The sequence below is a fragment of the Nonomuraea sp. KM88 genome (genome assembly GCF_052245635.1).
Lineage (GTDB): Bacteria > Actinomycetota > Actinomycetes > Streptosporangiales > Streptosporangiaceae > Nonomuraea.
Map to the genome: position 1 here is coordinate 1 of NZ_JBQQCC010000014.1, position 54,553 is coordinate 54,553.

The 54,553-nt window shown below is 72.8% G+C and carries 55 protein-coding genes and 1 pseudogene (1 of these 56 cut by a window edge); 21 read left to right on the top strand and 35 right to left on the bottom strand.

Annotated features, from left to right (window positions below; all coding sequences use genetic code 11):
- The 7 genes from ACTWPV_RS34000 to ACTWPV_RS34030 all read right to left on the bottom strand — a co-directional run.
- Positions 1-685, bottom strand: a 685-nt coding sequence (locus ACTWPV_RS34000; RefSeq protein ID WP_443154895.1) for an ABC transporter ATP-binding protein, incomplete at its 3' end; no start/stop codon positions are given.
- Between the two features lie 13 nt (positions 686-698).
- On the bottom strand, positions 699-2,393 hold the full coding sequence (locus tag ACTWPV_RS34005; protein WP_443154896.1) for an ABC transporter permease: 1,695 nt from the start codon (positions 2,391-2,393) through the stop codon (positions 699-701).
- Entirely contained in the window at positions 2,393-3,403 is a 1,011-nt protein-coding gene (locus tag ACTWPV_RS34010) for an extracellular solute-binding protein (protein WP_443154897.1), read from the bottom strand. Before ACTWPV_RS34010 ends, ACTWPV_RS34005 begins: the two co-directional genes overlap by 1 nt.
- 26 nt (positions 3,404-3,429) lie before the next feature.
- A complete protein-coding gene (locus ACTWPV_RS34015) occupies positions 3,430-5,022 on the bottom strand; it encodes a CehA/McbA family metallohydrolase (RefSeq protein WP_443154898.1) in 1,593 nt (530 codons plus the stop codon).
- Between the two features lie 98 nt (positions 5,023-5,120).
- Positions 5,121-6,083 (bottom strand): alpha/beta fold hydrolase, encoded by a 963-nt coding sequence (locus ACTWPV_RS34020; RefSeq protein ID WP_443154899.1) that lies wholly within the window; start codon positions 6,081-6,083, stop codon positions 5,121-5,123.
- 76 nt (positions 6,084-6,159) lie between these two features.
- The gene (locus tag ACTWPV_RS34025; RefSeq protein WP_443154900.1) at positions 6,160-7,062 is read right to left on the bottom strand and encodes an alpha/beta fold hydrolase; all 903 of its coding nucleotides are present in this window, start codon (positions 7,060-7,062) and stop codon (positions 6,160-6,162) included.
- A 223-nt stretch (positions 7,063-7,285) separates the two neighbouring features.
- Entirely contained in the window at positions 7,286-7,948 is a 663-nt protein-coding gene (locus ACTWPV_RS34030; protein WP_443154901.1) for a TetR/AcrR family transcriptional regulator, read from the bottom strand.
- 62 nt (positions 7,949-8,010) lie between these two features.
- Between ACTWPV_RS34030 and ACTWPV_RS34035 the strand changes: the two genes are divergently transcribed.
- Positions 8,011-8,877, top strand: coding sequence for an NAD(P)-dependent oxidoreductase (locus tag ACTWPV_RS34035; RefSeq protein ID WP_443154902.1), 867 nt, complete (start codon positions 8,011-8,013; stop codon positions 8,875-8,877).
- A 92-nt stretch (positions 8,878-8,969) separates the two neighbouring features.
- Complete coding sequence (locus ACTWPV_RS34040; protein WP_347644834.1) at positions 8,970-9,152, top strand: DUF1918 domain-containing protein; 183 nt, start codon at positions 8,970-8,972, stop codon at positions 9,150-9,152.
- On the opposite strand, the gene ACTWPV_RS34045 is transcribed toward ACTWPV_RS34040, so the two are convergent.
- Both ACTWPV_RS34045 and ACTWPV_RS34050 read right to left on the bottom strand, forming a co-directional pair.
- The gene (locus tag ACTWPV_RS34045) at positions 9,153-9,680 is read right to left on the bottom strand and encodes a type II toxin-antitoxin system prevent-host-death family antitoxin (protein WP_443154903.1); all 528 of its coding nucleotides are present in this window, start codon (positions 9,678-9,680) and stop codon (positions 9,153-9,155) included.
- Positions 9,681-9,792: 112 nt separating this feature from the next.
- Positions 9,793-10,641 carry an aldo/keto reductase gene (locus ACTWPV_RS34050; protein ID WP_443154904.1) on the bottom strand — a complete coding sequence of 283 codons (849 nt, stop codon included), beginning with the start codon at positions 10,639-10,641 and terminating at the stop codon, positions 9,793-9,795.
- Positions 10,642-10,857: 216 nt separating this feature from the next.
- Between ACTWPV_RS34050 and ACTWPV_RS34055 the strand changes: the two genes are divergently transcribed.
- Together ACTWPV_RS34055 and ACTWPV_RS34060 are read left to right on the top strand one after the other, a co-directional pair.
- Positions 10,858-11,391 carry a GNAT family N-acetyltransferase gene (locus ACTWPV_RS34055; RefSeq protein WP_443154905.1) on the top strand — a complete coding sequence of 178 codons (534 nt, stop codon included), beginning with the start codon at positions 10,858-10,860 and terminating at the stop codon, positions 11,389-11,391.
- A gap of 63 nt (positions 11,392-11,454) precedes the next feature.
- Positions 11,455-12,216 (top strand): SDR family NAD(P)-dependent oxidoreductase, encoded by a 762-nt coding sequence (locus tag ACTWPV_RS34060; RefSeq protein ID WP_443154906.1) that lies wholly within the window; start codon positions 11,455-11,457, stop codon positions 12,214-12,216.
- 96 nt (positions 12,217-12,312) lie between these two features.
- On the opposite strand, the gene ACTWPV_RS34065 is transcribed toward ACTWPV_RS34060, so the two are convergent.
- The 4 genes from ACTWPV_RS34065 to ACTWPV_RS34080 form a co-directional block, all read right to left on the bottom strand.
- A complete protein-coding gene (locus ACTWPV_RS34065) occupies positions 12,313-12,756 on the bottom strand; it encodes a zinc ribbon domain-containing protein (protein ID WP_443154907.1) in 444 nt (147 codons plus the stop codon).
- Positions 12,757-12,839: 83 nt separating this feature from the next.
- The gene (locus ACTWPV_RS34070; protein WP_443154908.1) at positions 12,840-12,962 is read right to left on the bottom strand and encodes a helix-turn-helix domain-containing protein; all 123 of its coding nucleotides are present in this window, start codon (positions 12,960-12,962) and stop codon (positions 12,840-12,842) included.
- Between the two features lie 149 nt (positions 12,963-13,111).
- Positions 13,112-13,735: a response regulator gene (locus ACTWPV_RS34075; RefSeq protein WP_443154909.1), complete on the bottom strand. Its 624-nt coding sequence runs from the start codon at positions 13,733-13,735 to the stop codon at positions 13,112-13,114.
- Positions 13,732-15,009, bottom strand: a complete 1,278-nt coding sequence (locus tag ACTWPV_RS34080) for a sensor histidine kinase (protein WP_443154910.1) — start codon at positions 15,007-15,009, stop codon at positions 13,732-13,734. The genes ACTWPV_RS34075 and ACTWPV_RS34080 overlap by 4 nt, the downstream gene beginning before the upstream one ends.
- A 137-nt stretch (positions 15,010-15,146) precedes the next feature.
- Here ACTWPV_RS34080 and ACTWPV_RS34085 point away from each other — a divergent pair, with 137 nt between their 5' ends.
- On the top strand, positions 15,147-16,103 hold the full coding sequence (locus ACTWPV_RS34085; protein ID WP_443154911.1) for a lysostaphin resistance A-like protein: 957 nt from the start codon (positions 15,147-15,149) through the stop codon (positions 16,101-16,103).
- On the opposite strand, the gene ACTWPV_RS34090 is transcribed toward ACTWPV_RS34085, so the two are convergent.
- From ACTWPV_RS34090 to ACTWPV_RS34125, 8 genes are read right to left on the bottom strand one after another with little or no spacing between them, the layout of a single operon-like run.
- Complete coding sequence (locus ACTWPV_RS34090) at positions 16,084-17,517, bottom strand: aldehyde dehydrogenase family protein (RefSeq protein WP_443154912.1); 1,434 nt, start codon at positions 17,515-17,517, stop codon at positions 16,084-16,086. The two genes, ACTWPV_RS34085 and ACTWPV_RS34090, sit on opposite strands and share 20 nt — an antisense overlap.
- Complete coding sequence (locus ACTWPV_RS34095; protein WP_443154913.1) at positions 17,514-18,644, bottom strand: P1 family peptidase; 1,131 nt, start codon at positions 18,642-18,644, stop codon at positions 17,514-17,516. Before ACTWPV_RS34095 ends, ACTWPV_RS34090 begins: the two co-directional genes overlap by 4 nt.
- Positions 18,644-19,825, bottom strand: a complete 1,182-nt coding sequence (locus ACTWPV_RS34100) for a M20 family metallopeptidase (RefSeq protein WP_443154914.1) — start codon at positions 19,823-19,825, stop codon at positions 18,644-18,646. Before ACTWPV_RS34100 ends, ACTWPV_RS34095 begins: the two co-directional genes overlap by 1 nt.
- Positions 19,819-20,619 (bottom strand): ATP-binding cassette domain-containing protein, encoded by an 801-nt coding sequence (locus tag ACTWPV_RS34105; RefSeq protein WP_347644822.1) that lies wholly within the window; start codon positions 20,617-20,619, stop codon positions 19,819-19,821. The genes ACTWPV_RS34100 and ACTWPV_RS34105 overlap by 7 nt, the downstream gene beginning before the upstream one ends.
- Positions 20,588-21,508 carry an ABC transporter ATP-binding protein gene (locus ACTWPV_RS34110; RefSeq protein ID WP_443154915.1) on the bottom strand — a complete coding sequence of 307 codons (921 nt, stop codon included), beginning with the start codon at positions 21,506-21,508 and terminating at the stop codon, positions 20,588-20,590. Before ACTWPV_RS34110 ends, ACTWPV_RS34105 begins: the two co-directional genes overlap by 32 nt.
- Positions 21,505-22,329, bottom strand: a complete 825-nt coding sequence (locus ACTWPV_RS34115) for an ABC transporter permease (protein ID WP_443154916.1) — start codon at positions 22,327-22,329, stop codon at positions 21,505-21,507. Before ACTWPV_RS34115 ends, ACTWPV_RS34110 begins: the two co-directional genes overlap by 4 nt.
- Positions 22,330-22,342: 13 nt before the next feature.
- Positions 22,343-23,281, bottom strand: coding sequence for an ABC transporter permease (locus ACTWPV_RS34120; RefSeq protein WP_443154917.1), 939 nt, complete (start codon positions 23,279-23,281; stop codon positions 22,343-22,345).
- Positions 23,278-24,768 (bottom strand): ABC transporter substrate-binding protein, encoded by a 1,491-nt coding sequence (locus ACTWPV_RS34125; RefSeq protein ID WP_443154918.1) that lies wholly within the window; start codon positions 24,766-24,768, stop codon positions 23,278-23,280. The genes ACTWPV_RS34120 and ACTWPV_RS34125 overlap by 4 nt, the downstream gene beginning before the upstream one ends.
- 85 nt (positions 24,769-24,853) lie before the next feature.
- On the opposite strand from ACTWPV_RS34125, the gene ACTWPV_RS34130 reads away from it, so the two are divergent.
- The 4 genes from ACTWPV_RS34130 to ACTWPV_RS34145 are packed head-to-tail and all read left to right on the top strand — an operon-like array spanning position 24,854 to position 28,212.
- Complete coding sequence (locus tag ACTWPV_RS34130) at positions 24,854-25,600, top strand: FadR/GntR family transcriptional regulator (protein ID WP_347644817.1); 747 nt, start codon at positions 24,854-24,856, stop codon at positions 25,598-25,600.
- Positions 25,601-25,657: 57 nt separating this feature from the next.
- The gene (locus tag ACTWPV_RS34135; protein ID WP_347644816.1) at positions 25,658-26,623 is read left to right on the top strand and encodes an adenylate/guanylate cyclase domain-containing protein; all 966 of its coding nucleotides are present in this window, start codon (positions 25,658-25,660) and stop codon (positions 26,621-26,623) included.
- 60 nt (positions 26,624-26,683) lie between these two features.
- Positions 26,684-27,208: a SigE family RNA polymerase sigma factor gene (locus tag ACTWPV_RS34140; RefSeq protein ID WP_347644815.1), complete on the top strand. Its 525-nt coding sequence runs from the start codon at positions 26,684-26,686 to the stop codon at positions 27,206-27,208.
- Complete coding sequence (locus ACTWPV_RS34145) at positions 27,205-28,212, top strand: hypothetical protein (RefSeq protein ID WP_443154919.1); 1,008 nt, start codon at positions 27,205-27,207, stop codon at positions 28,210-28,212. Before ACTWPV_RS34140 ends, ACTWPV_RS34145 begins: the two co-directional genes overlap by 4 nt.
- A 30-nt stretch (positions 28,213-28,242) precedes the next feature.
- On the opposite strand, the gene ACTWPV_RS34150 is transcribed toward ACTWPV_RS34145, so the two are convergent.
- On the bottom strand, positions 28,243-29,760 hold the full coding sequence (locus tag ACTWPV_RS34150; RefSeq protein WP_443154920.1) for an acyl-CoA synthetase: 1,518 nt from the start codon (positions 29,758-29,760) through the stop codon (positions 28,243-28,245).
- A gap of 197 nt (positions 29,761-29,957) precedes the next feature.
- On the opposite strand from ACTWPV_RS34150, the gene ACTWPV_RS34155 reads away from it, so the two are divergent.
- On the top strand, positions 29,958-30,614 hold the full coding sequence (locus ACTWPV_RS34155; protein ID WP_443154921.1) for a class I SAM-dependent methyltransferase: 657 nt from the start codon (positions 29,958-29,960) through the stop codon (positions 30,612-30,614).
- Positions 30,615-30,680: 66 nt separating this feature from the next.
- Here the strand turns inward: ACTWPV_RS34155 and ACTWPV_RS34160 are convergent, their stop codons facing one another.
- Both ACTWPV_RS34160 and ACTWPV_RS34165 read right to left on the bottom strand, forming a co-directional pair.
- Complete coding sequence (locus tag ACTWPV_RS34160; protein WP_443154922.1) at positions 30,681-31,073, bottom strand: hypothetical protein; 393 nt, start codon at positions 31,071-31,073, stop codon at positions 30,681-30,683.
- A gap of 39 nt (positions 31,074-31,112) precedes the next feature.
- A complete protein-coding gene (locus ACTWPV_RS34165; RefSeq protein ID WP_443155102.1) occupies positions 31,113-32,063 on the bottom strand; it encodes a LysR substrate-binding domain-containing protein in 951 nt (316 codons plus the stop codon).
- A gap of 66 nt (positions 32,064-32,129) precedes the next feature.
- Here ACTWPV_RS34165 and ACTWPV_RS34170 point away from each other — a divergent pair, with 66 nt between their 5' ends.
- Positions 32,130-33,383 (top strand): MFS transporter, encoded by a 1,254-nt coding sequence (locus ACTWPV_RS34170; protein ID WP_443154923.1) that lies wholly within the window; start codon positions 32,130-32,132, stop codon positions 33,381-33,383.
- 34 nt (positions 33,384-33,417) lie between these two features.
- Here the strand turns inward: ACTWPV_RS34170 and ACTWPV_RS34175 are convergent, their stop codons facing one another.
- Positions 33,418-34,332 carry a MerR family transcriptional regulator gene (locus ACTWPV_RS34175; protein WP_443154924.1) on the bottom strand — a complete coding sequence of 305 codons (915 nt, stop codon included), beginning with the start codon at positions 34,330-34,332 and terminating at the stop codon, positions 33,418-33,420.
- A 64-nt stretch (positions 34,333-34,396) separates the two neighbouring features.
- Here ACTWPV_RS34175 and ACTWPV_RS34180 point away from each other — a divergent pair, with 64 nt between their 5' ends.
- Positions 34,397-35,143 (top strand): maleylpyruvate isomerase family mycothiol-dependent enzyme, encoded by a 747-nt coding sequence (locus ACTWPV_RS34180; RefSeq protein WP_443154925.1) that lies wholly within the window; start codon positions 34,397-34,399, stop codon positions 35,141-35,143.
- Here ACTWPV_RS34180 and ACTWPV_RS34185 read toward each other — a convergent pair.
- From ACTWPV_RS34185 to ACTWPV_RS34210, 6 genes are all read right to left on the bottom strand, one after another.
- Positions 35,140-36,339 (bottom strand): RNA polymerase sigma factor, encoded by a 1,200-nt coding sequence (locus ACTWPV_RS34185; RefSeq protein WP_347644807.1) that lies wholly within the window; start codon positions 36,337-36,339, stop codon positions 35,140-35,142. The genes ACTWPV_RS34180 and ACTWPV_RS34185 overlap by 4 nt on opposite strands.
- Before the next feature lie 95 nt (positions 36,340-36,434).
- Entirely contained in the window at positions 36,435-37,256 is an 822-nt protein-coding gene (locus tag ACTWPV_RS34190; RefSeq protein WP_347644806.1) for an aldo/keto reductase, read from the bottom strand.
- A 74-nt stretch (positions 37,257-37,330) separates the two neighbouring features.
- Positions 37,331-37,975, bottom strand: a complete 645-nt coding sequence (locus ACTWPV_RS34195; protein WP_347644805.1) for a response regulator transcription factor — start codon at positions 37,973-37,975, stop codon at positions 37,331-37,333.
- The gene (locus ACTWPV_RS34200) at positions 37,966-39,114 is read right to left on the bottom strand and encodes a sensor histidine kinase (protein ID WP_443154926.1); all 1,149 of its coding nucleotides are present in this window, start codon (positions 39,112-39,114) and stop codon (positions 37,966-37,968) included. The genes ACTWPV_RS34195 and ACTWPV_RS34200 overlap by 10 nt, the downstream gene beginning before the upstream one ends.
- A 10-nt stretch (positions 39,115-39,124) precedes the next feature.
- Complete coding sequence (locus ACTWPV_RS34205) at positions 39,125-39,916, bottom strand: ABC transporter permease (RefSeq protein WP_443154927.1); 792 nt, start codon at positions 39,914-39,916, stop codon at positions 39,125-39,127.
- Positions 39,913-40,827: an ATP-binding cassette domain-containing protein gene (locus ACTWPV_RS34210; RefSeq protein WP_443154928.1), complete on the bottom strand. Its 915-nt coding sequence runs from the start codon at positions 40,825-40,827 to the stop codon at positions 39,913-39,915. Before ACTWPV_RS34210 ends, ACTWPV_RS34205 begins: the two co-directional genes overlap by 4 nt.
- 205 nt (positions 40,828-41,032) lie before the next feature.
- Between ACTWPV_RS34210 and ACTWPV_RS34215 the strand changes: the two genes are divergently transcribed.
- Complete coding sequence (locus tag ACTWPV_RS34215) at positions 41,033-42,100, top strand: DUF5685 family protein (protein WP_443154929.1); 1,068 nt, start codon at positions 41,033-41,035, stop codon at positions 42,098-42,100.
- A gap of 9 nt (positions 42,101-42,109) precedes the next feature.
- On the opposite strand, the gene ACTWPV_RS34220 is transcribed toward ACTWPV_RS34215, so the two are convergent.
- Positions 42,110-42,421 (bottom strand): YbaB/EbfC family nucleoid-associated protein, encoded by a 312-nt coding sequence (locus tag ACTWPV_RS34220; protein WP_347644800.1) that lies wholly within the window; start codon positions 42,419-42,421, stop codon positions 42,110-42,112.
- Between the two features lie 116 nt (positions 42,422-42,537).
- Here ACTWPV_RS34220 and ACTWPV_RS34225 point away from each other — a divergent pair.
- Positions 42,538-43,775: pseudogene (locus tag ACTWPV_RS34225) on the top strand (RNA-guided endonuclease InsQ/TnpB family protein).
- On the opposite strand, the gene ACTWPV_RS34230 reads toward ACTWPV_RS34225, so the two are convergent.
- The 3 genes from ACTWPV_RS34230 to ACTWPV_RS34240 all read right to left on the bottom strand — a co-directional run bounded on the left by ACTWPV_RS34230 (position 43,765) and on the right by ACTWPV_RS34240 (position 48,306).
- Positions 43,765-44,643: a WXG100-like domain-containing protein gene (locus ACTWPV_RS34230; protein WP_443154930.1), complete on the bottom strand. Its 879-nt coding sequence runs from the start codon at positions 44,641-44,643 to the stop codon at positions 43,765-43,767. The pseudogene ACTWPV_RS34225 and the gene ACTWPV_RS34230 overlap by 11 nt on opposite strands.
- Positions 44,643-45,380: a hypothetical protein gene (locus ACTWPV_RS34235; RefSeq protein ID WP_443154931.1), complete on the bottom strand. Its 738-nt coding sequence runs from the start codon at positions 45,378-45,380 to the stop codon at positions 44,643-44,645. The genes ACTWPV_RS34230 and ACTWPV_RS34235 overlap by 1 nt, the downstream gene beginning before the upstream one ends.
- 97 nt (positions 45,381-45,477) lie before the next feature.
- Complete coding sequence (locus ACTWPV_RS34240) at positions 45,478-48,306, bottom strand: response regulator (RefSeq protein WP_443154932.1); 2,829 nt, start codon at positions 48,304-48,306, stop codon at positions 45,478-45,480.
- Between the two features lie 158 nt (positions 48,307-48,464).
- Here ACTWPV_RS34240 and ACTWPV_RS34245 point away from each other — a divergent pair, with 158 nt between their 5' ends.
- The 7 genes from ACTWPV_RS34245 to ACTWPV_RS34275 form a co-directional block, all read left to right on the top strand.
- On the top strand, positions 48,465-49,151 hold the full coding sequence (locus ACTWPV_RS34245; protein WP_132606428.1) for a response regulator: 687 nt from the start codon (positions 48,465-48,467) through the stop codon (positions 49,149-49,151).
- Positions 49,148-49,975, top strand: coding sequence for a glutamate ABC transporter substrate-binding protein (locus ACTWPV_RS34250; protein ID WP_347647496.1), 828 nt, complete (start codon positions 49,148-49,150; stop codon positions 49,973-49,975). The genes ACTWPV_RS34245 and ACTWPV_RS34250 overlap by 4 nt, the downstream gene beginning before the upstream one ends.
- An 81-nt stretch (positions 49,976-50,056) precedes the next feature.
- Positions 50,057-50,800, top strand: coding sequence for an amino acid ABC transporter ATP-binding protein (locus ACTWPV_RS34255; RefSeq protein ID WP_443154933.1), 744 nt, complete (start codon positions 50,057-50,059; stop codon positions 50,798-50,800).
- An 8-nt stretch (positions 50,801-50,808) separates the two neighbouring features.
- Positions 50,809-51,636, top strand: a complete 828-nt coding sequence (locus ACTWPV_RS34260) for a glutamate ABC transporter substrate-binding protein (protein ID WP_347647494.1) — start codon at positions 50,809-50,811, stop codon at positions 51,634-51,636.
- Positions 51,637-51,640: 4 nt separating this feature from the next.
- On the top strand, positions 51,641-52,309 hold the full coding sequence (locus ACTWPV_RS34265) for an amino acid ABC transporter permease (RefSeq protein ID WP_347647493.1): 669 nt from the start codon (positions 51,641-51,643) through the stop codon (positions 52,307-52,309).
- Positions 52,306-53,109 (top strand): amino acid ABC transporter permease, encoded by an 804-nt coding sequence (locus tag ACTWPV_RS34270; RefSeq protein ID WP_443154934.1) that lies wholly within the window; start codon positions 52,306-52,308, stop codon positions 53,107-53,109. Before ACTWPV_RS34265 ends, ACTWPV_RS34270 begins: the two co-directional genes overlap by 4 nt.
- A gap of 56 nt (positions 53,110-53,165) precedes the next feature.
- Positions 53,166-54,553, top strand: partial view of an amidase gene (locus ACTWPV_RS34275; RefSeq protein ID WP_443154935.1) — the 5' portion only. The gene runs 31 nt beyond the window's last position; only the first 1,388 of its 1,419 coding nucleotides appear in the window; the start codon lies at positions 53,166-53,168; the stop codon falls past the right edge of the window.

Below are 54,553 nucleotides of genomic sequence, written 5' to 3' on the forward strand. Positions count from 1 at the left end.
CGAACGTGGTCTCCGGCCGTTCGTAGACGTCCTCGGGGGCGCCGATCTGCTCGACCCGGCCGCCGTTCATGACGGCGACCAGGTCGGAGATCTCCAGGGCCTCGTCCTGGTCGTGGGTGACGTAGACCGCGGTGATGCCGGTCTCCTGCTGGATGCGGCGGATCTCCCTGCGCATCTCGACGCGGAGCTTGGCGTCGAGGTTGGACAGGGGCTCGTCCATGAGCAGCACGTCCGGTTCGAGGGCGAGCGCCCTGGCCAGGGCCACGCGCTGCTGCTGGCCGCCGGAGAGCTGGCCGGGCCGGCGCTGCTCCCTGCCGGTGAGCCCGACCATGGCCAGGCCCGTGGCCACCTTGTCCGCGACGGCCTCCTTGGGCAGCTTGCGCAGGCGCAGCCCGTACGCGACGTTCTCGGCGACCGTCATGTGCGGCCAGAGCGCGTAGTTCTGGAAGACGAACCCGATGCGGCGCTTCCAGACGGGAACCTTGGCGATGTCGCGCTCGCCGAAGCGGATGGCGCCGGTGTCGGCGGTCTCGAACCCGGCGATGATCCGCAGCAGCGTGGTCTTGCCGCAGCCGGACGCGCCGAGCAGGGTGGCCAGCCGCCCCGACGGCACGGACAGGTCGACCGACTCGAGCGCGGTGGTCTCCCCGAACGTCTTGGAGATCCCTTCGATGCTGATGTCCATGGTGAGCTCCGGATCACAGGGAGACCGTCTTGTAGCGACGGCGCAGCAGGTAGAGCGGGACGTAGACCGAGACCAGCAGCACCGTGGTCATGGCCGAGGCGACGCCGAACGGGCTGCCCGGCTGCATCGCGTTGGTGAAGATGACCACGGTCATGGTCACCCAGGGCACCGCGTACAGCATGACGGTGGCCGACAGCTCGGTGATCATCTGCAGGAATCCGACGGTGCCGCCGGAGATGACGGCGGGCCTGATGATCGGCACGACGATGTCGCGGAAGCTGCGCCGCGGCGGCGCGCCCACGCTCATCGCGGCCTCCTCCAGCGACGGGTGCACCTGCCCGAGCGCGGTCTCGATCGACTTCATCACGTACGGCAGCCGCCGGATGAAGTACGCCACCACGATGATCAGCGCGGTGCCGGTGAGGATGACGGGCAGGTGGTTGAAGGCCAGGATGAACCCGATCGCGAAGACCGTGCCCGGCAGGATGTACGGCACCATGACGAGGTTGTTGAGCAGCGGCCCTGAGATCATGAACCGCTTGCGCGCCACGATGTAGGCCACCACGACGCCCAGCACGAGCGCGATCAGGCAGGCGATGCCGGCGAAGACGAAGCTCAGCACGATGGGCTGCAACGACTCCTCGAACAGCCGCCGGTAGTTCTCCAGCGTCGGCTCCCACTGCAGGATGCCCGACTGCCAGCGCAGGAAGCTGGTGAGCACCACCACCATGTGCGGCACGAACCCGAGCAGCAGCGCCGTCCAGATGCCGGTCAGCACCAGCGCCTTGGGGCCGCGGCGCAGCTCGCGCAGCGGCTGGTCCCTGCCTCCCGTCACGGCGAACGACCGCCTGGCCACGATCCTGCGCTGGGCCACCAGCGCCAGCCCGGAGACGAGCACCATCATGAGGCTGGCCGTGGCGGCCACGCCCGGGCTGGCGGCGACCTCGGACATGAAGTTCTGGTACACCACGACCGGCAACATCGAGTAGCCGCCGCCGATCAGCATGGGCGTGCCGAAGTCGGCGAAGATCCGCATCGCGGCCAGGTAGCAGCCGGTGGCGATGGCGGGCACGGCGAGGGGCAGCGTCACCTTCGCGTGGGTGCGCCACGGCGTCGACCCGACGGACGCCGCGGCCTCCTCCAGGGCCGGGTCCACCGCCCTGAACGCGTCGTACACCATGAGGAAGATCAGCGCGAAGGTGAACCACACGCCGACCCAGATGATGCCGCCGACGCCGAGAATCGACTCGAACGGCAGGGGCAGGCCGGCCTCCCTGGCGGCCTTGGTGATGATGCCGCCGCTGCCGAGCAGCAGCAGCCACGCGTACGCGCCGAGGAACGGCGGCGAGGTGGTGGCCATCGTGAGCATGGTGAGCACGCCCTGCCGGCCGGGGATGCGGTAACGCGCCACGACGAACGCGAGCGGCACCGCCACCAGCGCCGCGCCCGCGCCCACCGCCAGGCTGACGACGACGCTGTGCAGCAGCGGCTCGGTGAACCGCTCGTCGGTGACGAACGCGCCGAACCTGGCCAGCGTGAACGCGCCCGCGTCGTCGGTGAACGCCGCCCTGACGATCCACAACTGCGGGTAGACGATGAAGATCAGCAGGATGAGCAGCGCGATCAGTCCGGCGAGCCGCCACGGGTCGCGCCAGCTCGACCGGGACCGCCGGCCCGGCCGTCCCCGCGCGGTCGTGGAGGCCGCCATCAGCCCGCGCTCTTGACGGCGTCGTCGAACTTGGCGAGGATCTCGTCCTTCTTCTCCGCCGCCCACTTCTCGTCGACGTCGGCCCGCTTGAGCCCTTCGACCGCCGGCAGGCCCTTGGGCGCGGGCACGTCGCCCCGCGACGAGCGGCGCTGGACCTGGTCGACCATGATCTGCTGGGCCTCCTTCGACATGAGGAAGTCCACGAGGGTCTTGGCGGCCGCCTCGTGCTGGGCGCCCTTGATGATGCCGGCGGAGCCGATCTGGCCGGACACGCCGTCCTCGGGGTAGATCAGCTTGATCTTCACGCCGGCGTCGATCCACTTGGCGCCCAGGTCCTCGTTGATGAACGACGTGCCGACCTCGCCATCCTTGACCATGTTGAACATCGCGGTCGAGCCGTCGAGCATGCGGGCGTTCTTGACGAAGCGGTCGACGTAGTCCCAGTCGTGCAGGGTGACCATGGTGGTGAGCAGGCTGTAGGAGGTGCCCGACGACTTGGGCGTGGCGAAGGCCACCTTCCCACCCGCGTACCCCGGCTCCGCCAGGTCCTCGAACGTCTTCGGGTGCTTGGCCGCGTCGGGGAACTTGTCGGTGTTCACGGCGATCGCCTGGAAGAGCAGGTCGGTGGCGTGCCAGATGTGGGCGGGGTCCTTGGCCACGGTGGCGGCGTCGTTCGGCAGCTCGACGGGGGCGATGAGGTCGGCGTTGGCGGTGTAGAGCTCCGACGAGCCACCCCAGATCGCGTCGCCGAGCGGCCGGTCCTTCTCGGCCCGCACGCGGGCGAACGCCTCGCCGGTGCCGGGCAGGCCGATCTTGTTGACCTTGATGTCGGGGTGCTTGGCCTTGAACGCGGCGAGGATCGGGTCGGTCACCTCGGGACCGCTCACCGAGTAGAGCGTCACCGTCTTGTCATCGCTCTTGCCCGCGGTGGCGTTGTTGGTCAGCACGCCCGAGCAGCCCGTGAGGACCAGCGCGAGCACGCCGGCGCCCAGCGTGGTGGCATACCGCATGAACTCTCTCCTGACACGAGGGGGTTTCAACCGCCGGGGCGCACCCAGACGGGGTTGCCCGCGGCCCGCAGCGAGCTGTGGTCCCGCAGGGAGCTCGCCCAGAACTGGGGGTCGTTCCTGCCGGGGTCGGCGTGGACCTCCGCCCGGTAGTAGGCCCGATGATCGGCCCGGTGATCGGCCCGGTGATCGGCCCGGTGATCGGCCCGGTGATCGGCCCGGTGATGGTCGCCGGTTGCGGCGAGCCGGTCCTCGACGGTGATCCGCTGCCACTCCCCCGGCTTGTCCGCGGCGGGGACGACGTTGATCAGCAACCCGTCGCGCAGCACGAACACCACGACGGGCTCGTCCGCCCGCACGTCCACGTCGACCTGGACCCGCCCGCCGGGCGCGGCGGCGGTCGCGCCCATGGGGGCGCCGTTGACGTGCATGTCGACGTCCGCGCCCCGCCAGACGTGCACGCGCCCCCGCCGCAGGCCCTCGACGATGCCGCGCTCGCTGCCCTCGTCCGCGTGCACGACGGTGACCACCTGGCCGAGCGCCTGACCGGGGTCGGCCGGGTCGTGGCAGTCGCTGCCCGCCACGCCGATCACCCGGTGGCCCGAGGTGAGCAGGCGGTCCCACAGGCCGATCTGGGCGTCGTTGTTGGCGCCCTGCTGGAGGTGGGCGATCTCGATGAGGTCGACGGCGTCCCAGGGGGTGTCGAAGCGCCGCCAGGCCTGGTCGCCGCTGAAGGCGTGGTTGACGCAGACCAGGCCGCCCTGCTCGTGCACGTCGGCCGCGACGTCGACCATGGTGTGGTCCGGGCGGTCGACGTAGGTGTCCACCCAGCGGGTCAGGCCGTGCAGGTTGGCGTGGCCGCGGTGGCTGGTCAGCTCCATGGAGTGCAGCAGCACGATGCCGTCATGGGCGTCGAGATCGGGCCAGTGGGCGGCGGTGAAGTGGTCGGTGACGGCCAGGAAGCCGAGGCCCGCCTCCTTGGCGGCGCGCACCAGGTCGGCGACCGGCCGGCGGCCGTCGGAGTGCGTGGAGTGGCTGTGCAGCTCGCCGCGGTACCAGCCGGGGCCTCCGGCGGCCGTCCGCCGCCGCGCCTCGCGGTCTCCCGGCCCGGTCGCCACACCGCGCGCCCCTCCCGTCCTGGCGGCGCGCGCCGGTTCGGACGCCGCGCCGGCGGCGGGTCCGGTCGCCGTGTCGCGCGCCGGTTCGGGCGCCCCGCCGGCCAGAGGGCCGGCGGGAGGTCCGGCGGGGGTCTGTGCCGCGCGTACGGTCAGCGTGTACGGCGCCGCCGCCTTGTGGCGGTCGAGGTCGAGCCGCACCGTCCAGCGGCCGGCCGGGACGGGCCCCGCGACGCAGCCGGGACCGGCGCCGTCCGCGCCCACCCTGATCACCAGCCGGCGGGGGCCGGGACCTCCCGGGCACTGGACGTGGCCGCGAAAGGTGCCGTCGGGCTCCAGCAGAACGGCGTAGATCTGCACGACGTCGACGATCTTGTCGTACTCCAGCACCAGCTCCAGCTCGCTCACCCCGTCGGGGACGTCGAGCGGATAGTGCAGGTAGTGCAGGTCGAACGCCGGCTCCGGCAGGGTGGTCGCCACCGAGAGCAGCTCGGTCCCCCCGATCATGCGGTGCCCGCCTCCGTCCTGTCTGGATGGTTAATGCTTTCTATCCAGCAGATGAACGGCATGTCAACATTTGTTAAGACATAAGGGCAATCTGTTGTCTACCCGTGAGCCGGGCGTGCACCAGAAGGGCGCCGGCCGTTCAGGAGGTGGGTGCGGACGAGCTCGCCCACCGCGGCGGGCGCCTGGAGGTGCAGCAGGTGTCCGGCCCTGGCCACACGTTCCAGCCGAGGGCCCCGCAGGGCGGCGAGCTCGCGCCCGACTCCGGCGATGAGAGCCTCGCCCAACTCGCGGAACTCGGCCGGCAGCCCGGCGAGCGGGGGTGCCTGGCCGCCCTGGACGAGCAGCACCGGGCAGCGGGTCCGCCGGAGCACGTCGAAGACGCTCCAGCCGTCCAGCGGCGCCAGCAGCGCGGCCTGGGCGTCGGGCCCCGGCCTGCGCCGCCACGCCGACGGGCCGTCGGAGGCCAGGCAGCGGCGGGCGCCCGCCTCCTCCAGGTCCGCGTCGATGCCCATGGCCTGGGCGCGCAGCCGTACGTGCTCGATCATCGTCTCCACGTGGTCGTCGGTGAGCACGGCCGGCGCCGCGGCCAGCATGGCGGTCTGCGCGGCCCGGCGGCGGGCGACCTCTTCCGCGGGCAGCCCGGGGTAGAGCTCGGGCCGTCCGCCGCCGAACCCGTCGAGGTCCGCCACTCCGGGGCAGTCCGGCCGCCGCGCGCCATGGCAGACGGCGATCATGCCGCCCAGGGAGTGGCCGATGACGTACGGGTCGGTCAGCCGCAGGGCGTCGACGACCGCGTCGAGGTCGGCGAGGTGCGCGTCCCAGCCGTAACCGGCGCCGGCGGGAGTCTCGGCCGGGGCTTCTGAACGGCCGTGGCCCCGCAGGTCGTAGGCGACCAGCCGGGCTCCCGGCAGGTGGCGGCGCAGCGGCTCCCAGTCGAGCAAGGAGCGGTTGGCTCCGTGGATCAGCACCACGTCGGGGCCGTGCCCTCCGTGGTCGGCCACGGCGATGCGGCCGGACGGGCCGTCGATGACGGTCGTGGCCGGGTCGGGAAGATCTCTCACGGTGTGTGCCTCTCGGATCGGTGCGGGTGAGGTCGTCGGCCTTGCGGCGGGCCGCCGCCGGGGTTGCACGCGGTGTTCAGGCGCGCAGGGTCTTGAGAAGGAGCTCGCCGAACTCGGCGGGGTGCGTGGTCAGGCCGGTGTGCCCGCCGGGGAAGTGCACGAGCTCGATGCCGAGCCGCTCGGCCAGGAACGCGGCCGGGCGGTAGGGCAGTTCGCCGCGCGAGTCGTGGCCGCACGCGAGCACGAGCCGGTCCTGCAGCGCCGCCAGCCGGTCGACGTCCGGGGTGTAGGACATGAAGCCGGGCACGATGCGCCCGATGAAGTACGGCAGGCCGGCCATCGTCTGCTCGGCCCGGGCCGCCGCCTGCGGCGGGAGCTCGATCCCGCCCGGCGGTTCGACCGGCGGTTCGGCCGGTGGTTCGGCCGGTGGTTCGGCCGGTGCTTCGACTTCGGCCGGCGGCTCGGTGGCGGCGCCGCCCTTCTTCAGCCCTGCCGCGAACACGGCCAGGGCGGGCATGGGTCCCTCGTTTCCGAACGTCTCCCGTACGCGGGCGATCAGCGCTCGATGCTCGGCGGCGTCGGGCAGGACCTCCACCACCGGCGGCTCGTGCGCGACGACGCGCCCGACGCGTTCGGGATGGGTGGTGAGCAGGCGCAGGGAGACGATCGCGCCGGAGCTGGCGCCGAAGACGCGGGCGGGCTCGCCGGGCGACAGCAGGTCCAGCAGTCGCAGCGCGTCGTCGGCGTGCTCGGCCACCCGCTGTTCGGCCTCGGGATCGTCCAGCGCGCTGCGGGCCATGCCGCGCGGGTCGTAGGTGGCGACCGTGTGGTGGGCGGCCAGGTCGCCGGCGATGCCGTCGAAGGACGCCGCTCCACCCGTCCCTCCGGGGATGAGAAGCAGGAGCGGGCCCTCGCCGCGCACCTCGTAGTGCAGGCTCGCGCCGTCGACGCGCAGCCTGCCGGTCGTCGGGTCTGTCATGGCGAAACTCCTTCTCGGGGCACGAAAGCATCCTAGGCACCCTAGGCTAAAAGCTAGGACTCCTAGGTATACCGTGGGAGCCGTACGAAGGGGAACCGGATTTCCGCCGGGATCGCCTGATTCAGGTGGCGGCCCGAGCGCCGGTCGGGGAGCAGCACGGCGGAGCGGGCCCCGGATCACCGTCCGGGGCCCGCTCCGCGCGCTGAAGGCGGGAGCCGGCCGGCTACCCGTGACCGGCGTGGGTCCGCGGATCGCCCGCGACCTCGCGGCTGTGCGCGAGCAGGGCCGGGTAGTCGGTGGCGATCCCGCCCAGCACCGCCGCGACGGCGCTCTCCACCTGGTCCCCAGTGATCGGCGCGTGCCCGAACAGCGCTCGGTAGTGCACCAGCGAGCCCAGCATGTCCAGCACCAGCTCGCGGTCGAGGTCGGCCCGCAGGTCACCGCGCGCCACCGCACGCTCGATCATCTCGGCCACCGCCGCTCTCGGCGGGTCGAACAACGTCGCCATGAACGTCTCACGCGTCTCCGGCTCGGCCGCGCAGTCGGCGAACAGCGGCCCCAGCACGCCGGGCCTGATCCGCCGGAATGCCGCGACGAACACGTTGATCCCCTCGTTGAGGTCGCAGAGCGTGCAGCCGGTGTCGGGCGCGCGGGCGGTGCCGAGCCGCGTCGCCAGCGCGGCCAGGACGAGACGCCGCCGATCGGGCCAGCGGCGGTAGATCGCCGGCTTGGTCGCGCCGGCGCGACGGGCGACCTCCTCGATGGTGAGCCGGGTGTAGCCGGCCTCGTCGAGCACCGCCAGCGTCGCGTCCAGCACGGTCCGGCCGATCTGCGGGTCGCGCGGGCGGCCCGCGCGCGCCGCCCGCCCCTCCTGACGTGGTTGCACGAGCCCGAGTCTAACCCTTATGTTTCGTTTCGACCCGTAATGTAATAAGAGAGGCTTTCCCCATGAACGATCTCTCCGTGACGGTGCTCGGCCTCGGCGCCATGGGCGCCGCCCTGGCCCGCACGTTCCTGGAGCACGGGCACCCGACCACGGTCTGGAACCGCTCCCCCGCCAAGGCCGGCCCTCTCGTGGCCGGCGGAGCGCGGCACGCGGACACGGTCGCGGACGCCATGGCGGCGAGCGACCTCGTCGTCCTCTGCCTGACCGGCCACGACGCGGTCATGGAGGTGCTGGCCGCCGGGGGCGCGGCCGCGGCCGGCCGTACCCTGGCGGACTTCTCCACCGGCACCCCCGACGAGGCCCGCGAGAGCGCCGCGTGGGCCAGCGAGCACGGCGCCGTCCACCTCGACGCGGTCGTCCAGGCAGGCCCCGCGGACATCGGCACCCCGGCCGCCACGCTGATCTACAGCGGCCCGGCGCGGGCGTTCGCGGCCTGCCGCCCGGCACTGGAGCCGCTCGGGACGGCCCACCACGTCGGCGAGGACCCCGGCCAGGCCGGGCTGTACGACCTCGCGCTGCTCGGCCTCTGGTACGACACCACGCTCGCCTACCTGAACGCCCTCGCGCTGGCCGGCGGGACCGGGGGCGTCGAGCCCGAGACGTTCGCGCCGTTCGCGGCCAAGCAGATGGGCTACGTCGTGGCGGCGGCCCAGGAGACGGCCCGCGAGGTGCGCGACCGTTCCTACCCGCGGGGGCCGGCCTCGCTGACCGAGCACGCCCCGGTGCTGGACCACCTCGTCCGGCTACGCGCCGCCGCCAAGCTCGGCACCGCCCCGCTCGAACACCTGCTGGCCCTCGTCAACCGGCGCATCGCCGACGGCCACGGCGACGAGGGCTTCACCGGCGTCGTGGAAGAGCTCGCACGCTGACCTCAACCCCCACCGGCCAGTCGTCTTTGCGCAGCCGCCCACCTGGTGCAGTGTGGGAGTGAGCCTCCAGAGCCGGCCGAGGGGAAGTCACCATGCAGGCGAACGTCGGCGACACGCTGATCGTCCACGGTCATGTCGTGGGCCAGGGAGACAGGAAGGGCGAGATCATCGAGATCCGCGGCCCTGACGGCACCCCGCCCTACATCGTCAGGTTCGATGACGGGAGCGAGCACCTCGTCTTCCCCGGACCCGACGCGGTGATCAGGCCGGCCTGATCAGTCGTCCTCCAGCGCGTCGAGCGCCTGGCCGATGCTGTCGCCCGAGCCGAACGCGACCTCGGCGCCCTCCTGGTCGCGCACGGTGGCGGTGGTCCGCCCGCGCGCGTCGAGGGCGAGGACGATGGTGCCGCCGCCGAGCAGCATCACGTCGGCGGTGGGCAGATGGCGGGGAGCGGGGCCGTCGATCAACCGCGCGGCCGCGACCAGGGCGGCGACGGGGCGTCGGTGCCGGGACAGCAGCACGGGCTCGTGCTCGTACGGATGGGCGACCTGGCGTACGAGGTCGCCGAGCTTGCCGCGGGCCGTCGACACCGGCACCAGCGGCAGACCGCTCAGCAGCCCGGACACCTCCGACAGCGGCACCAGCGCGGCCCATTCCGAGCGCTCCCTGGTGATGAGCGTGATGGCGCCGCTCCTGGCCTCCCGCACGAGCGAACCCCAGCGGGCGCGGGCGTCCTCCACGCCGAGCGGCGCCCCGAGGCGGGCCACGAGCTCGTCGTACGCGGGCCGTGCCATGTTGATCATCCGCAGATCGTAAGCCTCCTGACGAAACTCCCGCAAGCCGCCCGGCGGAGTCCGTGCGGAACCGGCACCCGCGGGCCGTCTCCGTGCCCCGAACGTGAACGCGCGGCGACCGTCATCCGCCGAGCCGGTCGAGGACGGCGAGATCGTCGGGGGCCAGCGAGACGTGCGCGGCGCCCAGGTTGTCCTCCAGATGGGCGAGGGAGCCGGTGCCGGGCGTGGGCAACATGACCGGCGAACGGTGCAGCAGCCACGCCAGCGCCACCTGCCCGGGTGTGGCGCCGTGCCGCCGCGCCACCTTCGCCGGTCCGGCCGCGCCCGGCCCGGCCAGCGCGCCGTTCCCCAGCGGGAACCACGGCAGGAACCCCAGCCCTCGTTCCTCGCACATCCGCAGCACCGGTTCGGACTCCCGGTCGAGCAGGTTGTAGCGGTTCTGCACGGAGGCGATCTCCGTGATCTCCAGCCCCCGCGCCAGCTCCTCGGCGGTGACCGTGTCGAGGCCGATGTGCCGGATTTTGCCCTCGCGCCGCAACTCGGCCAGCGTGCCCAGCTGGTCGGCCATCGGCACCTCCGGGTCGAGCCGGTGGAGCTGGTAGAGGTCGATCGTCTCGGTCCTCAGGCGGCGCAGGCTCGCTTCGCACATGGCTCGCAGCCGCTCGGGCCGCCCGGCGACGTGCCAGACGTTCGGCGCGGTGCGGACCACGCCGCCCTTCGTCGCCAGCACCAGCCCGCCGGGGTACGGGTGCAGCGCCCGCGCGACCAGCTCCTCCGCCAGGCCGGGACCGTAGTTGTCGGCCGTGTCGATGAGCGTGACGCCGAGCTCGACGGCCCGGCGCAGCAGGGCCACCGCCTGGCCGGGCCCCATGCGCGGCCCCCAGTAGCCGGGACCGGTGAGCATGCCGGTGCCGTATCCGAGGCGTCTGACGCTCAGCACGCCCGCGATGTCGAAGCTGTCGCCGGCCAACCCGGCCCCCTCTCACGCGCGCGACGGCGTGACGCCCAGCCCGCCGAGCGCCTCCTGGGCGGCGCGCACGGCGGCGGACGGAGAATGCCGTTCTCCGGGGGGAAGGCTAGCAGGGAACGCCGTTCCGCCCGTGCGGCGGCCGGCCGACGGCCGGCGCGCGGACGGCCGCGCGAAAATCTGTCGAGCCCGCACGATCCGGCTGGCTACCGTTGCCCCGTGCACGTTCACCTGGAGACCGAGCGGCTGATCCTGCGCCGCTTCACCGAGTCCGACGCCGACCTCCTCTTCCCCCTGCACAACGACCCCGACGTCATGCGCTACCTCAACGGCGGCAAGCCGACGCCACGCGAGGTGATCACCGGCGAGACGCTGCCCCGATTCATCGCCACGGGCTTCTTCGCCGCCCACGAGAAGCCCTCGGGAGAGTTCATCGGCTGGTACCACCTGCGCGCACCCGAGGGCGGGCCGGCCGACGAGCCCGAGCTGGGCTACCGGCTGCACAAGCGGGCCTGGGGCAAGGGGTACGCGACCGAGGGTTCGCGGGCGCTGATCCGCGAGGCGTTCGAGAAGCTGGGCGCCCGCCGGGTGTTCGCCAGGACGATGGCCGTCAACCTCGGCTCCCGGCGCGTCATGGAGAGATGCGGGCTGACGTTCGTCCGCACGTTCTTCGAGGACTGGCCCGAGCCCATCCCGGGCTCCGACCAGGGCGAGGTGGAGTACGAACTGCTGCGCTCCGGCTGGCGGCCGTGAACGGAGCCCGCGTGGGGCGGGGGACCTGGTGCACTGGTCTGACCAGTCGTTAGGGTGCCTCGTATGAGATATGACGCGCTGTTCCGCCTGGACGGGCGGCGGGCCGTGGTGATCGGGGCGGGAAGCGGGATCGGCAGGGAGGCGGCGCTGGCGCTGGCCGCTCACGGGGCGTCCGTGGTGTGCGCCGACCGTGACCTGGCCGCGGCGGAGGAGACCGCCGGCCGGTGCGCGGGCCGTGCGCGGCTGGTCGACGTGCTCGACTCCGCCGGCGTGCGCCGGCTCGCCGACGAGGAACCCGCCGACGTCCTGCTGTTCACCGCCGCGACCAACGTGCGCAAGCGGCTGCTCGACTACACCGGCGAGGAGTTCGACCGGGTGGTGGGGCTGAACCTGCGGGGCTCGTTCGACGTGGTGCGGGCGTTCGGGGCGGGCATGGTGGAGCGGGGGCGCGGCTCGATCATCGGGTTCGCCTCGATCCGGGCGTCCGTCACCGAGCCGGGGCAGAGCGTCTACTCCGCCACCAAGGCCGGGCTGGTGCAGCTGCTGAGGACCGCCGCGGCCGAGTTCGGGCCGCACGGGGTGCGGGTCAACGCGATCGCGCCCGGCGTGGTGGAGACGCCGCTGACCGAGCAGATCAAGAAGGACCCTGGCTGGTACGACGCGTACGCCGCCAAGAGCGCGCTCGGCCGGTGGGCGGCGGCCGAGGAGATGGCCGGCGCCGTGGTCTACCTGGCGGGCGACGCGGCCAGCTTCGTCACCGGCTCGGTCCTGTACGTCGACGGCGGCTGGACCGCCGTGGACGGCCGCTTCGACCCCCCGAACTGACCGCCGGCGCGCCGACCGGGTCGGTCCCGCCCGGGTCGGTTCGAGGATCTGGCGATGTGGGTGACTCCTCCGCTCCCTGAAGGAGGCGGCTTCTCGCTAAGCCGCTTGCGCAGCCTGGCGAAGGGCAAGCCCTGCCCTCAAGATGGTGACCGCCGCGTTCACGTCGGCGTGCGCGGCATGTCCGCACGCCGTACAGGCGAACGCGGCTTGGGTGACGCGGTTCTCCTTCGCGCTGTGCCGGCAGCGGGCGCAGGTGCGGAGGTGCCGGCGGGGTTCACCGCGATGCTGTCCGCGCGGTGCCGGTGGACGCGGACGTGCCCGACCCCCTGGAGGCGCACGTAGGCGACGGTCGGGTGCTCGGGCTGGGAGTCCCACCGGCAGCCGTCGCCGTCCTTCGGCCACTCGACCGTGCCGAACCAGCCGCACCCCTTGAAACGCGGGAACCCCGGCGTGCGCCCGGCCCTGACGCGGTCGAAGAACGCGCGGAACGCCTTGTCGAGCCGTCGCAGCGTGGCCTGCTGCGAGGAGAACGACCAACACCCCTGCCCGTCCGGGTCATCACCCCGGATGTGTTTCAGCTCGCCCGACTGCTCGCCGTACCGGACACTCACCCCCGCCCTGGCCTAGGCGGTGCGCCCGTGCTCCAAGGCCGCGTTGTACAGCTGGCGGTGGTCCTCCAGGCACGCCGCCAGCGCCGCCGCCTGCCGGGCCGTGGGGCGCAACAGGAATCGGAACGACCTGCACACACCCACCCACCGTCATGCTCGGTAACGACACCACCACGCTATCGGCTGCCGCCGACAAAACCAGGAAGGACATCCGTGATGCGCGGACCTGACAGGTCAGGGCACGCTCGGGCCTTGACGGCCCTCCCGCTCCCGATTCCCCCGTCGCCTCAAGGCGACGATCCCCCTCGGGAGACTCTGATGGCGAGCTGGGTGCGGTCGCGCAGGCGGAGCTTGCGCAGGATGCTGGAGATGTGGTTCTTCACCGTGCCCTCGGTGATGAACAGCCGCCTGGCGATCTCGCGGTTGGTCGCCCCCTGGCCCACCAGCACGGCCACCTCGCGCTCCCGTTCGGACAGCGCCTCGCCCGGGTCGCGGACGGCGGGCGCCCGCCGCAGCTCGGCGACCACGCGCTCCGCCGCGACCCCGCCGAGCACCGTCTCCCCGCGGGCCGCCTTGCGGATGGCCGCCACCAGCTCGTGCGGCGGGGTGTCCTTCAGCAGGTAGCCGCGGGCGCCGGCGCGCAGGCCGCCGAAGATGTAGTCGTCGTCGTCGAACGTCGTCAGGATGATCGCGGGCACGTCGAGCCGGGCGATGAGCTCGATGCCGTCCATCCGGGGCATCCGGGCGTCGACCAGCGCCACGTCGGGCCGGGCGGCGTCGAGCAGGTCGAGCGCGGCGACGCCGTCGGCGGCCTCGCCCACCACCTCGATGCCCTCCTCGATCTCCAGCAGCTTGCGCAGCCCTTCGCGCATGAGGACCTGGTCGTCCACGATCAGCACCCGCACGGTCACACGCCCACCTCCGCTCGCGCGGGCAGGCTCACGCGCACCACGAACCCGCCGCCGGGCGCGGCTCCGGCGGTGAGCGTGCCGCCCAGCGCCGCGATCCGCTGCCGCAGCCCGGCGAGCCCGCGCTCACCGCCCACCACACCCTGGGCGCGGCCCTCGCCGCCCTCTCCGCCGCCTGTCGGGTCGCCGTCGTCCCCCGCCGGGTGGCCGTCGCCGGCGGGGGCTCCGCGGCCGTCGTCGGCGATGGACAGCGTGACCTCGTCGTCCGAGGACACCAGCACGACCTCGACCTTGCGCCCGCCCGAATGGCGTGCCGCGTTCGTCAGGCCTTCCTGCAGCGTGCGGTAGAGGGCCAGCTCGGCCTCCTCGCCGAGCGTTGACCCGGCTCCCGCCGCGCGGAACGTGACCTCGAGACCCGTCCCCTCGAACGACCTGGCCAGCTCCGCCATGGCCGCGGGGCCGGCCCGCCCTTCGAGAGCAAGCGGTTTCAGCGCGCGTACCCAGCGCCTGGTGTCGGCCAGCGCCTCCATGGTGAGCCGCTGCGCCTGGCGTACCTCCGCCCACGCGTCGTCGGGCCGGGTCTCCCGGTATCGCTGGGCGTTCTCCAGGCCGAGGTTGATCACGGTCAGGTAGTGGCCGACGGAGTCGTGCATCTCTCGGGACATGCGGGCGCGTTCCTCGGCCACGGTCAGCTCGCGCACCCTGGCGGCGTAGCGACCGAGCTCCGCGTGGGCTTCGCTGAGCTCGCCGAGCAGGCGTTCGGTCTCGCGGGCGCGCTGCCGCGCGTCGAGCAGCGTGTGCGCGGTGACCAGCGCCAGAACGACGAACGCCGCGATGATGACCGTCTCAGCGACCGCCCACCCGGCTTCGTACGGGCCCCGCACCAACATGCTGCCGACGAACCCGCCGGCGACCAGCACCACGCTGAACCCGGCGCCCCCGAGGACGCCGAACACGCACATGGCGTGCACGATCGTGACAGCGATCAGCGGATAGCCCGACGCGGAGCTGCCGCTGAGCACGCCCGCGAGCGCGGCCAGCATGAACAGCAGGCTGACCGCCTTGCGGGCCGGCGAGGCGCCGCGGTTCCAGTGCAGAAAGGGCCACAGGAGCAGCAGCGCCACGGGAGGCACGGCGAACAGCCACGTCCCCTTGCCCGCCGCGGCGGCGTACAGCGCGCTCAACAACAACACCAGACTCGCGAAGGCGCACAGCGCGGTCAGCACGTAGGGGGCCCGCGTGTCGGTGCCGTGGGTCCAGCGATCACCTCCAGCCACGGCATCACGCTAACACCAGGGCCGGGCCGTTCTCCGCCCCCGGCAGGGGAACATGACCAGCGACATAGCTCAGGGTCGTACCCGGACAGGTCGCCGGCGGGATTCGCCTCGCGCGGCGTTTGCCTACCTTCGGCGGCATGACTTCTCCTGCCGTCACTTCGAGGGGGATCGGACGTGACACCCATCCCCTGCTCACCGTTCTGCTGGCGCAACTGATCTACGCGGCCGGCCTGCTCGCGGGCATGCTGCTCTTCCAGACGCTGGGTGCGCTGCTGGCGGGGACGCAGCCGTCGCCGCCGCTCATCGCCGTCTTCGCCGTGCTGCAGCCCGTGCTCGGCCACGCGCCCATCTTCCTGCTGCTCTGGGCCTGGGTGCGGTTCTACGAGCGGCGGCCGTTCGCCGCCTCGCTCGGCCTCACGTGGGACGGGCTCGCCTGGAGGCAGCACGCGGCCGGCTTCGGCCTGGGGACGGCGTTCATCGCGGGGTGGCTGGCGTTGCAGGCCGCCATCGGGAACCTGCGGGTGGACGACACGCTGGTGGCCCCCGGCACGCCGCTCGCGGCGCTGGCGTACCTGCTGCCGGCGTTCTACGTGGGCAGGATCGTGATGATCTCGATCGAGGAGATCCTCTACCGGGGCTGGATCCTGCGCAGCGCCACCACGCGCTGGGGGACGACGGCGGGCATCGCGATCTCGTCGGGGGCGTTCGCGCTGTTCCACTTCGCCGGCCCGCTGATGCTGATCTCTCCCCTGCACCGGTTCACCTGGGTGCTGGCCGCCAACCTGGTGCTCTGGTCGGTGCTGGCGGCGCTGCTCACGCTGATGGGCGGCAGCCTGTGGGCGGCCATGGCCTTCCACGCGACGCCGCTCTGGCTGGCGTCCCTTGTCTTCGTGGTGGCCGCACCCGGGCAGGGCCCGCCGCAGCTCGCCATGGTGCTGCTCTCCCAGCCGCAGGCGAGCCCGCTGCTGGGAGAGCCCGCCACGGCCGGCCCGTTCACGGGGCTGCCGACCACGGTGCTGCTCGCGCTCCTGTGCGGCGCCGCCTTCGCCGCCTACCGGAGGCGGGGCCGGCGCGTCACGCCTGCGGCCGGATGATGGCCATCCTGGTGACGGTCAGCTCCTCGATGGCGAACCGCGGGCCCTCGCGGCCGGCGCCCGAGTCCTTCACGCCGCCGTACGGCATGTTGTCCGCCCGGAAGCCGGGCACGTCGTTGACCACCACTCCCCCGGCCTCGATCCGCTCGACGGCGGCGAACGCCGTGGCCAGCGACCGGGTGTAGACCGCCGCGTGCAGGCCGTACCGCGAGGCGTTGACCGCGGCGAAGGCGGCGTCGAGGTCGGGCACCGGGCGCACGCACACCACGGGGCCGAAGATCTCCTCGTCCCAGGCGTCGGCGCCGTCGGGGACGTCGGCGAGCACGGTGGGCGCCAGGGCGCGTCCGACACGGTGCCCGCCGGTGACCGGCTGCGCTCCCGAGGCGGAGATCCACGCGAGCACGCGGTCGGTGGCCGCCTCGTCGATGAGCGGGGCGACGCGGGTGCCCGGCAGGCGCGGGTCGCCGACGGTGACGCCCTTGACGCGCTCGGCCAGCAGGGCGAGGAACCTGTCGCGTACGGGCTCCTCGACCAGCACCCGCTGCACCGAGATGCACGCCTGGCCGGAGGCGTAGTAGCCGCCGCGCACGACCGCGTCGGCGGCGGCCTCCAGGTCGGCGTCGGCCGCCACCACGAGCGCCGCGTTCGAGCCGAGCTCCAGCAGCACCTTGGTGGGGGCGGCGCCGCGCGCGATGGCGTGGCCCGCCGCGGCCGAGCCGGTGAACGAGACCGCGCCGATCCGCCGGTCCTCCACCAGGGTCCTGCCGACCTCGACGTCCCCGGTGACGAGCTGCACGGCGGCCGGGGGAAGCGCGCCGGCCGAGCGCAGCAGGTGGACCAGCCAGAGGGTGGCCAGCGGGGTCGCGGGCGCCGGCTTGACGATCACGGGACAGCCGGCGGCGACGGCCGGGGCGATCTTGTGCGCGGCGAGGAGCAGCGGGTAGTTGAAGCCGGTGATGCCGACGACGACGCCGATCGGCCGGCGCGTCCAGAACCCGATCAGGCCCTCCCCCGACGGCAGCAGGTCGAGCGGCACGGTCTCCCCGTGCAGCCTGGCGACCTCCTCGGCGGCCGTGGCCAGGGTGACCAGCGTCCTCGCGACCTCGACCTTGCAGTCGGCCAGCGGTTTGCCGGTCTCCAGCACCAAGAGCCGCTCGAACTCCTCGCGGGCCGCCTCCAGCGCGTCGTGGGCGTGCGTGAGGGCGGCCCGCCGGGCGTGCGAGGGCAGCCCCGCCATGGCGGGGGCGGCGGCCAGCGCCGCGTCGAGGGCCTGCCGGGCGTGCGCCGGCGTGCCCAGCGGGGCCGCGGCGACCCGGGTGCCGTCGTAGGGGAAGATCACGTCGGTGGTTGCCGCGGTCTCCGTCCATCCGTCGCCGATGGGCAGTCCGGCGGGCCAGGCTTGCTCGATGCTCATGGCTCTTTCCGTAGGGCGCTGGGAAACACGTCGAGGTACGCGGGCGCGCCCTCGCGGCCGGTCGCGGCCAGCACGGCGTGCGCCACGGCGCGGCTGAACACGTCGGCCACCGCCGCCAGGGCGTCCTGGAGCACGTCGTGGTCGGGGGCGGGGCGGGCGCAGGTGGCCAGGGCGAAGATGGTGTCGCCGTCGGTCATGGTGTGCGCCGGCCTGATCGCCCTGGCCAGGCCGTCGTGGGCGACCGCGGCCAGCTTGCCGCACCGGGCCTTGGTGAGGGCGAGATCGGTGGCCACCACGCCGATGGTGGTGTTGAACGACGGCGCCTTCTCCGGACGCCAGGCCGCAGCCTCCTCCGGCGTGGGAGGCTCCAAGGCGAACTCCCCGGGCAGGCCGTACCTGGCGCCGGAGAGGGTGGCGTCGGCGGGGTCGAGAACGGAGCCCGCGGCGTTCACGACGGCCAGGGCCGCCACCGTCGTGCCGTCGGGGAGCACGGCGCTGGCCGTTCCCACGCCCCCGGCCAGCCCGCCCGCCACCGCGCCGGTCCCGGCCCCGACCGACCCGTTGGCCGTCGCCGGCGCCGTCGTGCACGACACCCCGCCGTCCTGGGTCACTGTCCCTTCACGGGGCCGGAGGGCCGGTCGTTCGTCGGAAAGGGCGGTCACCGGCGGGCGGGAAGCGGCCGGCGCGTCGCGGGTTGCCGCCGGGGAAAGGGCGGCGTCATAGGCGGCGGCGCCCAGCGCCGCGTCAGGGACGGCGCGGAAAGTGCCGCCCCGCCCGAGGTCGAAGATGACGGCCGCCGGGACGATCGGTACGGCGCCGCCCTCCACCGGATACCCGATGCCCGCGTCGGCGAGCCGGTCCACGACCCCGCACGCCGCCCCGAGCCCGAACGCGCTCCCGCCCGACAGCACCACGGCGTGCACGCGTTCCACCAGGTTGCGCGGGTCGAGCAGCTCCGTCTCACGGGTGCCGGGCGCCGCCCCGCGCACGTCGACCCCGGCCACCGCGCCCCCGGCGGGGGCCACGACCACGGTGGTGCCGGTGCGGTGGCCGCCGCCGACCCGCTGCGCGTGGCCGACGCGCAGGCCGGGGACGTCCACCAGCGCGTTGGCGGGGCCCGAGCGCATCAGTGGTCTCCGGTCAGGAACCGGCGGGCGGCCTCGGCGAACACCTCGGCGCACCGGACGATCTCGGCGATCTCGACGAACTCGTCCGCCTGGTGCGCGATCCACTTGCCGCCCGGCCCGTACACGACGGAGGGGACGCCGCCCCAGTGGGTCAGCACGGTCCCGTCGGTCGAGCCGGGCACGCCACCGTACACCGGTTCCCGCCCGGTCACGGTACGGTGCGCGGCGGCCAGCGCCGCGACGACCGGGTCGGAGACGGGCACGTCCACCGGCGGCCGGTCCACCAGCGTCGACACCTCGGCGGTGATCCCGTCGCGGGAGGCGAGGGCCGCCACCCGCTCGGCGATGACCTTGTGCTCGACCCCGGGGACGGTCCGCACGTCGACGAAGACCGAGGCGAGCGCGGGGATGACGTTGACCTGCTCCTCGGACCCGGCCCGCAGCACGGTCGGCGTCACGTACACCTCGCCGAGGTGCTCGTGCGCCGGGTGCGACGCCTGGAGCTCGTCCTGCAGGGACCGCAGGCCGGCGAGGAGCTCGCCCACGGCCTGGATGGGGTTGCGGCCGTGCTGCGGCATCGCGCCGTGGGCCATCCTGCCGGTGAGGTCGACGCGCAGCCGCAGCGCGCCCTTGGCGACGGCGCAGATCTCGCCCGCCTCGGGCTCGGCGACGATCGCGCCGTCCACGTCGGCCGCCAGGCCTTCGGCGACGAAGTGGTGCGCGCCGAGCATGAGGCCTTCCTCGTCGGCGAGCGCGCACACCTTGATCCGGCCGGGGAACGGTCCAGCGAGCTGCAGGGCGCGGGTGGCGTAGAGGGTGGCCGCGAGACCGGACTTCATGTCGGCGCTGCCGCGGCCCCACAACCGCCCGTCGCGGATCTCGCCGCCGAACGGGTCGACGGTCCACGTGGACAGGTCGCCCTCGGTCACCACGTCGGTGTGGCCCTCGAACATCAGGGTCGGCCCGTCGCCGCCGCCGCCCTCGACGACCGCCACGACGTTGGGCCGTCCTGGCGCGGCCTCGTACACGACCGGCTCCCAGCCCCACTCGCGCATCTTCGCCGCGACGAGCTCGGCAGCGGGCCGCTCGTCGCGGCCGCGCGCCGGGTCGTTGGTGCTGGGGATCCGCACCAGCGCCCGCGTGAACTCCACCACGCCCTCGGCGTCGACCTCGATCACCACAAACCCTCCAATGTCGGTACGGCCCGCAGCAGCTCCTGCGTGTACGGGTGGGCGGGCGCCTCCCAGACGTCGTCCACGGGCCCGGTCTCCACGATCTCGCCCTCGCTCATGACCGCGACCGTCTCGCACACGTGCCGCACCACGGACAGGTCGTGCGAGACGAAGACGAGCGTGAGGCCCAGCTCGTCGACGAGGTCGGCCAGCAGGTTGAGGATCTGCCCGCGTACGGACACGTCCAGGGCGCTCACCGGCTCGTCGGCGACCAGCACCTTCGGCCGGGGCGCGAGCGCGCGGGCGATCGCGATGCGCTGCCGCTGCCCGCCGGAGAACTGGTGGGGGTAGCGGCCGGCGGCCTCGGGCGGCAGCCCGACCTCGGCCAGCAGTTCGCTCACGCGGTCGCCGGCCGGCAGGCCGAGGGCGACGAGCGGCTCGGCGACGAGGTCGCGTACGCGCATGCGGGGGTCGAGCGAGCTCATCGGGTCCTGGAAGACGATCTGGAGGTTCTCGCGCAGGAACCGCAGCCGTTTCTCCGGCCGGCCGGCGATCTCCTGCCCGTCGAAGCGGATGGAGCCGCTGGTGGGCCGGTCGAGCGCGCACAGCAGCCGCAGGAGCGTGGACTTGCCCGACCCGGACTCTCCGACGATGCCGAACCGCTCCCCGCGCCGGACGGTCAGCGACACGTCGCGCAGCGCGTGGACGGCGGCGCCCGGCCTGGCGAGCGAGGTGCGCGGCCGGTGATAGACGCGGTTGAGGCCGCTCGCCTCAATCAGCGGGGTGCCAGCATGCGAAGGCATGTCCGTCTCCTGTCAGCGCCGGCGCCGCCTCGCACGCGGAGGTGGCGTGCGGGCAGCGGTTCCTGAACACGCAGCCGCCGGGGAACCGGCCCGCCGACGGGACGCTGCCCTGGATGGTGGGCAGCCGGGTGCCGCGCGGGGGGAGCTTGGAGGCGGCCAGCAGCCCTTCGGTGTAGCGGTGGCGGGGGCGGGCGAAGACCTCGCGGATGGGGCCGCTCTCGACGACGCGGCCGCCGTACATGACGAGGACCCGCTCGCAGACGGAGGCGACGACGGCGAGGTCGTGGGTGATGAACAGCAGCGCGGGCGCGACCTCGGCGATCAGCTCGAGCATCTGCTTCTGCACGGTGACGTCGAGCGCGGTGGTGGGCTCGTCGCAGATGAGCAGGCCTGGTCCGTTGGCCAGGGCGATGGCGAGCATGACGCGCTGCCGCTGGCCGCCGGAGAGCTGGTGGGGGTAGGCGCGGGCGACCTGGGCCGGTTCGGGAAGGCGTACGCGTTCCAGCATCGCGACGGCGCGTTCGCGGGCCTCCTGACGCGGCGTGCCGTGCAGCGTCATGACCTCGGCCACCTGGGCGCCGACGCGCATGAGCGGGTTGAGCGCGGTCATGGGCTCCTGGAAGACCATGGACACCTCGCGCCCGCGCAGGTCCTTGACCCGGCTCTCCGGCACGCCGGCCAGGTCGCGGTCGCCCAGCCTGGCGGTGCCCGAGGCGGTGACGCCCTCGGGGAGCAGGCCCATGAGCGACAGCGCGGTCAGCGACTTGCCCGACCCCGACTCCCCGATGAGGCCGACCCGCTCGCCGGGCGCGATCGTGAAGGAGACCTCGCGTACGAGCTCCAGCGATCCGGCCCTGACGGTCAGCTTCTCGACCCTCAGCGTGCTCACCGGATCCTCCTGAGCTTCGGGTCCAGATAGTCGCGCAGGCCGTCGCCGAGGAGGTTGAAGCCGAGCACCGCCACCGCGATCGCCAGGCCTGGCCAGAGCGCCAGGCGCGGGGTGGAGAACAACAACTCCTGCGACTCCTGCAACATCCGGCCCCACGAGGGCGTGGGCGGGCGGGTGCCGAAGCCGAGGAACGACAGCGCCGCCTCGGCCAGGATCGCGATCGCGAACGACACCGACGCCTGCACGATCAGCATCGAGCCGATGTTCGGCAACACGTGTCGCACGGCGATGGCGGGCCGCCGGCGCCCCGCGGCCCTGGCGGCCATGACGTAGTCGGTCACCATGACCTGCAGGGTGGCGGCGCGGGCCACCCTCGCGAACGCGGGCACGGTGGCCACCCCGATCGCGATCATGGCGGTGAGCGTGCCGGCCCCGTAGACCGCGCCGAACATCACGGCGAGCAGCAGCGCGGGGAAGGCGAACACCAGGTCGTTGACCCGCATGATCAGCTCGGAGAACCAGCCGCGCGGCGTCATCCCGGCGATCATGCCGAGCGGGACGCCGAGCGCGGCGGCGATGCCGACGGCCACGATGCCGACGTAGAGGGTGGTGCGCGCGCCGACCATGAGCTGGCTGAAGGTGTCGCGGCCGAACTTGTCGGCGCCGAGCGGGTAGCCGCCGCCCGGCTCGCGCAGCTTCTGCGCGGCGTCCACGAGCGTCGGGTCGTGCGGCGTCCAGAAGAAGGACGCCACGGCCGCCAGCACCACGAGCCCGACAAGCGTGCCGCCCGCGACCAGACCGGCGTTCGTCCTGCCCCTCATCGCACCCTCCGGTTCACCGCAGCCTCGGGTCGAGCAGGTGGTAGGCGACGTCCACCACGAAGTTGATCAGCAGGACGGCCGCCACCAGCACCATCACCACGCCCTGGACGAGCAGCAGGTCGCGCCCGGCGACGCCGTTCAGCAGCAGGTCGCCGAGCCCGGGGATGACGAAGACCCGCTCGACCACGACCGCGCCGATCAGCAGCGTGGCCAGTTGCAGGCCGAGCACGGTGACCACGGGGACGGAGGCGTTGCGCAGCCCGTGGCGCCACAGCGCGCCGGTGCTGCCGCGGCCCTTGGCGCGGGCGGTGCGCAGGTAGTCCTCCCGCATGACGTCGAGCACGGCGCTGCGCACGTAGCGGGTGAGCACCGCGCCCTGGACGAGCCCGAGCGACGCCCACGGCAGCAGGAGGCCGCGCAGCCACTCCCCTGGGTCCTCCGCGAAGGGGACGTAGCCGCCGGACGGCAGCACCTGGGCCTGCACCGCGAACACGAAGACCAGCAGGATGCCGGCCAGGAACGCCGGGATCGCGATGCCGACCTGGCTGGCCGCGCTGATCGCCGCGCCGAGCGGGTCGCGGTGGTGCACGGCGGCGTACGTGCCCAGCGGCACCGCGACGGCCAGCGCCACGGCCATGCCGCCGAGCACGAGCACGGCCGTCACGCCGAGCCGCTCGCCGATCTGCGGCCCGATGGGCGAGCTGGTCACGTAGGAGGTGCCGAAGTCGCCCTGGAGGAGACCTCCGGACCAGTCGAGGAACTGCACGACGGGCGGCCGGTCGGTGCCGAACTGCTCGCGCAGCGCGGCCACCGCCTCGGGCGTGGCGTTGACGCCGAGCGCGATCTCGGCCGGGTCGCCGGGCAGCAGCGCCATGAACGCGAACACCACGACGGCGGCCACGGCGGTGCTGGCGAGCAGCACCGCCAGGCGTTTGAGCAGGTAGAGGGTCACTGTTTGGCAAGTGCGGTGAAGTCGAAGGATTCCGAGATGGCGTTCTTCGGCAGGCCGGTGACGCCCTTCTTCGCCACGATCAGGTTGGGGAAGAGGAAGAGCCAGTCGGCGGCGGCGTCGTCGGACAGGAGCTTGGCGGCCTGCTTGAGGTCGTCGGCCTGCTCCTGCTCGGTGCCCTGGTCGGCGGAGGCGAGGAGCTTGCCGAACTCGGGATTGTCATAACCGAAGTAATAGGACTTATCAGCGAAGATCCCCATGTCTCGGGGTTCGACGTGGTTGATGATCGACAGGTCGTAGTCGCCCTTCGTGAACACCTGGTCCAGCCAGCGGGCGGGGAACTCCAGCGGCTCGATCTCGGCCGTGATGCCCACCTGGGCCAGCTGCGACTTGACGACCTGGGCGCTGGCCACCGCGTACGGCAGGTTGGGGATGCGCATCTTGACGTCGTACGTCTTGCCGCCGAGCAGCTGCTTGGCCTTGGCCGGGTCGTAGGGGTAGTCGCCGGTGCGGTCCTCGTACCAGGGGTCGGTGGGCGGCACCATCGAGCCGATCAGCTCGCCGCGCCCGGCCCAGGCGGTGTCGAGCAGCGCCTTGTGGTCGATGGCGTGCCGGACGGCCTGCCTGACCTTCTTGTCGTCGAACGGCGGGCGGCCGTTGTTCATCGACAACACGACCTCGCCGTTGGTGGTGCCCTCGATGACCTCGAAGCGGCCGGGGTCGGCGAACTGCTGCAGCGACTCGGGCGCCTGCACGCTGGAGATGACGTCGATGCCGCCGGTGAGCAGCGCGTTGTTCATCGCCGTCGCGTCCTTGAAGTATTTCAGCGTGATCGACGACAGCGGCGGCTTCGTGCCCCAGTAGGAGGGGTTGGCGTCGAGTTCGATCGAGTCGCCGCGCCGCCACGAGCCGAGCACGTACGGGCCGGTGCCGACGGGCTTGCCGGCCAGGTCGGACACTCCCGTGCGGCTGAACATCGCGCCCAGCCTGGTGGCCATCGAGTAGAGGAAGCCGTTGCTCGGCTGCTTGAGCGTGACCACGGCGGTGGAGTCGTCCTTCTTCTCCACCTTGTCGACGACGTCGAGCTGCGACTTGATCTTGAGCTTCCAGTCGGACTTCACCCGGTCGAGCGAGAACACCACGTCGTCGGCGGTGAAGGGCGCACCGCTGGAGAACTTCACGTTCTCGCGGAGCGTGAACGTGTAGGTCTTCCGGTCGTCGGAGACCTCCCACTTCTCGGCCAGCAGCGGCACGATCTCGCCGGCCTGGTCGAGCTTGACCAGGCCCTCGTAGACGTTGACGAGCAGCGCCTGCGGGATCGCGGCGCCCTCGGTGGAGGTGAAGTCGAGGTTGGCCGGCTCGGCCACGAACCCGACGGCCAGCGACTTGGCCTCGGGGGTGCCGGACGCGGATTCACCGCCGTCGCCGCCGCAGGCGGCCGTGGCCAGCAGGAGACCGCCGACGGCGATCCAGATGCCGATGCGCCTCATATCTTCAGCCTCCTGGCTAGTGCACTGGTCGGACCAGTAGGCTGCACATTGCCAGTCGTCGGCGGCTCGGGTCAAGGGGGATTGCATGGGTGGTCCGCGGTTCGAGCCGGTGCGTGCCGTACGCGCCTACGAGCGGGTCGTGGAGCAGGTCGAGGAGGCCATCGAGAGCGGCGCGCTCAGCCCCGGCGAGCGGCTGCCCAGCGAACGCGACCTGATGGTGCAGTTCTCGGTCAGCCGGTCCACCGTGCGCGAGGCGCTGCGGGTGCTGCAGGCGCGCGGCCTGGTCCGGTCGCGTCCCGGCGATCCCCACGGGGCGGAGGTGCTGCCGTTCACGCCCGCCGCCCTGCACAAGTCGATGACCACGCTGGCCAGGGTGGAGGAGCTGTCGCTGGCCGAGCTGGTGCAGTTCAGGATGGTGCTCGACTCGTCGGCCAGCCTGCTGGCCGCCCGGCTGCGCACCGACGGGCAGCTCGACGAGATGGGCGCGGCCGTCGCGCGCATGCGCGCCGCGACGGACCACGACGCGTTCGTGGCCGAGGACGTCTCCTTCCACGACGTGGTGGCGCGGGCCAGCGGCAACAAGCTGATCCAGATCTGCACCGACGTCGTCCGCTCGATCGTGCTCGGGCTGATCTCGGAGAAGCTCGCCGCCGCCCCCGACCGGCCGGCGCTGATGCGGCAGACGATCAAGCACCACGAGGAGGTGCTGGCGGCGGTGCGCGCGGGCGACGGGCCGCTGGCCGCCCGGCTGACCCGCAGGGCGATGTACGACTATTACGCGGACTACGTGCCGGACGGTGAACGTCCGGCCCTGCGAGCCCTGCTGGAGTGATCGCGCTGACTCCGCACTGGTCACCTGACCCGGGGCCCCGAATGTTATCTTGCCCACGTGCCGCTCGATGATGGGGACGCGTTGCGCGAGGCGTTCCTGCGCGAGCCGCGCCGCTACACCAGCCACCAGGTCGCCGACATGGCGGGGGTGCCGGTCTACCGCGCGCGGCGGCTCTGGCGCGCCCTCGGGTTCCCCAACGTGGCCGACGACGCGGTCGAGTTCACCGACTCCGACGTCGAGGCGCTCAAGACGATGTTGCGCATGGTCGGCTCCGGCGCGTACGACGAGGAGCACATGCTGCTGATCGCCCGCTCGATCGGCCGGGCCACGACCAGGCTGGCCGAGTCGCAGGCCGAGGTGGGCGTGGAGTCGCTCGACCAGGCGGGCGTGCCGCTGGAGGAGCGGTCGCGGGCGTGGCGCAGGCGGGCGGAGCTCGTGGTGCCCGACCTGGCGCGGCTGCTGGTCTACGCCTGGCAACGCCAGCTCGCCGCCGCCGCGGGGCGCATCGCGGGCCAGGACATGAGCGCCGTACGGCTGTCCGTCGGGTTCGCCGACCTGGTCGCGTTCACCCGGCTGAGCCGGCAGATCACCCTCGGTCAGCTGGCCCGGCTGGTCGACAGGTTCGAGGGACGCTCGGCCGACATCGTGACCTCGTCCGGCGGGCGGGTGATCAAGACGCTGGGCGACTCGGTGTTGTTCGTGGCCGATGAGGCGCACGTGGCGGCGGACATCGCGGTGCGGCTGGTGGAGACGCACGCGCGCGGCAAGGACATGCCGGAACTGCGGGTGGGGCTGGCGGCGGGGCCGGTGATGTGGCGCATGGGCGACGTGTTCGGCACCACGGTCAACCTGGCCAGCCGGCTCACCGCGCTGTCGTTGCCCGGCACGATCCTGGCCGATCCGCAGCTGGCGGAGGAGCTCGAGGGCGACCGGGAGTTCCGGCTGCGTGCGGTCGACCGGCTGTCGGTGCGCGGGCTGGGCGAGCTGGTGCCGTTCACGGTCACGCGCGCCGAGACCCCCTGACGCCGGTTCCCCCCGGCCGGCGGCGCCGGTTCGGCGCGGGGCAACCTGACGCCACGCTCGATGCGTCACTACCGTCAGCAAGCTTCGAGGAGGCATCTCACGTTGGCGGATAGGGCGATATTTCATGACTTTGTGGCGACCAGGTCCGATCGGCTGCTGCGCACCGCGTACCTGCTGACCCGCGACTGGGGGGTCGCCGAGGACCTGCTGCAGGAGTCACTGGCCAAGGCCTGGTTCGCCTGGCCGGGCATCGACGAGCCCGAGGCGTACGTGCGCAGGGTCCTGGTGACCACGTACACGTCCTGGTGGCGGCGCAGGTGGCGCAGGGAGCTGCCCAGCGACGACCTGCCCCACGCCGTGGCGCACGATCCTCCCGGCGGCGAGCGGGAGGAGCTGTGGCAGGCGGTCGGCCGCCTGCCCGCCCGGCAGCGCGCGGTCGTCGTGCTGCGGTTCTACGAGGACCTGCCGGTGGCCGAGGTGGCCAGGATCCTGGGCTGCCAGGAGGGCACGGTCAAGAGCCAGTGCGCCAAGGCGCTGGCCAAGCTGCGAGTGGACGAATCGATCGTGAAGGAGCTGCACCGATGAGCGCGCACGACCTGCGTGACGTCCTGCGGGAGCGGGCCGGGGCCCCGGCGCCCCCGAACCCGCACCGGCACGACCAGATCCGCTCCCGCATCCGCAGGACCCGCGTCCGGCGGGGCGCGATGGCCGGCGCGGCGGTGGCGGCGGCCGTGGTGCTCGGCGTCTCCCTCCTCCCCGGCGCGGCCGAGCCCCCCGCCCGGGAGATCACCGCGGCGGCCAGGCCCGCGGCCGAGCTGCCCGAGACGTTCACCTCCGGTGACGGCACCGAGTATCGGCGGGTGGCCACGGCCGAGCTGGCGGCCAAGGGCGGTCAGAAGGCGTCGGTCACCGTCCCCGTCACCGGCAGGCCGCTGGACCTGGCCGGGTTGTGCCAGGGCAGGCCAGGGAGCCAGCCGCCGCACGTCGCCGTGAACGGCAGGCCCCACCGGGCCAGCTTCCTGAGATGTGGGAAGGACATGGAGCTCAGACCGCTGGTCGTACCGGAGGGCGCCACAGAGGTCACCGTCACCTTCGACACCGAAATAACCGGGTACGGCTGCGTACGCGAGAAGAAGGGCGGAAAGTGCGAGCCGGTCAAGCCGCACTGGGCCGCCTGGAGCCTGGCCGTCTACGAGTGGACGCCGCCCGCCGAGCCGGTCGAGCCCGGCGAGCTGCGCTCCCCGCCTGCCAAGCTGGCCGGTATGAGACTTGCCGCCAGGACGGGCGGCACGTGGACGAAGGAGCGCTCGTTCGAGCTGGTGGTCAGGAGCCCCGGCGGGAAGCTGGGCCTGGAACAGCTCTGCACGGGCGACCTGGCCCGCCGCATCTGGTTCACCTACCGGATCAACGGCAAGGACACCGGCTCGACCGCTGACTGCGGCACCTGGAAGAGCGGCCCCTTCCCGATGGCGATGGCCGAGCACAGGGTGCCCAAGGGCGAGAAGGTGACGATCACCGGGAAGGTGGGCCTGTGGGGTGAGGCCACCAACCGGCCGGTCCGCTGGGTCGTGGCGGCGTACGTGAATTGACCACCGCTGACCGGCCGCCGGGGCGGCCGGTCAGAACCGGTCGCGCAGTTCCCGCTTGAGCACCTTGCCCGAGGCGTTCTTGGGCAGGGACTCCACGAACACCACCCGCTTGGGGGTCTTGAAGGCGGCCAGCCGCTCCCGCAGGAACACGATCAGCTCGTCGGCCGTCACCCCGGCGCCCTCGCGCAGCACCACGGCGGCCGTCACCGCCTCGATCCACCGCTCGTCCCGCACGCCGAAGACGGCGGCTTCCGCGACCTCCGGATGCTGGTAGATGGCCTCCTCCACCTCGCGGCTCGACACGTTCTCGCCGCCCGACTTGATCATGTCCTTCTTCCTGTCGACCACGGACAGGTAGCCGTCGGCGTCCATGACGCCCAGGTCTCCGCTGTGGAACCAGCCACCGCGGAACGCCTCCTCCGTCTTGGCGGGGTCGTTCCAGTAGCCGAGCATGGCGTGCGGGCTGCGGTGCACGATCTCGCCGACCACGCCGGGCGGCACCGGCCTGTCCTCGTCGTCGACGATCCTGGTCTCGACGTTCAGGGCGGGCCTGCCCGCCGAGCCCAGCCGGGTGAGCTGCTCGTCGGGCCCGAGGATCGTGGCGACGGGGGCCATCTCCGTCTGGCCGTAGAAGTTGAACAGGCGCACCTCGGGCAGGCGGGCGGCGATCTCCTTCAGCACCTCGACGGGCATGATCGAGGCGCCATAGTAGCCCTTGCGCAACGACGACAGGTCGCGGCGGCCGAAGTCGGGGTGGCGGAGGAGGCCGATCCAGACGGTGGGCGGGCAGAAGAGCTTCGTCGCGCGCTCGCCCTCGATCGTGGCCAGGATCACCGCGGGGGTGGCTCCTGGCAGGATGATGTTGGTGGCGCCCAGGTAGATGCCGGGCGTGAGGAAACAGTGCAGTTGCGCGCAGTGGTAGAGGGGCAGCGCGTGCACCTCGACGTCGTCGGGACTCATCTCGCCGTCGGCCACGCACGTGACGTACTGGGAGATGAGGCTGCGGCTCGACAGCGTGGCGCCCTTGGGGCGCGACTCGGTGCCGCTGGTGTACATGAGCTGGATCGGGTCGTCGTCGGCGATGTCCACCTGCGGCTCCGAGGCGTCGTCGCAGGCCGCCCAGCTCGCGAACGGCTCCCAGCCGTCCGCCGCCGCGCCGATCACCCCGCGCACGGTGACCCGCGGGCCCGCCGCGGCGTCGGCCACCGGCAGCAGCCCCTCCTCCACCAGCATCCCGGTCGCGCCCGAATGCTCCAGGATGTACGCGACCTCGTCGCTCCCCAGCATGAAGTTGATCGGCACGGAGATCGCGCCCAGCCGGGCCAGCGCGAAATACGCGACCACGAACGCGTGGTTGTTGTGGCTCAGCACCGCGAACCGGTCGCCCTTGCCGACGCCCCGCGCCGCCAGCGCGTTCGCCGTGCGGTTGACCATCAGATCGAGGTCGGCGTAACTCTGGCGCAGGTCACCGTAGACGACGGCGGTCTTGGCGGGGTGGCGGGCGGCCGAGCGCCGCAGCAGGTCAGCGATGGTATGCCGGCGGATCATGGGGACATCCTTCAGTCGCGCAGAACCATGTTCGGGTGATCCTAACCGTTCGCCGTCTCCTGCGCCCGCGCGCGATCCCCTCGCCGTCGGGCGGCGGGCATAGACGGTGGTCATCCGGGAACTCGCTTCGGTGACGACGTCATCTCAGTTCACGGAGACGCTCACGCGTCTCATCCGAGAGAGGCCGCGCCACCGCCATGCCGCCCGTTCCAGAGGTCATGCACCGTACGCTGTTCCGCGCCCTGTCACTGCTCCCGCCGCAGGCCCAGGGCATGGTCCTCGGCCGTTTCTTCGACTGGCGGCACCGGGTCCCCGACCCCTGGAAGTTGTCGACCGACACCTACGAGCGGCAGAAGTACGAGGCCACGCTGAAACACGTGCCGCGGAGGCCGTACCGGCGCATCATCGAGGTCGGGTGCAGCGAGGGCGCTTTCACCCGCGGGCTGGCGGACGCCTATCCCGAGGCCGAGATCGTCGGGGTCGACGTCTCCGCACGGGCGCTGGCGCGGGCGCGCCGGCGGGTCCCCGACACCGGCCGGGTGCGCTTCGTCCAGGCCGACATCCTCACCCATGTGCCCGCGCAGCGCTTCGACCTCGTGTTCTGCTCGGAGACCCTCTACTACCTGGGCCGCCACGAGCGCCTGCGCCTGGCCAGCGCCCGCCTGGGCCGGCTGCTCGTGCCGGGCGACGGGGTGCTCGTGGCCGTGCACCCATGGCCGGAGGCCGGGCGGCTGCACCGCTACCTCGACGCCGACGCGGCGCTGTCGCGGCTGGCCGAGGAGGTCTACCTCGCGCCTCCCCGCCCGTACGCCGTCACGATCTACACCACGAGGGCCGACCCACCGCCCGCGTGACTCACCCGCGACATCGGCGGACCGCGGGCCGTCCTCCCGGCGGCGGTCCGTGTCCTCCGGCTCGGCCTACCCCGCACCACCCGGGTCCCGGACCGGGGAGGTGCCGGCAGCCGTGTTCCGTGGCCGTCCGGGCGGGCGGCGGTCGAGGGCCTGGGCCCATTTGACGGCCACGGCGGCCACCTGGACGAGTTCGGCACGCAACCGGTCCGGCTCGGTCTCCGCGAACGCCTCCATCACCTCCTCCTCCAGGATGTGCCGCCACGTCAGCGTCCCGGCGCGGGCGGCCGTGTCCGTCGCGTGCCTCGCCGCGCCGGACTCGGCCGCCGCCCGCTCGCCCCCGGTGCCGTCGGGCAGGATCTGCATGCCCCAGCGCGCGTCCTGCGCCGCCCGCTCCGCCGCCACGTCGGCGAGCACCCTCGCCAGCGAGCCCGGCACGCCCGCATCGCCGTCTTCAGCCATCTCCCCAGTCTGGACCATGGGCCTCGCCGGCCCCACCGGTCACGAAGGGCCGGGCTGCTCGCCGCGGAATCCCGGCCCCAGGTCCGTCACACCGGCGCACACGTGGTCCCTGAACACCCGCGCCGCGGGGGTCAGCCGCTCGCCCGCCGGCCAGCTCACGCCGATCGTCCTGAACACCGGCGGCGACAGGGGGATCTCCATGACCCCGGCGACCGAGCCGGGCGGCCCGGAGCGGGGCAGGATCGCCACCCCCAGCCCTGCCGCCACGAGCCCGCGCACGGTCTCCGACTCCTGCCCCTCGAACACGATCCGCGGTTCGAATCCCGCCCTGGCGCACAGGTCGTCGGTGATCTGGCGCAGGCCGTACCCGGGTTCGAGCGTCACCAGCTCCTCCCCCGCCAGCTCGGCGGCCCGCACCCGCCTCCTGGCCGCGAACCGGTGCGAGCCCGGCACGGACAGCACCAGCTCCTGGTCGGCGAGCCGCCTGCTGACCAGAGCTGGGTCGTCCAGCGGCATGGGCGCGAGGAACACCAGGTCGATCTCGCCCTCGCGCGCGGCCCGCAACATGGTCTGCCGCGAACCCTGGACCAGGCTGAACCGGATGCCGGGATGGCGCTCGCGGAAATCACGGATGAGGGAGGGGACGAGCGTGCGGCCGAGCAGGTGTAGGAAGCCGAGGGCGACGCGGCCCGTGCCCGGGTCGATCTCCTCGCGCACCTCGCGGACGGCGGCGGTCACCGAGCCGAGCGCGCGGGCGGAGGCGGCGGCGAGCACGCGCCCGGCCCTGGTCAGCCGGATGCCGCGGCCCGCGGGCAGCACGAGCGGCGCGCCGACGAGGTCGGCGAGCGCGGCGAGGCGGCGGCTGGCGGTCGGCTGGGGGATGCCGAGCAGCTCGGCCGCGCGGGTCACGTGCCCGGTCTCGCCGACCGCCGCGATCAGCGCGAGGTCGGAGGCGAGGCGGGCGGCCAGCTGCTCGTCGGACTCATCCATCACGGTATGAATCATGACCTGTTTCTGTATTGGACGTATCTATGTGCCGTGCCTAGCGTGGCGCGGGTGGTGGTCACTCAGGCTCAGGCTCCGCCCGCGGACACGCGGCGGGTCAGCGCGGCCGTGGCGGCGGCCGGGCTGTCGTCGTTCGCCCTGCTGTACGCGCCCCAGCCGGTGCTGCCGCAGCTCGCCGGGGCGTTCCGGCTGGATCCGGGGAGCGCGTCGCTGGCTGTCGGCGTGGCCACGACCGCGCTCGCCGTGACGGTGCTGCCGCTGGCCTGGCTCGCCGGGGTGGCGGGGCGGCGGCGGGTGATCCTCTGGTCGGTGCTGGGGTCGGCGGTGATCGGGCTGCTGCTGCCGCTGGCTCCGTCGTTCCCCGTGCTGCTGGCGATGCGGGCGGTCCAGGGGGTGGCGGTCGCGGGGTTCGCCGGGGTGGCGGCGGCGTACCTGGCCGACCGGCTCGGCACGGCGCGGTTGCCGGGCGCGGTGGGCGCGATGATCGCGGGCAACACGATGGGCGGGATGCTCGGCCGGCTGGGCGCGGGCTTCGCCGCCGGCCCGCTGGGCTGGCACGGCGCGCTGTTCGCCGTGGCGAGCGTCGCCCTGCTGTGCGCGCTGTTCACCGCCCTGGCCCTCCCCCGCGACCGGCACCCGTCCCCTGCACGCACGCCGCGCCATCCCCAAGCCCCGCGGCCCGGACGCGCGACAGCCGCGCCCCCGCACCGCCAGGTCGCGGCATCCGCGCCGCCGCGTGAGGGGCCGGGGCGGCCGATCGCCGCCTACGCCGTCGGCGCGCTGGGCATGGGCGCGTTCGTGGCGCTGTACAACGCCGCCGGCTTCCGCCTGTCCGCGCCGCCGATCTCGCTCAGCACCGCCGCCGCGTCCCTGGTCTTTCTCGCGTACGCCATGGGCACCGCCTCGTCGGCCGCCGCCGGACGGATGGCCGCCCGCCTCGGACGCACACCCGCCCTCGTCACGGCGCTGACGGTCACGGTGGCCGGCGCCGTCATGACCGCCCATCCGGCGCTGCCGTTCGTCGCGCTCGGCTTCGCCGTGCTGACCGCCGGGTTCTTCGCCGCACACGCCATCGCGAACGCCTGGGTCACCGCCGATGCCGAGCCGAGCGCCCGCGGCCGGGCCGCCGGGATGTACACCCTGGCCTACTACCTGGGCAGCGGCGTGGGCGGCACCGTGGGCGGCGTCGTGTACGGGCACGCGGGCTGGACCTGGCTGGTGGTCCTGACGTCGGCCTGGCTGCTGCTGGCGGGCCTGGCCGTCCTCGTGTCACGCGCGGGGAGGCGACGACGGGTCAGGCCGTGAGGGCGGCACGATCCGGCCGCGAGGGCGCCACAGGTCAGGCGGTGAGGGCGCGCTCGAGCGCGTCGGCGAGCCACAGGTGGGCCGAGCCGAGCGTGGCCTTCTCGTCGCTGACCTCACTCACCAGCCGCCAGTAGCGGCGGAAGCGCGGGTCGCGGTCGGGAGCCAGGTTCGCCAGAAGCTCGCGCCGGAAGTCCGGGGTGTCGCCGACCCCCCGCACGGTGGCGTGCACCGCCACGAACCGGTCCAGCTCGGGCCCGGGACGCGGCGCCTCTCCCGCGATCACGAGCGGCTCGACCAGCGTGCACGCCTCGCCGACGCCGTACATCAGCTCGTCCTCGTCGTGGATCACCTGCACGTTCTCCAGCGCCCGGGAGCGCAGGAGGCGCGTCAGCGACCGGTCGGCGACCAGGGTGACCAGCTCGGCGTACGCGACGACCTGGGGCGGGGTCGGATGGGCGGGCGGGTCGGGAACGGCCATGGCCACGAACGACGCGAACATCTCGTCGGCGATGGGCGCCACCATCTGCCGCCGCCAGAATCCGACCAGCTCGTCGCGGGCGGCGGTGCCCTGCTCGGCCGCGGCCAGCAGGTCCAGCCGGGCCGCCCGCTCGTCCGGGCCCGCCTCCTCGACGGCGCGCAGGGCGGCCCGCCGCCAGGCCAGCCCGGCGAGCTGGACGTCGAGCGCCGCGCGCTCCTCCGCGACCGCCTCGGCCACGGAGCACTCGCCGGCGAGCACGCGCGCGATGGCGGCCAGCCCCAGGCCGAGCCCGCGCAGCCGCCTGACCATGCCGAGCCGCTCGACCGCGGCGCCGTCGAACCTGCGGTGGCCGCCGGCGCTGCGCACCGACTCGATGATGCCCTCGTCGCAGTAGTAGCGGATCGTCCTCACGGGTACGCCGGTCAGCGCCGCGAGGTCGCCGATCCCCAGCGTGTCGTTGCTCACAGACACTTGAACCTCCACCCCACTGGAGTTTCTACGCTAGCGGTCCACCTGCTGAGAGGAGTTCTCACCCATGACGACGCTGGACACCGCGCGGCTCGCGGAGGGCTTGCGGGTACACACGGCGGGGTTCGCCCACGCGGTCACCGGCGGCGACCCGGACGCCCGGGTGCCGACGTGCCCGGAGTGGCGGCTGCGCGACCTTGCCGGGCACGTCGGGCACGCCCACCGATGGACGGCCGAGCTGGTGCGCCTGGCCGCGTCCGAGCCCGTCGCCGCGCCCGCCGCCGACGACCCCGGCCCGCAGGACACCTGGGCGCGGTGGCTGACGGACGGCGCGCAGGAGGTCGTCGACGCGGTCCAGGAGGCGCCCGCAGGCGCCCGGGTCTGGTCGATGACGGGTCCGACGCCGCCGGTGTTCTGGTTGCGCAGGATGCTGGGCGACACCGTCATCCACCACTATGACGCGGCGGCCACGACCGGCGTCGCTTTCGACGTCGCCGGCGACCTGGCGGCCGATGTGATCTCCGAGGGGATGGGGCTGCTCGCGGAGCCGTCCGCGGTGGAGTTCAAGCCCGAGCTGGCCGAGCTGCGCGGCAGGGGCGAGACGATCGTGGTCCGGCCGGACTCGGGGCAGGGCTGGGTGATCACCAGGACGCCGGACGGGATCCGCTGCGACCGCGGGAGCGGCGACGGCGACGTCGTGGTGTCGGGTCCGGTGACGGAGCTCATGCTGGTGTTCACCCGGCGCGTGCCGCCGCGCGACGTCGCGGGCGACCGCGCGCTGCTCGACCACTGGCTGGCGCACACCGCGTTCTAGCCCCAGGCGATCCGCTCCTCCAGCAGCGCCTGCTGGGCGGGGTTGGCGGTCAGTGCGAGGGCGCGCTCGTCGGCCCGCCGGGCCTCCGCCCTGCGGCCGAGATCGCGCAGCAGCTCGGCGCGGGTGGCATGGAGGAGCGGGTAGCGGCCCAGCACCTCGCCGAGGTCTTCGAGCTCGGCGAACGCCGCCTTCGGGCCGTCCACGTACCGCAGGGCGATGGCCCGGTTGAGCCGGGCCACGGGCGACGGGGCGAGGCAGAGCAGCATGTCGTAGAGCATGACGATCTGCCGCCAGTCGGTGCCCGCCCATGACGCGGCCTCGGCGTGGCAGGCCGCGATGGCCGCCTGCAACTGGTAAGGCCCGGGACGCCGATGTGTGCGGGCCGTCCGGGTCAGGAGCCGGATCGCGTCCTCGATGGCGGCGTGGTCCCACAGTGAGCGGTCCTGGTCGGCCAGCAGCACGAGCCGGCCGCCGGCGCCGAACCTGGCCGCGCCGCGGGCCCGGTGCAGCCGGATGAGGGCGAGCAGCCCGGCCGCCTCGGGCTCATCCGGCATCAGCCCGGCCAGCAGCGAGGCCAGCCACTCGGCGTCGTCGACCAGGTCACGCGCCTGGGCCCGCTCCAGCGTGCTGGACAGGTAGCCCTCGTTGAACAGCAGGTAGATGACGGTGAGCACCTCGCGCAACCGCTCCGGCCGCTCCCCCGCCGCGGGCACGCGGTACGGGATGCCCGCCTCCGCGATCTTCCTCTTGGCGCGGGTGATGCGCTGGGCCACCGTGCTCTCCCGGGTCAGGAACGCGGCGGCGATCTGCGCGGTCGTCAGCCCGCACACCACCCGCAGCGTGAGCGCGACCTGCGCCTGCCGCGGCAGCGCGGGGTGGCAGCAGGTGAAGATCAGCCGGAGCCGGCCGTCGGGTTCGCCAGGCTCCGGCACGCACAGCAGGGCGAGCTTGTCGCGGTGGTTGCTCTCGCGGCGCAGCAGGTCGAGGCCGCGCCGCCGGGCCACGGTGTACAGCCACGCCTCTGGCCGCTCCGGCACGCCGTCCTCCGGCCAGCGCACCAGGGCCTTCTCCACCGCGTCCTGCACCAGGTCCTCGGCGGCGGAGAAGTCGCCCAGCAGCGTCACCAACGAGGCGGCCAGCCGGCCGGCGTGCTCGCGCACCACGCGGGCCAGTGCGGCGTGGGAGACGTCCGTCATGGCCGCTCCTTGTCGTGTTCCCCGGTGTCCATCGTCCCGTCTCCTTCGATCGTCATGGGACAGACGATCGGGGGCCCGCCGTCCGCGACATCGGGTCAGAGTTCGACGTGGGTGTCGGGATCGCCGCCGAGCCGTCCACCGCCGTCGAGCTCGGCCATCCTCGCCATCTCCGCGTCCGACAGGCTGAAGTCGAACACCTCCAGGTTCTGCCGCATGCGCTCGGGGTGGGCCGACTTGGGGATCGGCACGGCGCCGAGCTGCAGGTGCCAGCGGAGCACGACCTGCGCGGGGGTGCGCGCGTGGGTGGTGGCGAGGTCGGCGACGACGGGCTCGTCGAGCAGCTTGGAGCCGCGGCCGAGCGGGCTCCACGACTCGGTGACGATGTCGCGCTCGGCGTGCCAGGCGCGCAGCTCGCGCTGCGCCAGGCCGGGGTGGAGCTCGACCTGGTTGACGGCCGGCAGGACGCCGGTCGCCTCGGCCAGCCGCTCGATATGCGCGGGGGTGAAGTTGGAGACGCCGATCGAGCGCGCCAGGCCCTGCTCGCGCAGCTCGACGAAGGCGCGCCAGGTGTCGACGTAGAGGTCGCGGCCAGGCAGCGGCCAGTGGATCAGGTACAGGTCGACGTAGTCGAGGCCGAGCCTGGCCCGGCTCTCCTCGAAGCCGCGCATGGCGGCGTCGTAGCCGTGGTGGGATCCGCGCAGCTTCGTGGTGATGAACAGGTCGTCGCGGGCCACGCCCGCCTCGGCCACGGCGGCTCCCACGCCGGTCTCGTTGCCGTAGCTGGCGGCGGTGTCGATCAGCCGGTAGCCGAGCGATATGGCGTGTCTCACGGCCTGATGTGCTCCGTCGTCGTTCATGGGCCACGTGCCCAGACCGAGACGCGGCATCGGGCGGCCGTCGCAAAGCATGATGGTCATGGCCACTTCCTTGCCCGATGCCCACCCGGAACAACCACTTTTGTCGCATTCGTCCCCGCGGTGCTCCGAGCTGGTCAGCCCTCGAGGTAGCGCAGGACGGCCAGCACGCGACGGCTGTAGTCAGGGTCACGGGGGAGGTCGAGCTTGTCCATGATGGCGTTGACGTGCTTCTCCACGGTGCTGAGCGAGACGTGCAGGCGCTCGGCGATGGCGGCGTTGACGAAGCCCTGCGCCAGGTGCCGCAGCACCTCGCCCTCACGCGGGCTCAGCCTGCTCACCGGGTCGGCGTGGGTGGTGCGGGCGAGCAGCTGGCGCACCACCTCAGGATCGAACGCCGTGCCGCCCGTACGCACCCGCTCCAGCGAGTCGAGGAACTCGCCCACCTCGGAGACCCGGTCCTTCAGCAGGTAGCCGAGCCCTTCGGCGGGCCCGGCCAGCAGCCTCGCCGCGTAGTGCTGCTCGACGTACTGCGAAAGGACGAGGACGCCTACGCCGGGCAGGCGCCCGCGGATCTCCAGCGCCGCCCGCAGCCCTTCGTCCTTGTGCGTCGGCGGCATCCGCACGTCGACCACCGCCACGTCGGGCCGGTGGCGCTCGACGGCGTCGAGCAGCGCGGGCGCGTCGCCGACGGCCGCGACCACCTCGTGGCCCGCGTCGTCGAGCAGCCGGGTCAGGCCCTCGCGCAGCAGCACGGAGTCGTCGGCCAGGATCACCCGCACGGCGGAGCCTTCGGCAGCGACGCGGCGATCCTGGTGGGGCCGCCGGGCGGGCTGTCGACGGTGAACGCGCCGTCGAGGGCCATGACCCTCCGGGCCAGCCCGGACAGGCCGCCGCCCGAGGGGTCGGCGCCGCCCTCGCCGTCGTCTGAGATCGCCACGCTCACCACCTGATCGTCCTCGTCCAGCACCACCAGGATGTCACGGGCGCCGGCGTGCTTGATCGCGTTCGTGATCGCCTCGCGGGCCACGAAGTAGAGCGCGGTCTCCACCTCGGAGACGGGCCGCCCGGCCAGCCCGTAGTGCACGGTCACCGGCACGCTCGACCGTTCGGCGACGCCCGCCAGCGCGGCCCGCAGCCCCAGTTCGTCGAGGGCGGTCGGGTAGATCCGCCAGGCGACGCTGCGCAGCTCGTCCAGCAGGCGGCGCGACTCGGTGTAGGCCTGGCCGACCAGCTCGGCGGTCCTGTCGTGGTCGCGCGTGTGCCGGGCGCGGCCGAGCAGCATGGCCAGGGCCACGCCTCGCTGCTGCACGCCGTCGTGCAGGTCGCGCTCGATCCTGCGCCGCTCGTCGTCGACGGCCCTGACGATGCCCGAGCGGGTGGCGGTCAGCTCGGCGATCCGCCTGCGCATCAGCTCCTCGCCTCCCGGGCCGAGGAAGCGGGCGGCCAGGCGCCGTTCCAGCGCCGCGACCCCCACCACGAGCAGGGCGGTCACCGCCAGCAGCACGGTCCCGCCGGTCAGCCCCAGCGTCCAGCCGCTGGTGACGAGCCGCACGCCAGGCAGGTTGAGCGGCACCGACTCCGACCCGCCCGCGATCAGCTCCCACATCCCGCCGGCGAGCAGCAGCCCGCCGACGAACAGGGTCGCCGCGCAGGCGTAGCCGCTCAGGACGCCCAGCGCGGCGCGGGCGGCGAGGAACGCGTAGCCGCCGTCCGGCCGGGCCGTCTCGTGGCCGAGCCACCGGGACAGCCTGGTCCGATCGGCGGCCACCAGCCGGTCCCGCCCCCGCGCCGCGAGCGGCCGGGCCGCCGGGATCAGGGCCGCGGGCCACGCCACCACGAGGAACGCCAGCTCGGCGAGGCCGAGGACCATCCCCAGGAGGACCCCGGCCAGCGAACGAACGACCACGGTTCCCGGCACGGGCGCGAGTCTAGGCGTCACGGCGGCGCAGCACGGCATATCCGGCCGCCAGAGCCACCGCCGTCCAGGCGAGCAGCCAGGCCAGCCCCTCCCCCGCGGAGTACGGGATCGGCCCGCCGGTCAGGTTGTCCGTGCTGCCCATGAAGGCCAGCCCGGCGAACGTCGGAAGGCGCATGGAGGCGTCCAGGGCCACCGGAGCGCCGGTCATCAGCAGGAGCAGCGGCAGGCCCATGAGCAGCATGAACACCACGGTCAGCGTGCCGGCCGCGCTGCGCATCACGGCCCCCGCTCCCACGGTCATCACCGACACGAGCGCCAGGTACGCCCCCGCTCCGAGCAGGTCGGGCACGACCTCGCCGATCGGCGCCACGACCAGGCCCCCGAACACGTCCGCCGACAACACCGCCTGAACGGAGGCCGCCGCCACGGCACCGGACACCACCCCGGCCGCGAACATCACGGGCCCCACGACCAGCGCCTTGGCGGCCAGCACCACGCCGCGGGCGGGAGTGGCCTGCAACGTGACCCGGATGCTTCCCGAGGCGTACTCCGACGTGATCACCAGCATCGCCGCCGCCACCATCGCGAACTGGACGAACGACGTCGCCGACACCACCGGCTCGCCGGCCGTCATCCGCACGCCCGCGCCGCCCTCGCGCAGCGCCTCGGTGGCCGTCGCGCCCCCCAGCGTGATCGCGCTCAGCACCATGAGCGCCAGCGCGCCGGCCAGGCACCACCACGTGGACCGCACCGACCACAACTTGCCCCACTCGGCCCCGACGGCCTGCCACAGCGTGCTCATGCCCCGGCCCTCCCCGCGCCGTACTCGACGCTCTGCGACGTCAGCTCCTGGTAGGCCTGCTCCAGCGACGCCTCGCGGGTGCGCAGCTCGTGCAGGCGGATGCCGGCCTCATGAGCCAGGTCGCCGACCCGCTCGACGGCGGCGCCGGTGGCCTCCAGCTCGTTCTCGCCGAGCCGGTCCACCGCGATCCCGGCGGCACGCAGGCGTGCGGCCAGGTCGCCCGCGTGCGGCGTGCGTACGAGCACGGCCGTGAGGGAGCTGCCCGCGATGACGTCGGCCAGCGGCGCGTCCATGATGAGCCGGCCCTTGCCGATCACCACGAGGTGGTCCGCGGTGAGCTGCATCTCGCTCATCAGATGGCTGGAGACGAACACCGTGCGCCCCTCGCCGGCCAGCGACCGCATGAGCCCGCGCACCCACCGCACGCCGTCCGGGTCGAGCCCGTTGACGGGCTCGTCGAACATCAGCACCTCGGGATCCCCGAGCAGTGCCGCCGCGATGCCGAGCCGCTGGCTCATGCCCAGCGACAGCGCTCCCGCGGGCCTGCGCGCCGCGCCCGCCATGCCGACCGCCTCCAGCGCCTCCGCGACCCGCCGCCGCGCGATGCCGTTGGCGCGCGCCAGCGCCGTCAGGTGCGCGTGACCGCTGCGCCCCGGGTGCAGGGCGCGCGCGTCGAGCAGCGCGCCGACCGTGCGCAGCGGGTTACTGATCTTCTGGTAGGGGACGCCGCCGATCAGCGCCGTGCCGGTGGTGGGCCGGTCGAGGCCGAGGACCAGGCGCATGGTGGTCGATTTGCCGGCGCCGTTGGGGCCCAGGAAGCCGGTCACCGCGCCCGGTTTCAGGTCCAGCGACAGGTCGTCGACCGCGAGCCGGTCGCCGTACCGTTTGCTCAGGTTCTTGAGGCTGATCACGCCGCCTCACGCTAGGCGGCCACCGCTGCGGCCACCATGGGGGCGATCCGCCGACCTCGATGGAGGAAAGCCGTAAACCATGTCATGACCATGCAGGCCGGTTGTAAGCCTCGGGCCCTACCCTTTCCCTTTGATCGTGCCTGAACGTCTGTGAGGTCGTGTGTTCGGAATCATCCGCCCCTGCGGTGACCATGGGTGCCCGTCGTTGCGTGCCGCGTGGCGGGCGCACCTGTGCGGGTTGTGCCTGACGTTGCGGGACGGGCACGGGCAATCGGCACGGCTGACCACCAACTACGACACGCTGCTCCTCTCGGTGCTCACCGAGGCCCAGCACCAAGGGGGCGCGCCGCGCCGCACGGCCGGGCCGTGCGCGTTGCGGGGATTCCGCGCGGCCGAGGTGGTGGACGCGCGGGCGCGCGGCGCGCGGCTGGCGGCCTCGGTCTCGCTCGTGCTCGCCGCGGGCATGCTGCGCGACCATGTGGCCGACGGGGACGCCGCCTTCGGCACCGCCGCCGCCCGCCGCCGGCTGGCCGCCCGCTGGGAGGCGGGCGGCGCGCGGCTGGGCGCCGGGGTCGGCTTCGACACCGCCGTGCTGGCCGCGACCGTGGACCGCCAGCTCGGCCTGGAACGCCTGGCCACCGCCCCGGACACCACCGGGCCGGACACCACCGGGCCGGACACCACCGGGCCGTACACCACCGGGCCGGACCACCGCGGCGCCGGTCCCGCGCCCGGGTTGAGCGTGCTCGATCTCACCGCACCCGCGGAGGACGCCGTCGCGACGGCGTTCGCGCACACGGCCGTGCTCGCCGGGCGGCCGGGCAACGCCCCCGCCCTCGCGGAGGCGGGCCGGTTCTTCGGCCGGCTCGCGCACCTGCTGGACGCGGCCGAGGACCAGCGCGACGACCAGGCGCGCGGGGCGTTCAACCCGCTGACCGCCACCGCCACCACGGCGGCCGAGGCACGCCGGTTGTGCGACGACGCCGCGCACGGGCTCGCCCTGGCACTCGGGGACGTCGAGCTGGCCGAGCGGCACCTGGTGGACGTCCTGCTCGGCACCGAGGTACGCCGGGCGGTGGCCCGCACGTACGGCTCCGCCACCGCCTCGTACGAGCGGCCCGGCTGGATCCGCAGGTCGGCGGCCGGCGTCGCGACGTTCCTGACGTGCGGGATGTGGCGGCCCCGGTGGAGCAGCCGGCGCGGCCGCCCGTGCGACGAGCGCTGCTACCTGCGCGAGTGCGCTGACTGCTGCGAGTGCTGCGACTGCTCCTGAGCGCGGCCGTCAGGAATCGGCGACGGTACTCGCGATGTCGAACGACTGGCCCGTCACGTCCTCCTCGGCCAGACGGTACGCCTCCACGATGGCTTCGCTCAGCGCCTTCGAGCCCAGCCGCATGGCGCGGGGGTCGATGTGCAGCGCGGCCAGCGACCCGGCGGTCGTGACCTCGACGGCGACCTGCCCTCCCGCGCTCTCGCCGCGTCCCCTGGTCTCCTGCAGCCGGCGGGTGACCTCCTCGAACCCGGCCGTCCGGGCGGCCATGTCGGCGAGGACGCGGTCGAGCTCGGGGTCGCCGGTGGGCGGTGGTGTGGTCATCGAATCTCCTTAAGCGTGGAGACCCCGGGCTTCAGCCCTGGGGAGGAAACGCGGCACAGTGCTGCATACCGAACACATGCACGATTCTTAGCTGATCGCGTGGTACCATGTGACGCGTGGCGCAGATCGTGAAGCGGGCCTACAAATACCGCTTCTACCCGACCCCCGGCCAGGCCGAAGAGCTTGCCCGGACGTTCGGCTGCGTCCGCCTCGTCTACAACAAAGCCCTCGAACAACGCACCCGCGCCTACATCATGGAAGGCCGCCGCGTCTCCTACGTGGAATCGTCGGCGAAGCTGACCGAGTGGAAACGCAGCGGCGACTACGACTTCCTGTTCGAGGTGTCGTCCGTGCCGTTGCAGCAGGCGCTGCGCCACCTTCAGGCGGCGTTCGCGAACTTCTTCGCCAAGCGCGCCCGATATCCCACCTTCAAGAGCAGGAAGAAGGCACGCGCGAGCGCGGAGTACACCCGCTCGGCGTTCCGCTGGCGCGACGGCACGCTGACGCTGGCCAAGATGGACACGCCGCTGGACATCGTGTGGTCGCGCCCGCTGCCCGAGACAGCCGAGCCGTCCACGGTCACCGTGTCCAGGGACGCGGCCGGGCGTTGGTTCGTGTCCATCCTCGCCGAGGAGAAGATCGCACCACTGGCTCCGGCAGAGCAGTCGGTGGGCGTGGACGCGGGCATCACGGCGCTGGCGACACTGTCCACCGGCGAGAAGATCGTCAACCCGCGTCACGAACGGCGCGACCGGCGCAGGCTGGCCAAGGCGCAGCGGGCACTCGCCCGCAAGACCAAGGGCTCGAACAACCGGGCCAAAGCCCGGCTCACGGTGGCGCGGGTCCACGCCCGCATCGCCGACCGCAGAAGGGATCACCTGCACAAGGTCACCACCCGGCTTGTTCACGAGAACCAAGTGATCGCCGTGGAAGACCTCACCGTCCGCAACATGGTCAAGAACCACTCGCCGGCCCGCGCCGTCTCCGACGCCTCCTGGCGGGAGCTTCGCTCGATGCTGGAGTACAAGGCGGCCTGGTACGGGCGCACGCTCGTGGCGGTTGACCGCTGGTTCCCCTCCTCCAAGCTGTGCTCGCAGTGCGGGACGCTGCAGGAGAAGATGCCGCTGAACGTCCGGGCGTGGACGTGCGCCTGCGGCGCGGTCCACGACCGGGACGTAAACGCGGCCAAGAACATACTCGCCGCCGGGCTGGCGGAGAGCTGAAACGCCTGTGGAGCTGGTGTAAGACCTCAACGAGAATCCTCTCGGGCGGGCAACCGGCGGTGAAGCAGGAAGACCAACCGGCGACGGTCGGAACCCCCGGCTTCAGCCGTGGGGAGAAAGTCAACGTTTGAAGATGAATGCTCTCGGCGCGTGCGCCATCGCCGAACGCAGGGCTCCCGCCGCGCTCAGCTCCCCGCTGATGACGAGCGGATAGATGGTGGACGCCGAGAGGGTGCGGCGGAAGAATCGGCCTGCCGAGCCGGCGCCCAGCAGCGTCTCCGTGACCTTCGTGGCGGGGAAGAACCTGCGCACGTCGCTCAGGGCCTTGATGCCGCCGTTGTAGGCGAACTCGGCGGCGAAGTGCTTGCCCGCGTACTCGAAGAGGTTGCCCATGGGCTGGCCGGTGGCGGCGGAGCTGGCGGCGTGCACGCCGGTCTTGAGCACGGCCCACGTGACGGAGTCGGCCAGCGCGTCGAGGCCTTCGCGCACCAGGTAGGTGCCGACGCGGCGCTTGCCCATCCGCTGTTCCAGGATCATCTTGGTGATCTTCTGGAAAAGGGTGCGCTCCAGCTTGGCCCTGGCGACCAGCATGTTGAACGCCCGCTGCGCCGCGAACCTGGCCGCCGGGTAGATGAAGCCGAACATCATGGTGAAGGCGAGGGCGGCCAGCTGGGTGCCGATGATCCAGAGCTGGTCACGGTGCTTGTCGACCGCGTCTGAGTAGTCGTCGCAGCCGTCGGCCAGCTCGTGCAGTTCCTCCTGCAGGGCCGCGTAGCGGGGGGCGAGCTCGTACGGCCACACGTCCGCGAACCGGTCCACGGCCCTGCTGTCGTTCTTCGTGCGGGCCTCGGCGACGGCGGCCTCGGTGCGGGCAGCGACCTTGCCGATCGAGCCGGCCAGGTCGCGCAGGGCCTCGGCGCGCGCCCTCAGGTTGGACGTGTCGGCCTCGGGCACGTGCACCTCGGCGAACCAGGCGAGCGCCTGGAAGGGGTCGAGCATCAGGCGCCTTCCCTGGGCGGTGGAGCCTGCGGGATCGGCGGCTGCGCGAGGTCGGGGATCTCCGGAAGCGTCCGGATGATCTGCTGTTCCAGGTGGTCCCACAGCTCGTCGAAGTCGCGCAGGCCGGCCGCCGAGATGAAGCTCTTGTCCGCGATGCGGCGCATGGCGTCGGTCAGGGAGTCGTAGCCGTCGGCGTACCACTCGGCGAAGGCGCGGCCCTGATCGTCACCCCCCACCAGGCCGGACGTGTCGGCCATCGCCGTGGCCGCGCGCTGTAACGCCACCACCTGGTCGCCGGTCCTGTCGAAGAGCCAGGCGAGGTCGCGGATCGACCACCAGTCGATCTGGACCTGGTCACCGCGGCCCTCAGCAGGGGAGCACGGAGCCTGTCCGGCGGGCGCGGGCGCGGGCTCCGGCGGCAGGGCGGGGTCGGTCGTCGCGCTCTCCGACGGGGACGGCGTGCCGCTCGGGGTCTGCGAAGGCTCGGGGGCCGGGCTGTCCGAGGGCGTCGGGGTCCCCGAAGGGGTGGGGGTCTCCGAGGGGATCGGGGTTTCCGAAGGGGTGGGGGTTTCCGAAGGCGTCGGGGTTTCCGAAGGGGTGGGGGTTTCCGAAGGGGTGGGGGTTTCCGAAGGCGTCGGGGTTTCCGACGGGCTGGGGCTGCCGGTGGGGGACGCGGTGGGCGAGGCCGTGGGGCCGGGGGTGGTTGCCGGGTCGGGCCCACTGGACGGATCCGCCATCGACCCCTCCTTCACCAGTAGGCGATCACGCGACGACAGAGAGACAGTGACGGCGACGAACCTCGCACAGGTCAATCTCCAGGAATATAGCGCTAAATCATGTTAAAAGGGCGTTCATCCATGAGGGAGGTTCCGCGAGCAGTTCGCCCAGCTCATCGATCGCCTCTCTCTCGACAATCCCCGTGCGGGCCGCGTCCTCGACGCGCTCGCACAACGCCGCCTCGCGGACGGCGCCGACGGTCGCGCAGGCGCTCTTGAGCCGGTGGGCGAGCGCGCCCGTCTCCGCCGCGTCGCCGGCCTCCCCCGCCCGCCGCAGCTCGTCGAACGTCCGCGTCGCGGTGGCGAGGTACGCCTGCGCCACGTCGGCGACCGCCTCCGGTGACAGGCCCGCCAGCTCCGGCGGCAGGCTCGAGTACGCCGCCCACTCCGGGATCCTCGCCAGCACCCTGGGCCAGTCGACCGGCTTGGCCAGGTGGTCGTCCATGCCCGCCTCCAGGCACCGGATCCGGTCGTCCGGCATGGCCGCCGCGGTCATCGCGATGATCGGGGTGTGCCCCTCCTCCCTGCCGCGGATCTCCGCGGTCGCGGCCAGCCCGTCGACCACGGGCAGCTGGCAGTCCATGAACACGAGGTCGTAGCCGCCGGCCAGCACGGCCCGCACCGCCTGCTCGCCGTCGTCCACGGTCTCGACCTCGTGCCCGGCCTGCTGCAGGATGAGCATCGCCACCTGGCGGCTCACCTCGTCGTCCTCGGCCACCAGGATGCGCGTGCCGCCGTCCTTCCCCTCGGCCTGCGCGCCCTCGCCGGGATCGCCGGGGGCATCGGCGGTGCCCAGGGCGTTCTCCACGGCGGCGAGCAGCCGGCGGCGGCTGAGTGGCCGGGTGATCGACTGCACGGCGCGCTCCCCCGAGGCGCCCGGCCAGGCGAACCCCGAGCGGCCCGGCGTCACGACCACGACGACGCTGGTGGCCTGGAGCAGCGGGTCGGTGAGGATCACGTGCGCGAGCGACTCCGACTCGCCGAGGTCCAGGGCGACGACCGCCAGCTCGTACGGCCGCCCGCTCGCGGCGGCGGCCCGCAGCAGCGTCAGCGCGGACGCCTCGTCCTTGGTCTCCTCCACGGCGAGCCCCGCCTCCGCCAGGGACCTCCCTGCCAGGGTGCGGTCCTGGGGGCGCGGGTCCGCGACGAGCACGCGCCGCCCCTCCAGCGCCTCCGGGTTCGGCTCCGACCACGTCAGGACGTCGACCGGCAGGGTCGCCCAGAACCGGCTGCCCACGCCCTCCACGCTGTCCAGCCCGATCCGCCCGCCCATGAGCTCGATGAGCTGCCTGCTGATGGCCAGGCCCAGGCCGCTGCCGCCGGTCCTGCGGGTGATCGGCGAGTCGACCTGGCGGAAGACGCCGAAGACCCGATCACGGTCGTCAGGGCCGACGCCGATCCCGGTGTCGGCGACCGCGAACCGCAGCACCGCCCGTTCGTCGCCGGGACTGCCCTCGTCCAGGGTGACGTGCAGGTCGACCCCGCCCTGGACGGTGAACTTGAGCGCGTTGCCGACCAGGTTCGTGAGCACCTGGCGCAGCCGCGCGGGGTCGCCGGCCACCTGCCGCGGCACGCCCTCGTCGAGCCGGAGCGTGAGCCAGAGCCCTTGCTCATAGGCGTGCGGCGCGAAGGGCGCGACCACCTCGTCGCAGAGCCGCGGCAGGTCGAACGGCGCCGCCTCGACCTGCAGGTGGCCCGCCTCGATCCTGGACAGGTCGAGGAAGTCGTCGAGCAGGCGCAGCACGTTCCTGGCCGCGCCCTGGGCCGTGGCGGTGTAGTGGCGCTGCTCGTCGTCCAGCCGGGTGCCCATGAGCAGGGAGTTCATGCCGAGCACGCCGTTGATCGGGGTGCGGATCTCGTGGCTGATCTTGGCGAGGAACTCGGACTTCGCGCTGGAGGCGTTGACCGCGTCGTCCCTGGCGGCGGCCAGTTCGGCCGCGTACCTGGCCAGCGTGGCCTGCGCCCGGCGGCGGCCGTGCTCGCTGCGGATCTGCAGGCCGAGACCGATGAGGATGAGCAGCGCCAGCAGGGCCGCGACGGCGAGCACGTTGGACCTGAGCTGTTCGGCGGAGGCCAGCGCGGCGGCGGCCGGCACCTCGGCGGTGACCGTCCAGCCGATGCCGGGGATCGGCTCGGACGCCGACAACACCGTGCCGTCGATGCCGCGGAACGTGCCGTTCCAGGTGCGCCCGGCGAGCGCCGCGTCGACCCGCGGATCCTCGCGCAGGGAGGTGAGGGCGTACAGCTTCCTGCCGGGGTCGGCGACGAGCACGCCGGCCTGGTCGGTGATCAGCAGCCTGATGCCCTGCGCGTTCGCGGCCTGCTCGGCGAACTCCTGGATGGCGTCCAGGCTGTAGACGACCGTGAGGATGCCGAGCATGCGCTCGCCGTCGGCGCTCGGGATGGGCGCGGCCACGGCGACGGCTCTGGACACGCCGACCATCGTGGGCGTGTACGCCTGGGAGACGTGGGCCTGCCGCCGGTCGCGCACGGCGCGGTACCAGTCGGTGTTGCCGATGTCCTGGGGCAGGCCGCTCGGCGGTTCGGCGCCCATCATGTCGCCGTCGGGCGTGATCAGGATGAGGCCGCTGACGCCGTCGCGCTGCCGTTCGAGCTGGTCGAGGAAGCCGCGCATGGACGTGGCGGTGACGCGCCCGACGGCCTCGCGGACCTGGGGGCGTTGCGCGAACGCGGTGACGAGCTGTTTGAGCGAGTCCATCTGCTGCTCCACCACGACCCGGCTCACCGAGGCGGTGGTCCTGACCCGGTCGGTGACCTCGTCCCGCACCGCCTGCTCCGACAGGGAGATGCTGGAGGAGGTGAGCAGCGCCAGGGGCAGCAGGCCGAGTAACGTCCACAGGGCCGTGACCGCGAGCAGCCATCTCACCGGCGTCCGTCCCTTCCCGCTGTCGTCCGCGTACAGATTAGGAGGAAACGGGCGTCAGCGGCGGATCGTGATGAGCAGAAAGAGCAAAAGTCGATCTTTTGTGATAAAAGCCCCCTAAGCTGCTAGAACCCCCTAACAGCAGGACGAGGAGCGTGGCGATGCCTGAGCCCAGGGACATCACCGTTCTCATCGTGGACGACGATCCGGTCGTCACCGCGGCACTGCACGCGCAGGTGAACCGGGTCCTGGGCTTCAGGGTGGTGGGCATCGCCCACAGCGGGCACGCGGCGCTCGCCGCCGCCGCCCGCTTCGCGCCCCGGCTGGTCCTGCTCGACCTGCACCTGCCGGACCTGCCGGGGCTCGAAGTGGCGCACCGGCTGCGCCGGCCCGACCAGCCGCCCGCCGACGTCATCGTGATCTCCGGCCGCAAGGAGTCCGCCACGGTCCGCGCGGCCATCCAGCGCGGGGCCCTGTACTACCTCGTCAAGCCGACCCGGGCGGGCACGCTGGAGCAGACGCTGCTGCGGTACGCGGCGACGGTCGCGCAGCTGGAGTCGGGTGGCCGCTTCGCCGAGCAGCAGGAGATCGACCGGATCTTCCGCTCGCTCCACCTCGACCAGGGGGCCCGGCCCAAGAGCATCTCCGCCGCCACCGAGCAGGCGGTGCTCGACGCGCTGGCCGGCGTCGACGAGGACGCCTCCGCGCACGAGCTCGGCGAGCTGATCGGCGTCAGCCGGGCCACCGCCCGCCGCTATCTGGAGCACCTGGCCGAGCGCGGCCTGGTGGAGGGACGGCCGAGATACGGCCCCACCGGCCGCCCGCAGCACCGGTACCGCGTACGGTGACCGCGCTCAGGGCGCTGCTCGCCGTGCTGTTATGCCTGCTGGCCGCAGGTTGCGGCGAGGCGAGCCCGTTCCCCGACGGCTCCACCATGAAGCGGATCAGGGATCGCGGCGTCCTCACCGTGGGCATCAAGTTCGACCAGCCGCTGTTCGGCTACAAGGACCCGGCCAGCGGCCGGATCACCGGCTTCGACGCGGAGATCGCCCGGCTGGTGGCCAAGGACCTCACCGGCAGCGAGCGCAACATCCGCTTCGTCGAGACCGTGTCACGCGAGCGGGAGAACTTCCTCAAGCAGGAGGTCGTGGACCTCGTCATCGCCACGTACTCGATCACGCCGGCCCGGGCCGAGCTGGTCACCTTCACCGACCCGTACTACTACGCCGGGCAGGACATGCTGGTCAGGTCCGGCGACTCCACCATCCGCGAGGTGTCCGACCTCGACGGCAAGCGGGTCTGCACGGCCAAGGGCTCCACGTCCGTCGAGCGGCTGCGCACCCTCCTGCCCGGCGCCGACCTCGAGATCGTCGACGTCTACAGCGTGTGCGTGCCGGCGCTCATCTCCGGGCGCATCGACGCGGTCAGCACCGACGACACCATCCTGCACGGGCTGATGGCCCAGCATCCCGACACGCTGCGGCTCGTGGGCAAGCCGTTCGGGCGCGAGCCGTACGGGATGGGGGTCCGCAAGCAGGACACCGTGTTCCGCGACTACCTCAACGGGCTGATCACGCGCTGGCTGCGTGACGGGCAGTGGGACCGCGCCTTCATGTCCACCATCGGGGTCTCCGGCGCCACCTCGGAGTCGTCGAAACCCGCTAATCGCTGAGCAGAACGCTCACAAGCCTCTGCGCGGAACACGCGCCTCCTACGGTTACGCCAACGCTGACCGACACGAGGAGCGTGACGCATGACCCAGGCGGACCTGATCGTCCTGGACCAGGTCAACAAGCGCTACGGCGAGCACCATGTGCTCAGGGACGTGAACCTGACCGTCAAGCAGGGCGAGGTCGTAGTGATCATCGGCCCGTCCGGGGCGGGCAAATCGACCCTGTGCCGCGCGATCAACCGGCTGGAGACCATCGACTCCGGCGTGATCAGCGTGGACGGGACCCCGCTGCCCGCCGAAGGGCGGCAGCTCGCCCGGCTCCGCGCCGAAGTGGGCATGGTCTTCCAGTCCTTCAACCTGTTCGCGCACAAGACCGTCCTGGACAACGTCGTCCTCGGGCAGGTCCACGTGCTCAGGCGGCCCAAGGACGAGGCCGTGCGCAAGGCCCGGGAGCTGCTCGACCGGGTCGGCATCGGCGGCCAGGCGGCCAAGTTCCCCGCCCAGCTCTCCGGCGGGCAGCAGCAGCGGGTGGCCATCGCCAGGGCGCTGGCCATGGACCCCAAGGTGATCCTCTTCGACGAGCCCACCTCGGCGCTCGACCCGGAGATGGTCAACGAGGTGCTCGAGGTGATGACGGCGCTGGCGCGCGACGGCATGACCATGGTCGTCGTCACCCACGAGATGGGCTTCGCCAGGCGCGCGGCCGACCGCGTGGTGTTCATGGCCGACGGCGAGATCGTCGAGCAGGACACCCCCGACGGTTTCTTCGGCGCCCCGAGCAGCGAGCGCGCCCAGTCCTTCCTCGCCAAGATCCTCACGCACTAAGGAGTGTCATGTTCGGCAGATCCCTCTATGCCGTTTTCGCCGTCGTCACGCTGGCCACCGCCTGCGGCGGCGGCCAGGAGAGCTACGCCTCCGTCGTGGACAAGGCCAAGAACGCCAAGAAGCTGGTCATCGGCGTGAAGGCGGACCAGCCCGGGCTCGGGCTGCGCACCCCCAACGGCGACTTCTCCGGATTCGACATCGAGGTCGCCACGTACGTCGCCAAGCAGCTCGGGGTCGAGGCGAAGGACATCACCTGGAAGGAGACCGTCTCCGCCAACCGGGAGGCGTTCATCGAGCAGGGCCAGGTGGACATGGTGGTGGCCACGTACTCCATCACCGACGCCAGGAAGCAGAAGGTGTCCTTCGCCGGACCGTACTTCGTGGCCGGGCAGGACCTGCTGGTGCGGGCCGCCGACGCGGCGCTGACCGGGCCGGAGGCGCTCAACGGCAAGAAGTTGTGCTCCGTCGCCGGCTCCACCCCGGCGCAGAAGGTCAAGTCGGAGTACGCCAAGGAGGTGCAGCTGCAGGAGGAGCGGACGTACTCGGCGTGCGTGGACCGCGTCCTCGGCGGCCAGCTCGACGCCATCACCACCGACGACGTGATCCTCGCCGGCTACGCCGCCCAGCACGGCGGCAAGCTCAAGGTGGTCGGCAAGCCGTTCAGCACCGAGAAGTACGGCATCGGGCTGAAGAAGGACGACACGGCCGGGCGCAAGGCGGTCAACGACGCGCTGGAGAAGATGTTCTCCGACGGGAGCTGGACGAAGGCGCTGCAGGCCAGCGTCGGCTCCTCGGGCTTCACCCTGCCGGAGGCCCCGAAGCTGGAGCGGTACTGATCCCATGGACGCGCTGCTGATCGAGGGCGACACCGTCTTCGCCGCGTTCTGGATGACGGTACGGCTGACGGCCGTCAGCGCGCTCGGCTCCCTCGTGCTGGGGGTGCTGCTGACGGCCATGCGGGTGGCGCCGCTCGCCTCCCTGCGCGGCGCCGCGAGCGTCTACGTGTCCGTGGCCCGCAACACGCCGCTCACCCTGGTGCTGCTCTTCACCGGGCTCGGCGTCGGCGCGAACCTCGGTGTGGAGCTGTCCGACGACATCGCGACCAACAACTTCTGGCTCGCCGTCATCGGGCTGACCGCCTACACCTCGGCGTTCGTCTGCGAGGCCCTGCGCTCCGGGCTCAACACGGTGCCGGTCGGCCAGGCCGAGGCCGCCAGGTCGCTGGGGCTCGGCTTCGTCAAGACGCTCGGGCTCATCACGCTGCCGCAGGCGTTCCGCTCCGTCGTGGCGCCGCTGGGCAGCATCATGATCGCGCTGACCAAGAACACCACGATCGCGCTGGTGGTGGGCGTGAGCGAGGCGTCCGTGCGGATGCGCGAGATGATCGAGACGTACGGGGACCAGGTGATCGAGATCTTCTTCGGCTTCGCCGCCGGATTCGTGCTGCTCTGCCTGCCCATGGGCCTGGCGTTCGGCTGGTTGTCGCGGCGGATGGCGGTGGCGCGATGACGTACGCGAACCTCTACGAGCCCCCCGGGCCGCGCGGGATCCGGCGCAACCGGACATTGGCCGCGGGCGTGGCGATCGTGCTGCTGGCGGTGGCCTACTTCGTCTTCGTGCGCTTCGACGAGAAGGACCAGTGGGCCGCCGACAAGTGGGCCCCGCTGCTGCGCGGCGACGTCTGGGCCACGTTCATCCTGCCCGGCCTGGCCGGGACGCTGGCCGCGGCCGTGACCGGAGTGGTGCTGGCCGGGCTGTTCGGGATCGTGTTCGCCACCGCCCGGATGTCCGACCACCGGTGGATCCGGGTGCCCGCGGCCGCCGTGGTGGAGTTCTTCAGGTCCGTCCCGCTGCTCCTGCTCATCTTCTTCGCCTTCTTCGGGTCGTTCGCGCTGCTGGGCACGAACATCTCCGCCTTCAGCGCCGTCGTCTTCGGACTCACCCTCTACAACGGGTCGGTGATCGCGGAGATCATCCGGGCCGGGGTGCAGAGCCTGCCGCGCGGCCAGCGGGAGGCGGCGTACGCGATGGGCATGCGCAAGGGGCAGGTGATGCGGCTCGTCCTGCTGCCGCAGGCGCTGCGGGCCATGATGCCGGCCCTGGTCAGCCAGTTCGTGGTGCTGCTGAAGGATTCGGCGCTCGGGCTGATCGTCGGCTATGACGAGCTGGTGGACCGGGGCCTGAACGGGATCGCGGCCAACTTCTCCAACGTCATCCCGGCGGCGATCCTCATCGCGGCCATCTTCATCCTCATCAACCTCAGCCTCGACCGCCTCGCCCACCGCCTGAGCGCCACCCGCCGGTCCTAGCCCGGGCGCGGGGGGTGCCCGGCGGGAGGCGGGCGGGATGCCGTACAAAGGGATGCATGCCGACACCCCCAGAGCCCATCAGGACCGGACCGTTCGCCGGGCGCACCGTGGCCGCGCTCGGTCAGGACCTGCGCGAGGGACGCACCACCGCGACCGAGCTGGCCCGCCAGGCGCTCGACGCCGTGGCCGGCCTCGACCCGGCGCTCAACGCGTTCGTCACCGTCGACGCCGCCGGGGCGCTGGAAGCCGCCCGGCGGGCCGACGGCGAGCTGGCCGAGGGCGCCGATCGGGGCCCGCTGCACGGCATCCCGGTCGGCGTGAAAGACCTCATCATGGTCGCGGGCCTGCCCGCGACCATGGGGTCGCGGCACTTCTCCGGACATGTCCCCGGCCAGGACGCGGCCTGCGTGACGCGGCTCCGCCAGGCCGGCGCCGTCATCATCGGCATGACCACGACCCACGAGTTCGCCTACGGCCCCACGGGCGACCGCTCGGCCACCGGGCCCTCCCGCAACCCCTGGGATCCCGCGCGCATGTCGGGCGGCTCCAGCGGCGGCAGCGCGGCCGCGGTGGCGGCGGGCATGGTCCCGCTCGCGCTCGGCACCGACACGGGCGGCTCCGTCCGCATCCCGTCCGCGCTGTGCGGGATCGCCGGGTTCAAGCCCGCGTACGACGCCATCCCCTCGGACGGCGTCTTCCCCCTGTCGCGCACGTTCGACCACGTCGGCGTCCTCGCCGCCGACGCCCGCGACTGCCTGCTGGCCTACCGCGCTCTGACCGGACATGAGGCCGAAACTGGCACGGGACCGGGCTCCGGGCTGGACACAGGGCTGGACACAGGGCAGAACGTGGGACCGGACGCCGGCCGGGTGCGGGTGGCGTGGCTCGATCCGGCCGGGCTGTTCCCCGGGGACGCGCGCGTCGTGCGCGCGGCGCGGGCGGCGTCGGGGGCTGAGGAGGAGGTCCGGCTCGCCGTCGGCGTCGGCGGCGAGCTGTGGGAGACGTACACGACGATCCAGGGGTGCGAGGCGGCCGCCGTGCACGCCGAGCGCCTCGCCGAGGCGCCCGAGCTGTTCGACGCCGAAGTGCTCGACCGCCTGCGGGCCGCCGCCGAGACGCCCGGCTGGCGGTACGTACGCGCCATGGCCGCCCGCGAGCGCCTGGCCCGGACGGTCGGGGAGCTGTTCGGCCGCCACGACGTGCTCGCGTTGCCGGCCGTGCCGATCACCGCGCCCCCGATCGACCGGCGCGAGATCGTGCTCGACGGCGAGAAGGTCACCGTCAGGGCCGCCCTGCTGGCGTACACGAGCCCGTGGAACGTGCTCGGCCTGCCCGCGCTGACCGTACCGGCCGACCAGATGACCGGCCCGATGACCGGACTGGTGGACGGCCTGCCGGTCGGGGTCCAGCTCGTCTGCCGCCCCGGACGGGAGAGGCTGCTGTT

Excerpts from the sequence above, each read along its gene's own strand:
- ACTWPV_RS34085 (WP_443154911.1), top strand. The coding sequence starts at position 15,147 with ATGACTTCTCCTGCCGTCACTTCGAGGGGGATCGGACGTGACACCCAT.
- ACTWPV_RS34060 (WP_443154906.1), top strand. The coding sequence starts at position 11,455 with ATGAGATATGACGCGCTGTTCCGCCTGGACGGGCGGCGGGCCGTGGTG.
- ACTWPV_RS34235 (WP_443154931.1), bottom strand. The coding sequence starts at position 45,380 with ATGGCGGATCCGTCCAGTGGGCCCGACCCGGCAACCACCCCCGGCCCC.
- ACTWPV_RS34205 (WP_443154927.1), bottom strand. The coding sequence starts at position 39,916 with ATGAGCACGCTGTGGCAGGCCGTCGGGGCCGAGTGGGGCAAGTTGTGG.
- ACTWPV_RS34270 (WP_443154934.1), top strand. The coding sequence starts at position 52,306 with ATGACGTACGCGAACCTCTACGAGCCCCCCGGGCCGCGCGGGATCCGG.
- ACTWPV_RS34145 (WP_443154919.1), top strand. The coding sequence starts at position 27,205 with ATGAGCGCGCACGACCTGCGTGACGTCCTGCGGGAGCGGGCCGGGGCC.
- ACTWPV_RS34140 (WP_347644815.1), top strand. The coding sequence starts at position 26,684 with ATGCGTCACTACCGTCAGCAAGCTTCGAGGAGGCATCTCACGTTGGCG.
- ACTWPV_RS34040 (WP_347644834.1), top strand. The coding sequence starts at position 8,970 with ATGCAGGCGAACGTCGGCGACACGCTGATCGTCCACGGTCATGTCGTG.
- ACTWPV_RS34245 (WP_132606428.1), top strand. The coding sequence starts at position 48,465 with ATGCCTGAGCCCAGGGACATCACCGTTCTCATCGTGGACGACGATCCG.
- ACTWPV_RS34150 (WP_443154920.1), bottom strand. The coding sequence starts at position 29,760 with ATGATCCGCCGGCATACCATCGCTGACCTGCTGCGGCGCTCGGCCGCC.
- ACTWPV_RS34095 (WP_443154913.1), bottom strand. The coding sequence starts at position 18,644 with ATGCGCTCGGGCCCCGCCAACGCGCTGGTGGACGTCCCCGGCCTGCGC.
- ACTWPV_RS34090 (WP_443154912.1), bottom strand. The coding sequence starts at position 17,517 with ATGAGCATCGAGCAAGCCTGGCCCGCCGGACTGCCCATCGGCGACGGA.
- ACTWPV_RS34265 (WP_347647493.1), top strand. The coding sequence starts at position 51,641 with ATGGACGCGCTGCTGATCGAGGGCGACACCGTCTTCGCCGCGTTCTGG.
- ACTWPV_RS34010 (WP_443154897.1), bottom strand. The coding sequence starts at position 3,403 with ATGCGGTATGCCACCACGCTGGGCGCCGGCGTGCTCGCGCTGGTCCTC.
- ACTWPV_RS34015 (WP_443154898.1), bottom strand. The coding sequence starts at position 5,022 with ATGATCGGGGGGACCGAGCTGCTCTCGGTGGCGACCACCCTGCCGGAG.
- ACTWPV_RS34045 (WP_443154903.1), bottom strand. The coding sequence starts at position 9,680 with ATGATCAACATGGCACGGCCCGCGTACGACGAGCTCGTGGCCCGCCTC.
- ACTWPV_RS34180 (WP_443154925.1), top strand. The coding sequence starts at position 34,397 with ATGACGACGCTGGACACCGCGCGGCTCGCGGAGGGCTTGCGGGTACAC.
- ACTWPV_RS34220 (WP_347644800.1), bottom strand. The coding sequence starts at position 42,421 with ATGACCACACCACCGCCCACCGGCGACCCCGAGCTCGACCGCGTCCTC.
- ACTWPV_RS34035 (WP_443154902.1), top strand. The coding sequence starts at position 8,011 with ATGAACGATCTCTCCGTGACGGTGCTCGGCCTCGGCGCCATGGGCGCC.
- ACTWPV_RS34190 (WP_347644806.1), bottom strand. The coding sequence starts at position 37,256 with ATGACCATCATGCTTTGCGACGGCCGCCCGATGCCGCGTCTCGGTCTG.
- ACTWPV_RS34105 (WP_347644822.1), bottom strand. The coding sequence starts at position 20,619 with ATGCCTTCGCATGCTGGCACCCCGCTGATTGAGGCGAGCGGCCTCAAC.
- ACTWPV_RS34025 (WP_443154900.1), bottom strand. The coding sequence starts at position 7,062 with ATGACAGACCCGACGACCGGCAGGCTGCGCGTCGACGGCGCGAGCCTG.
- ACTWPV_RS34165 (WP_443155102.1), bottom strand. The coding sequence starts at position 32,063 with ATGGATGAGTCCGACGAGCAGCTGGCCGCCCGCCTCGCCTCCGACCTC.
- ACTWPV_RS34155 (WP_443154921.1), top strand. The coding sequence starts at position 29,958 with ATGCCGCCCGTTCCAGAGGTCATGCACCGTACGCTGTTCCGCGCCCTG.
- ACTWPV_RS34160 (WP_443154922.1), bottom strand. The coding sequence starts at position 31,073 with ATGGCTGAAGACGGCGATGCGGGCGTGCCGGGCTCGCTGGCGAGGGTG.
- ACTWPV_RS34255 (WP_443154933.1), top strand. The coding sequence starts at position 50,057 with ATGACCCAGGCGGACCTGATCGTCCTGGACCAGGTCAACAAGCGCTAC.
- ACTWPV_RS34185 (WP_347644807.1), bottom strand. The coding sequence starts at position 36,339 with ATGACGGACGTCTCCCACGCCGCACTGGCCCGCGTGGTGCGCGAGCAC.
- ACTWPV_RS34260 (WP_347647494.1), top strand. The coding sequence starts at position 50,809 with ATGTTCGGCAGATCCCTCTATGCCGTTTTCGCCGTCGTCACGCTGGCC.
- ACTWPV_RS34005 (WP_443154896.1), bottom strand. The coding sequence starts at position 2,393 with ATGGCGGCCTCCACGACCGCGCGGGGACGGCCGGGCCGGCGGTCCCGG.
- ACTWPV_RS34230 (WP_443154930.1), bottom strand. The coding sequence starts at position 44,643 with ATGCTCGACCCCTTCCAGGCGCTCGCCTGGTTCGCCGAGGTGCACGTG.
- ACTWPV_RS34125 (WP_443154918.1), bottom strand. The coding sequence starts at position 24,768 with ATGAGGCGCATCGGCATCTGGATCGCCGTCGGCGGTCTCCTGCTGGCC.
- ACTWPV_RS34115 (WP_443154916.1), bottom strand. The coding sequence starts at position 22,329 with ATGAGGGGCAGGACGAACGCCGGTCTGGTCGCGGGCGGCACGCTTGTC.
- ACTWPV_RS34130 (WP_347644817.1), top strand. The coding sequence starts at position 24,854 with ATGGGTGGTCCGCGGTTCGAGCCGGTGCGTGCCGTACGCGCCTACGAG.